Source organism: Sodalis sp. RH21, assembly GCF_047324175.1.
Lineage (GTDB): Bacteria > Pseudomonadota > Gammaproteobacteria > Enterobacterales > Enterobacteriaceae > Acerihabitans.
Genome location: NZ_CP178732.1, coordinates 4832584 through 4889094 on the forward strand (window position 1 = coordinate 4832584; position 56511 = coordinate 4889094).

Here is a 56511-nt window from a genome sequence, read left to right on the forward strand (position 1 = left end):
CCGCCTTGCCGTCGACGTTTACCGCCAGATTACGCAGGCGATATTGCGCGTCCCCGCTTAGCGGCCACTGAAAACCGGGGCTGGCGAGCGCCACGTTCAGCGGCAGTCCGGCGTCCGCCAGCCGGGTCTTGGCGTTAAACTGCGCTTTTACCGGGCCGGAGAAATTAAGCGCCGCCGTGAGCTGGTCGCGCAAGCCGCCGCCGACATTGAGTTTGATCTTCTCGCCTTTGATCGGATCGACATTCAGAATGGCGTTAACGGTTAAATCCACCGGCCATTGCCCGCTTAGCTGCGCCCGTCCGCTGGCATTCAGCGCCCCCTGCACGGCATCGATGCGCAGCCGCTCAAGGGTAACCTCCCGATCGACGGTTTGCCCCTGCATGATGAACTGGTTCACCAGGATATCGGTATCGCCGGTCAAGCGCAGGTTCTGCCCCCGCAGCGCCCGCAGTTGGATATTCACCGGCAGATGCACATCGGGCAAATCGGGCAGCACGGGATGGGCGAACAGCGCGTTTAACGTCTCGGCCAACGGCGGCGGCTTAAGCGCCGCGGCTTTCTGCGCCTCGGCGCGGGCGGCCGCCTGCCGCTGCTCGTCGGTTTGGGCGACGGTCTCCACGGCCTTATCGGCGAGCACCTCGACGGCTTTGGGTAAGGCCACCAGCAGGCCGTTGATATCGGTGGGAGCGATAATCAGATTATTGCCGCGAAAATCCATACCGGTATGGAACTCATTGAGGGCGATAACGGTATCGTCGATATGCAGCTGTACGTTATTCAACCGCAGGCTGCGCAGGATCAGCGGATAGGGGGTGGCGATCGCGCCGCTTGCGTCCTGGGACGCCGGCGCGGCCTGCCCCGGCGCCAGCGCCGCGGTCTTAACCTGGACATCCACATCACGCAGGTCGATGGTATCGAGGCATAATTCGCTGTGGCGCAGGCAGGAGAAATCCATCGCCAGGTGGAATTGCCCGGCATTTACCGTTACGCCCGGCATTTGATAACGGATGCCCTTGAGGGTTAAATCGCGCCAGCCGCCGGTGACGCCGGCGATTTCCAGCCCCGGCACCCAGCGGGCCGCGCTGTTGATCGCCAAATGCAGGCCGCTGGTGGTGCCGAGTAAATACGCCAGCGCTCCCAGCAGTAGCAGCACAATGATCAATACGCCCAGGCCGATTTTTTTTGCAAGGCTCATAGTTCTGTCCCTAACCCTATGTAAAATTGCAGTCCATGCTCATCGGGATCGCCGATGGGTGCGGCGACGTCCAGCTTGATCGGCCCCACCGGCGACTGCCAGCGCACCCCGACCCCGGCGCCGGTTTTCAAGTTGGTTTGCCGGAAATCATTTACCGCCTGGCCCGTATCGATAAACGTCGCCCCCCACCATCTGCCGGTCACATTGTATTGATACTCCAGCGACCCGGTGGCCAGCTTTGAGGCGCCGGTCAGCTTGCCGTCCTCGTCGCGCGGCGATATGGCGCGAAACCGGTAGCCGCGGATGCTACGGTCGCCGCCGGCGAAAAAACGCAGCGAAGGCGGCACCCGTTCAAAATCGTTGGTTTCAATCCAGCCCAGATTGTAACGCGCCACAAACCGGTGTTTATCCGCCAGGGTGCGGACCCAGACGTTTTGCGCCTGGATAATAAAGAAGTCGACGTCCGATCCCCAGGTAGTGTCGGAAAGGTCGAACGAGTAGCGCTGGGAGTCCCCCCAGGTGGGCATCAGCCCGCCCCGCTGCCGGGTGCGGTTAATGGTGAAACCGGGATACAGCAGCATGGTGGTATCGGTGACGTTGGCCTGGGTAAAGTGATCCAGGCTCCAGCGTAAATTAACCGAACGCTGCCAGCCGCTGGAAAAATCCCAGAAACGCGCCACGTTCAGGGTGGTTGAATCGGACTTGGTATCGTTGAGATCTTCGCGTTTAAACCCGCTTTGCAACACATAATATTGTTCAAGCGGGCTTTTTTGCAGCGGGATTTTATAATTGAAATCCAGCGCCTGCTCGGGCGCGGAAAGGCTCAGGTTGGTTTGCAGGCTATGGCCGCTGGAATTAAGCCAGGGGCGGTTCCAGGTGGTTTTGACCCGCGGCCCGATGTCCGAGGCGAATCCGACCCCTGTTTCGATGATATTCCTGGTGCGCGGCGTGACCACCGCATCCAGCGGCAGGGTTTTGTCCGTCTTGGCATGCGTAAAATCCGGGGACACCACCACGGAGTTAAACCAGTTGGTGGCGGCAAGCTGGCGATTGAGTTCTACCAGCGAGCTGGCGCTGTACTCGTCGCCCTCGCGGATAGTGGGAATATTTTGCAAAAAATCTTCGCGGATTTGCGCGCCGTGAAAACGCACTTTGCCAAAGCGGTAACGCTGGCCGCTGTCGAAAATAACATCCCAGAACGCTTCATGGCGATCGGGCGATACGCCGAGTTGCCGCTGCGGAAAATCCGCATCGAAATAGCCATTGCGCACGGCCAGACCCGTCAATCCGTTAATAAGACCGGTATAATCCCCGTGGTTGAGCACGCTGCCGATAGCCGGCCGGCTGCGTTGCACCAGGCGTTGATAATCGCGATCCTGGCGCGCGTCGCCGCGCAAGCTGATATTAACGCCGGCAATCTTGACCGGCTCGCCCGGGGAAACCCGGGCCACCAGCACCGCGCGCCCGCCGTTCACCGCGGGGCGGAATTCGAAATTAATCTCCGGGGAATAATAGCCCAGCGCGCGCAGCCCTTCGCGCACGACGCCGTCCACCCGCGCCTGAAAACGCGCGTCGGCGGTAATTTCATCCGCGCCGATGGTCGACAGGCGCGCCCGGACATTGCGTTGCAGTTCCCCCTGTAGGCCTTCAACCTGCAAACGTACGTTGGCGGCATAGGACCAGGGGGTGGCAAGCAGCATGCACAGCAGACATAACAAGCGATTTTTCGGCACGCAGGCTCCTGAGTTGACTTTCCTGAGAATGAATTCCTTACGCGCACATTCGCCATCATTCCAATTATTCACCGGCTTAGGGGTTGTTTTTCATCCTTTTACCCTAAAATACAGCCTTAAGCTTACATCTTAACGTAATATCGGTGTTTATTGTCTGTAAAGAAAAAGTGTAAAACAACAGGTAATAGCCCATTATTTTGATAAACCGTCCATACAGGAGCCTACCGTGGCGCAAAATTTTGATAAAACCCAGCTGGTATCACAGAGTGATGCCTTACCCGGTCGCCTGACGCCAATGCCGGTGGCCACCCTCCACAGCGTCAACGGCCATTCCATGACCAATATCCCGGATGGCATGGAAGAAGCGCTGTTCGCCATGGGGTGTTATTGGGGCGTGGAGAGATTATTCTGGCAGGTGCCCGGCGTTTACAGCACCGCGGCCGGCTTCGTCGGCGGCTACACGCCCAATCCCACCTATCGCGAAGTCTGTACCGGCCGGACCGGCCATGCGGAGGCGGTGCGCGTCGTCTTTGACCCGGCGGTGATCGCCTATACTGAATTGCTGCAATATTTCTGGGAAAATCACGATCCGGCCCAGGGCATGCGCCAGGGCGGCGATATCGGTTCGCAATACCGTTCGGCCATTTTCGTGCTGACCCCGGAGCAGGAGCAAGAAGCGCTGGCCAGCAAGCTGCGTTTCCAGCAGGCCATGGCCCAGGCCGGGGACCGCCGTGAGATTACCACCGCTATCGAACCGGCCACCCCGTTCTATTATGCCGAGGATGAGCACCAGCAATACCTGTACAAAAACCCGCAGGGTTACTGTAACCTGGGTGGAATAGGCGTTTGCCTGCCGCCGCAAGCGTAATCATTAGCAGCCCCGATGGGGCTGCTGCTATACTGTTCGCACCGTCGGGCGAACGGTCAATACCCCCGGTATAAGTACGTAATCGGTTATCTTTTCACAATACATTGCCCTTCAAAGGCGCGCTGGCATAACGTCAGCCCGAAGTGGTCAAACTATGCTAAACAGTATTCTGCTTATCCTGCTATTGATTGCGGTGAGCGCTTTTTTTTCCGTATCGGAAATTTCTCTCGCCGCTTCGCGCAAGATCAAACTGAAACTTATGGCCGACGACGGCAATATCAATGCCAAGCGCGTGCTGAAGCTTCAGGAAACGCCCGGTATTTTTTTCACCGTCATCCAAATCGGGCTCAACGCGGTGGCCATCCTCGGCGGTATCGTGGGCGACGCGGCATTCTCGCCCTCTTTCGCCGCCATTCTCGTGCGCTTTATGTCGCCAGAAATGGCCGATCAGATTAGTTTTATTTGTTCTTTCACGCTGGTCACCAGCCTGTTTATCCTGTTCGCCGACTTAACCCCGAAACGCATCGGTATGATTTCACCGGAGGCTTGCGCCGTACGGATCATCAACCCGATGCGCTTCTGTTTGTTAGTGTTCCGCCCGCTGGTGTGGCTGTTTAACGGCCTGGCCAACGTTATCTTCCGGTTACTGAAACTGCCGATGGTGCGCAAGGACGACATCACCTCCGACGATATTTACGCGGTGGTGGAAGCCGGAGCCCTGGCCGGCGTGCTGCGCAAGCAGGAACACGAGCTGATTGAAAATGTGTTCGAGCTGGAATCCCGCACGGTGCCGTCATCCATGACTTCGCGCGAAAGTATTATCTTTTTTGATTTGCGCGAAACCGAAGCCAGTATAAAAGAGAAAATCTCAACGCATCCTCACTCGAAGTTTCTGGTTTGCGACGCCAATATCGATCATATCGTCGGCTACGTGGATTCCAAGGATTTGCTGAACCGCGTGCTGGGCAACCAGAGCCTGGCGTTGAATAGCGGCGTCCAGATTCGTTCGGCCCTGATCGTGCCCGATACCCTGACGCTGTCCGAAGCGTTGGAAAGCTTCAAAACCGCCGGTGAGGATTTTGCGGTAATCCTCAATGAATACGCGCTGGTGGTGGGCATCATTACCCTGAACGATGTTATGACCACCCTGATGGGGGATTTGGTGGGGCAGGGCCTGGAAGAACAAATCGTGACGCGCGACGAAAACTCGTGGCTGATCGAAGGCGGCACCCCCATTGACGACGTGATGCGGGTGTTGCACATCGATGAATTCCCGCAGGCGGGCAATTATGAAACCATCGGCGGTTTTATGATGTTCATGCTGCGCAAGATCCCCAAACGGACGGATTTCGTGCGCTATGGCGGGTATAAATTTGAAGTGGTGGATATCGATAGCTATAAAATCGATCAGTTGCTGGTGACCCGTATCGAAGAGAAATCTACGTTGGTCCTGGCGAAAACCACGGATAGCTCCAACGTCGCCTGAACAGCGCGCCAACGCGGATTGATTGGTAGTGGTTCAGGCAGGCCCCGGCGGGTGTGGATGGCGGCATGACGCTTAGCGCTATCCGCCCATCCAGGGCCTGAAACATCTGCGTATCTTTCGGTGACTTCAGGTGATCCCGTGTTACCGGCTAACGGCACGCCCCGCTCATCTGGCTTGGGGGCTGGCATCGAGCTGTCCAGCGAGCTGGCTGCCGCGCCGGCATGGCATGGTTTGACCCTGGCGGGTCAGGCGATGTCCAACTGGAGCCTCATCACCTGCCGGTTAACTTCCGACATGACATGGAAATGCTGTTTATCGCGGACCTTGGGCAACAGGATTTTGCCTTTATCGAATTCGAATGCGCCGAACCCTTTGATATAGATTCTGCCGCGGAATAAGGTCTTAACATAGGTTGCTACCTTGATAGCGTTATAGCGATGGAAGATTCTCATTTTTTTACTTTACTCCCGTGATTAATATCCTCATGCCGTAACAAGTTGTTCACCAGCATGAGGCCCAACACTAACATTTAATAAGAGCTAGCATTTGTGCTTAAGTTCACGCAATTACGGGACTCTGCGCTGTTTTTACATAATTTGACAGAACGCTATAAAAGCCTAGCACTAAGGGCAGTACTTTTATGCTAAAAGCGTTATGCTAAAAATGCTGTCCGCATGCCGTTTTTGTGCTATCGGTTCCAATATGGCGGTTTCGGCCGCTTGCCACGGGCCGAAACCGCTTTGCGGACCCATCCGCCCAAAGGAGTTTTCTCATGCGCTGCCCGCTGCCCCTGGTTCTCCTGGCATTAATCCTGCCCCTGCATCTGTCCGCCCACACCCTGACGATCGGTAAACCGCTGCCCAAGGTGGCGATCGCCGAGCAGGGCGAACTGCTTTACCAACAAGATCGGTTTAGCTATCAATTCTGGGATAGCTCGCAGTTGAAGGGAAAAATCCACCTGATACAGCATATCGCCGCCCGGTCTTCCGCCAGCGAGATGAACGCCGCGATGATCGAGTCCATCAAGAGCGCTAACTTACCCGGTAAATATTACCAAACGACGACAATCGTTAATGAAAACGACGCATTATTCGGCAGCGGTTCCTTTGCCCATAATTGGGTCGAGAATAATAAAAAGATGGCGGTCCAGTCGCAATTCATCCTCGATACCCACGGCAATGTGCGCCAGGCATGGCACTTGCTGCCCAAGGGTTCGGCAATCATTGTGCTGGATGCCCGGGGACGGGTGCGCTATGTCAAGGAGGGGGCATTGTCGCTCAAAGAGATACAGGAAGTGACGGATCTATTGCGCCGCCTGGTGCCAGGCGGCGCGTCTTAAACCGCTCAGAACAGCGAAACCCGGAACCCGGGATTGAGAAAGGATTCCCGCGGATGGTAATCCAGGGTGCGGCCGGTCCAATCATTGACCAGGGCTCCCGCGGCGGCGGCCACGGCATGGCCGGCGGCGGTATCCCACACGCTGGTCGGTCCGAAACGGGGGTAGAGCTGAGCGCTGCCTTCCGCCACCAGGCAAAATTTCAGCGAAGAGCCGATGGTGACGGTCTGATGTTCACCCAATTGCGCCAGGTAATCCTGTAATTCGCTATCGTCGCTGTGAGAGCGGCTGACCACCACCAGCGGCGGCCTGGCTTCCTTGCAATGGATCTCCAGCCGTTTGCCGTCCGGCGTGACTTTCCACGCGTTGCCCGCGTCGGCGGCATATAACACATCGGTGGCGGGCGCATAGACCACGCCCATAACCGGCTGGCCGTCTTCGATTAACGCGATATTGACCGTGAATTCGCCGTTGCGGCGCAGGAATTCCTTGGTGCCGTCCAGGGGATCGACCAGCCAGTAGCGCGTCCAGCCGCGGCGGACCTCCCACGACGGCGTATCCTCCTCGGAGAGGATGGGAATATCGGGCGTCAGCGCCCGCAATCCGGCGGCAATCACATTATGAGCGGCTAAATCAGCGGCGGTCAGAGGAGAATCGTCGGTCTTATGGGTCAATTCGAGCGGACGATCGCCGGCGTAGACCTGCATAATGGCGGCACCCGCATCGCGCGCCAAACGGCAAATAGGTTCAATCATTTCGCACCTCGGATTGTATGTCATAGCAATCAGACTCGTTGGGGGCGTGCTCAACAATCTGCATCCAGATTAATGCGTTAACCGCTGGGGCGCGGTCTGGTCGCCCCCAGCGGTAATTAAAGCGACATTAAAGAATGTCCAATAGCTCCACTTCAAATATTAGCGCACTAAACGGCGGAATGGATGCGCCGGCGCCGCGTTCGCCGTAAGCGAGGCCATGGGGAATATAAAGCTCCCACTTGGAACCGACCGGCATCAGGGTCAGGGCTTCAATCCAGCCGGGGATCACGCCGTTGACCGGGAATTCCGCCGGCTGGCCGCGCTGCACCGAACTGTCGAATACGGTGCCGTCAAGCAAACGGCCGGTATAATGCACGCTCACCCGATCCTGCCGCGAAGGGATGGCGCCTTCACCTTGCGTCAATACCTTGAATTGCAGGCCGGACTCGGTCACCCGCACACCGTCTTCCTTGGCGTTGGCATCAAGGAATTCCTGCCCGGCCACCGCCAGATGTTTCTGGCGATCGAGGCGTACCGCATCCGCGCGCTCGTGGATAATGCGCAGGGCGCGATGGATGGCATCGACCGGTACCGCCGGGGAATTGCCCGCCAGCGCATCGCTCAGGCCCGCCAGCAGGGCTTCGGGCAGCAAGCCTTCCAGCCCCGATTCCTGAAGCTGCTGTCCCACTTGCAAACCGATGCCGTAACTGGCCTGGGCTTCAACGCTGTCTAAAGATGGTGCGCTCATATTTTTTCCTTGAATTGATAAAAAGCGAAAGGCGCAGCATAACAGCGCAGGCCTTTAGGGTAAAATCCTCAATGATGAATATGAGTACCGCGCCGCGCGCCAGCCGATCGGTCAGACTCAATTAAGCATGGAGGTTCACCGTGTGCCGCTCTATACTTCCCCGGGTTACAGGTAAACCATTGCAAGAGAGGTTATCATGGGCAGAATTTCGCCCGGGAAAAACAAAATCCCACGTTTTTCCTTTTTGGGACTTGGCGGATTCAAATGGAAGTGGCCTTTACGCCCGCGGCCCGATGATGATTCCGAATCAGCGGGCCGGCCGATGCTGACGCTGCTGAAAAGAATTTGGCACCTGCCCGATGACTTCGGCTGGATGGGGGCATTGCCGCTGCCCCACCGGCGTTGGGTGCTGGTTGCCGCACTGGTTATCCTGCTGGCTATTCTGTGGCCCTACTCCCCCGCTACCCCGGTAGCGCCCCCCACGGGCGATCGCGCAGCACAGGGCCCGGTTTTGCAGGCCGAGCTGGTCGATAATCCCGCGGCCACCTCTGCCGCGCCGGCCCCGGCCGCTAACGGCCAATTGCATCGTTACCGGATTGTCGACGGGCAAACGCTGGCGCAGCTGTTCCGCGAGCATAATTTGCCGGTGGGGGATGTGTTTGCGATGGCCCAAATCGAGGGCGAAGATAAGCCGCTGAGCAATTTACAGGCGGGCCAGCAGGTTGAGATCCAGCAGAATGCCCAGGGCGTGGTGACGGCGCTGGAAATTGAAACCGGCGGGTCCGGCAAGATACGTTTCGTCAGGCAACCCGACGGCAGCTACCTACGGCGTTAACCAACCACTCCGAACGGCCTGGCGCGGGGATCGCCAGACAGCAAAACGCCGGCATAAAGCCGGCGTGAGCTTGATGACAAAGCCATATTTGCGGGCATGATGGGCAGATCGTAAAGACGCCGTAAATACCTCCCTGTAGGCTCGGGCGCGCCATCCCTGGCGCGCTACGCTTTACTCTTCTTACCCATCATGCCCACTTCGAGCTTATGCGCATGTTTGTCAGCAGTCTGACGCCGGCATAAAGCCGGCGTTTTACCAAGAGCATAATCGTTGACGTCAGTCTTGCGACTTCAGTCGTTCAATTAGGCTTCAGCTACCACGATAACATTCAGGGTGGCAAAAACTTCGTTGTGAACCTGGATGTTGATGTCGTGATCGCCGATGGTGCGCAGCACACCATTAGGCAGACGCACTTCGCTTTTGGCGACGTTAACGCCGGCAGCGGTGATGGCGTCGGCGATGTCACGCGTACCGATAGAACCGAACAGTTTGCCTTCGTCGCCTGCTTTAGACGCGATGGTAACGCTACCCAGTTCAGTGATTTTATCAGCACGGGCATGAGCAGCGGCCTGGACGTCAGCCAATTTGGCTTCCAGCTCAGCGCGGCGCTCTTCGAAATATTCAACGTTTTTCTTGGTGGCCGGAACGGCTTTACCTTGCGGTACCAGGAAGTTACGGGCATAGCCCGCTTTAACGTTAACTTGTTCGCCTAAGCTACCCAGGTTGGCAACTTTATCAAGCAGAATAACTTGCATTACCTTATCCTCTCAAAGTCGTATTGGACAGTGACCGATTACTGATGACGATCAGTGTACGGCAACAGAGACAGATAGCGCGCGCGTTTGATCGCACGGGCCAGCTGGCGTTGGTATTTGGCACGAGTACCGGTAATACGGCTCGGGACAATTTTACCGCTTTCGGTGATGTAGTTTTTCAGCGTAGCGATGTCTTTATAGTCGATCTCAATAACGCCTTCCGCGGTGAAACGGCAGAATTTGCGACGACGGAAATAACGTGCCATATGGCTAGTCTCCAGAATCTATCAATTCAATCTGCTCGGCATGCAGAACCATTTTGCTCAGCCCATTGCGCCCTTGATGGCTACAAATGAAACCTTGGATGGTGAGCTGCGTGCCGACCGTTATACTGCGAGTCATCTCTTGTGACTGTTTTCCACTAACCACCACGGGCATACGGCACCATGCTTGTCGTGAAAAACCGGCTTCCTGTTGCTGCGAGCGGTGCTCAAGCACAAACTGGCAGTGAGGAATACCTGACGGACTGACCTTACGAATGGGTGCCTTGCACACGGTGCCTGACAGCATCAGCCGGTTCGCCGCCATCAGCGATTACTCTTCAGAATCCCCAGCATCATTGTCATCGTTGGCTTCGGTGGCGAAGTCTTCACGACGATCGCGGCGTTCATCTTTCGCTTTAACCATCGGGGAAGCTTCGGTGACCGCATGCTTAACGCGCATGATCATGCTGCGGATAACGGCGTCGTTGAAGCGGAAGTTTGTTTCCAGCTCGTCGATCACTTCCTGCGAGGCTTCTACGTTCAACAGGACATAGTGGGCTTTGTGCAGTTTATTGATCGGATAAGCCAGTTGACGGCGGCCCCAGTCTTCCAGACGATGAATGATGCCCTGCGCATTGGTGATAACACCCGTGTAGCGCTCAATCATGCCGGCAACCTGTTCGCTTTGGTCAGGATGAACCATAAAAACGATTTCGTAATGACGCATACAGAATTGCTCCTTACGGATTATTCAGCCTCCTGTCAGGGTCAACCGCGGCCCATGGAAGCAAGGAACGTGATAATTGTGCGGCTGAAAAATGACGCGCAATCTTACATTTATGGGGCGAGGAATACAAGGGTTGATACTGGGGAAAACCGGCGGTAAGGTAAGGGAACATCGAATATCTATTAATTAGCAAAAAAACTATTCAAAATGCATGCTTTTTGTTCAAAAAAACTGATTAACACAATCAATAAAGTGTTATTTCCCGCTCCCGCCCGCTGGCATATACTGTTTATTATCTAATCAGGGTCGGCGTCGGCCAAGCCGTTGACTCAAAATAATTCTCCGTATCTCCAACACCAGGGAACAACCAAGAAAAAAGTAGTCGCCTTGTTTTCAGCCCCCTTGTGGGGCTTTTTTATTTCTACCTGACCCCGCATCCCCTTGCCCGGCCGCCATCCGGGAGCTTATCGAAGCGTGGCTTGGCGGAATCCCAGGCCGCAATGATTAAAGATGTTGCTGAAAAAACGCCACGCCGGCGGCCAGCGCCGATACCGTGATTTTATGCCCGATGCCCGGCTCGGTCAGCAAGGTGGCCTGATGTCCCCCCTCACGCGCGTCCAGCGCCCGGTACAGGCGCGTGCTCTCGCCCGCCGGTACCAATGGGTCGGCTTCCCCGTGCCAGATGAGCAGCGGGCGATTGGCGAGTTTATCGAGCTGGTGATACACCTCATAATCCGCCAGGGACGCCGTGCGGCGCTCAAATTCCTTTTGCCGCACGGATGAAGTCAGCGCCACCGGCGGGAACAGGGTCTTCGCCAGCGACGTATAATCGCCGGCCCCCATAAAATCCGCCACCGCGCGCAGCCAGTCATAGCGGGCCATGGCGCCCAGCGCCGTCATGCCGCCCAGGGAAGCGCCGCAAACTCCCAGGCGATCGCCCTCGATCGCCCCCTGGCGCAGGTAATGATCTTTCAAGCCGGGCAGTTCGTCGATATTGCTGCGCAGGATGTCCCAGAAGTGACCCAGGCGGCGGTGCTCATCGCCGTCAAAGCGGGCGCCGTGCATCGCCGCATCCGGTAAGATAACGCGAAAACCGGCTTTCGCCAGGGCATAGCCAAAATAGCTGTACACCTCTTTTGACGAGGTGTATCCATGATAAAAGAAAATCGTCGGTAACGGCTGGCGGTGTTTCCCCGCGGGTACCGCATGTATAACGTCGATACCGTCGATACACTCCTGATGCATTTCGACCATTTTACCCCCAGATAAAAGTCCTTTGCCCTTTACCGCTCGGTGTTGAAGCGCTGATGTATACTTTTATTAGTCACTCGTGGAACTCTAAGCCTATGAAATTACGTATCGTGTTCATGTTTATCGCCAGCGTGCTGCTGGCCGGTTGCAGCACGCTGGCCGGCACCCCTGCCGCTCCGCCGCCGCCCACCGACCGGGCCCAGGAAATCAGCCGCAACCAGACCGGCTCCTTGACCCAACTCGGCCGGGTTAGCGTAAATGAGCGCGGCAGCCCGATGGACGCCGAACGGGCGATTATCGACCAGGCGAATGCCCGCCAGGCTAAGTATTACCAGATTATTATGTTGGCTGAAACCATTATGCCGGGAGTGTGGCGAGCAGAGGCGGTTTTATATCGTTGAGGCGGCGATTCCACGCCGGTGGAATCGCCGCGCCGGGACTAACTAAGTCAGGCCGGCTGCCGCTGGCGTACCGCCTCGAACAGGCATACGCCCGCCGCTACTGAGACATTCAGCGACGACACGGAGCCCGCCATCGGGATGCTGATCAGCTCGTCGCAATGTTCGCGGGTCAGACGGCGCATGCCTTCGCCTTCGGCGCCCATTACCAGCGCCAGCGGGCCGGTCAGCTTGCTCTGGTAGAGGTGATGATCCGCTTCGCCGGCGGTGCCGACGATCCAGACATTATGTTCTTGCAACAACCGCAGGGTGCGGGCCAAATTGGTGACCCGGATTAGCGGTACGGTTTCCGCTGCGCCGCTGGCGACTTTCTTTGCGATAGGGGTCAACTGCGCCGAACGATCGCGCGGCACGATAACCGCGTGGACGCCCGCCGCGTCGGCGCTGCGCAGGCAAGCCCCGAGGTTGTGGGGATCGGTGACCCCGTCGAGCACCAGCAGGAAAGGCGCGGCATGCTGTTCCAGCAAGGCCGCCAGGTCGTTCTCCTGCAGTTGGCGTCCCTCTTGTATCCGCGCCACTATGCCCTGGTGAACCGCCCCTTCCGAGGTCTCATCCAGCCATTGGCGGTTCGCCACCTGGATAACGATGCCGGCGGCTTCCAGCTCGACCACCACGTCATGCAAACGCCGATCGTCGCGGCCTTTGGCAATATAAACCTCTAGAATACGCTGCGGATCGCGGTCCAGTAATGCTTTGACGGCATGGATGCCGTAAATGATTTCGCTCATGTTTATCTTTTATCGCTATATGGGCCACGCTGGCCCATAGGTTATCGGTCGCGGATGATCTCCGGCGCTACTCTATCCCGGCCGCTATTGGCCCGGTTTACTTTCCGTACCGGTTTTTTTTCTGCTGCGCCGGGGTTTGCCGGTCGCGGCTTTTTTCGGGGCATTATCGGCGCCGGCAGCCGCATCGGTTGTCCTGGCTCCGGCCTTGGCCGGCGCTTTTTTGGCGCCGGCACCCTGGCCGTCTTGCTGGCGAAACGCGCTGTCCGGTTCAAAATTAGCCGGTTTTTTGCCCGAGCGCCGGCGCCGGGGTTTTCCGTCGCCATTGGCGCCGCCGGCATTAGCGCCCGCGCCGCGGGCCGCCTGCTGAGTCCGTCCCCGTTCGGTCTTGCCCGCGCCGCGCGGCTGGCGGCGGCTGGACACCAGGGAAAAGTCGATTTTACGCTCGTCCATATGCACCGCTTCGACTTTGATTTCCACCACGTCGCCCAAACGATAGACGCGCCCGCCCGATTCGCCAATCAGGCGCTGGCCGATATTGTCATAACGGTAGTAGTCATTATCCAGGGTCGAAACATGGACCAGCCCATCGATAAACAGATCGTTGAGGCGGACAAAAAAGCCAAAGCCGGTAACGCTGGCGATGATGCCGCTAAAGACTTCGCCGACGTGATCCTGCATGAAGTCGCATTTCAACCAATCCGCGACATCGCGGGTCGCTTCATCGGCCCGGCGCTCGCTCATGGAGCTTTGCTGGCCCAATTGCAGCATTTCCGCCATTTCGGCGTGCCAGCCGCCGGTAGGGGTGGAACGGCCGGTGGCCTCCCCTTCCTGCTTGGCCAGCAGATACTTGATGGCCCGATGCAGCGACAAATCCGGATAACGGCGTATCGGCGAGGTGAAATGCGCATAAGCCTGTAAGGCCAAACCAAAATGGCCGCGGTTTTCCGGGTCATAGATGGCCTGTTTCATCGAGCGCAACAGCATGGTTTGCAGCATCTCGTGATCCGGCCGGGCCGAGACGATGGTCATCATATCGGCATAATCCTTCGGCTCGGGTTTGATCCCGCCGCCCAGGGTCAGGCCCAATTCGCCCAGCACGGTGCGCAGGGCGGTGATGTGATCGTTGCTCGGACGATCGTGCACCCGGTACAGCGCCGGTTCGTTGTTTTTCTCCACGAACCGCGCCGCGGCGATATTGGCCAGGATCATGCACTCTTCAATCAATTTATGCGCGTCGTTGCGTTTCACCGGTTCAATACGGTCGATGCGGCGTTCTGCGTTGAAAATGAACTTGGCTTCGTCGGTCTCAAAGGAAATGCCGCCGCGCTGAACCCTGGCCTGCTCAAGGGTTTGATACATTTCATGCAGCGTTTGCAGCCCCTTGACCAGCGGATGGTATTGCTCGCGCAGGTCGCGATCGCCCTGCAATATCTGCCACACCTTGTTATAGGTGAGACGGGCATGGGAATTCATGACCGCTTCGTAGAATTTATACGAAGAGAGCCGTCCCTGCGCCGAAATGGTCATTTCGCAAACCATGCACAGCCGGTCAACCTGCGGATTAAGCGAACACAGGCCGTTGGAGAGCACCTCCGGCAGCATCGGGATAACCTGCGACGGGAAATAAACCGACGTTCCGCGGCTGCGGGCCTCGTTATCCAGCGGCGTATTGGGACGTACATAATAACTGACGTCGGCAATGGCCACCCACAGGCGCCAGCCGCCGCCGCGTTTCTTCTCGCAGCATACGGCATCATCGAAATCGCGCGCGTCTTCGCCGTCGATGGTCACCAGCGGCAGGCTTTTGAGATCCACCCGGCCGCGTTTTGCCGCTTCGGGCACTTCCTCTTTCAGGCTCGCCACCTGGCTTTCCACTTCCGGCGGCCAGGTATAAGGGATGTCGTGGGTGCGTACGGCAATATCCACCGCCATGCTGGTACCCATATTATCACCCAGCACTTCCACCACTTTACCGATGGCTTTGGTGCGGCGCGTCGGACGTTGGGTCAGTTCCACTACCACCACGAACCCCATGCGGGCGCCGCTGGTGGCTTCCGGCGGAATAAGGATATCGAAACTGAGCCGACTGTCGTCCGGCACCACAAAAGCACTGCCGGCATCGGTAAAGTAACGACCGACAATCTGACTGATTTTAGGAACCAGTACCCGAACAATTCGCGCTTCGCGCCGGCCTTTACGATCCGCGCCCATAGGCTGCGCCATCACCACATCGCCGTGGATGGCCATTTTCATTTGTTCGGCGGAGAGGTAAAAATCGTCCTTGCTGCCTTCAACCCGTAAAAAACCAAAGCCGTCGCGGTGGCCAATCACCGTGCCGCGCAGCAAATCCAAACGTTCCGGCAAGGCGTAACACTGCCTGCGGGTGAAAATCAACTGGCCGTCGCGCTCCATGGCGCGTAGCCGGCGACGCAGGCCTTCGACCTGGTCTTCACCGGTAATATCTAAATCCTGCGCCAGCTCTTCGCGGCTGACCGGGGTTTCCCGTTTAGCCAGGTGAGCCAGAATAAACTCCCGGCTGGGGATGGGAAATTCGTATTTCTCGGCCTCTCGTTCGAGAAAGGGATCTTGTGACATGCGCTACCTCCATTGCCTAAAACGGGTTGCTGTGCCGATGTCATTCAACAAGCAATAATGTGTAGCGCGGCGGATTCCCCGCCCTAAAATCTCACCATTATGGGTTATCGATGATAGGGGAAAAATGTCAAAGGCCCTGCTGCAACAGCTGTTCCCAACGGCAGGCAGGGTAATGTGACAACGCTCCGCTTTATATTCGCACTACATTAGACCAGCATTCATTGATCAGGGTGTAAGCCCTGTTGACCGCGCATCTGCACTCATAACATGTGGATATGATGGCAAAGCAGCGGATTACAGGAAAACAGATGTAATAAGAGTAACCTTTAGGAACCAAACAGGCTATAAAACTTGTCGTCGGCTGGTAAGGAGACTGGGGGTTCAGAAAGGATAACTCTTTGAAAATAAAAGACAAACCGGGCATTGCCCGGTTTGTTACATTTTTAGCGTTTTACGGCTTTGCGGCCGTTATGCGTCAAAAGGGTCACGTAAAATCATGGTTTCAGTACGATCCGGGCCGGTAGAGATGATGTCGACCGGTACGCTGGTGACTTCCTCAACGCGGTGGATATAACGCTGCGCGGCATCGGGAAGCTTGTCGAACGCCTTCACGCCGAACGTGGATTCGCTCCAGCCCGGCAGGGTTTCGTACACGGGGACGATGCCTTCCCAGCCTTCGGCGGCCAAAGGCGTGGTTTTGACTTCACGGCCGTCGGGCATGCGATAGGCGATGCAAATTTTGACTTCCTTCAGACCGTCCAGCACGTCCAGCTTGGTCATGCAGAAACCGGAAAGGGAGTTGATTTGCACGGCGCGACGGACCGCAACCGCATCCAGCCAGCCGGTACGGCGGCGGCGGCCGGTGGTGGCGCCAAATTCGTTGCCCTTGATGGACAGGTACTCGCCTACGTCATCAAACAGCTCGGTAGGGAACGGACCGGCGCCGACCCGGGTGGAATAGGCTTTAACGATGCCCAGGACATAATCTACATAACGCGGCCCGATACCGGAACCGGTGGCAACGCCGCCCGCGGTGGTGTTGGAAGAGGTTACATAGGGATAAGTGCCGTGGTCTATATCAAGCAAGGTGCCCTGCGCGCCTTCGAACATGATGAACTCGCCGTTTTTACGGGCGGTATCCAGCAGCTCGGACACATCCACCACCATGCCGGTGATGACATCGGCAATAGCCAGCACATCGTCAAGGATCGTCTGATAATCGACCGCTTCGACTTTATAATAATTCACCAACTGGAAATTATGATAGTCGACGATTTCTTTGAGTTTAACGGCGAAGGTTTCTTTATTAAAGAGATCGCCGACGCGCAGGCCGCGACGCGCGACTTTGTCTTCATACGCGGGGCCGATACCACGCCCGGTGGTGCCGATGGCTTTGTCGCCACGGGCCTTTTCACGCGCCATATCCAGGGCAACGTGATAGGAGAGGATCAGGGGGCAAGCTTCGGAAATCAATAAACGTTCGCGTACCGGAATGCCGCGTGCTTCGAGTTCGCCCATTTCTTTCATTAGCGCATCCGGTGCTAACACCACACCGTTGGCGATAATGCTGGTTACGTTTTTACGCAAAATACCAGAGGGGATCAAATGAAGTACGGTTTTTTCACCGTTGATAACTAAAGTATGACCGGCGTTGTGCCCGCCTTGATAGCGGACTACATATTTGGCCCGTTCGGTCAGCAGGTCCACGACCTTGCCTTTACCTTCGTCACCCCATTGGGTGCCCAGTACGACAACGTTCTTACCCATCTCTCAATTCACCAGGTTGCTTAAAAAAGGATTCTAACATCTCAGTCCGCTGCTTTCAGTAATTTTTAACCCCAGCCGCGACTGTTTTTTATCTGTGCGATCATCCTCCCATTCTGCTGCGCAACATATAGTAGATTACACCGCCGGCCACCACTAAACCGCCGCCGAAACGCCGCAATAACTTATCGGGCAGCAGCGCCATGGTGCCGATCATTTTGCGCCAGACGGTAGGAAATAGCATGGGACCCAGGCCTTCAAGCACCAAAACCAGCCCGAGGGCCATCCAGATAGTAGGATTCATCATGACCTCTGAAAAAAAAGGCCCGCGTAAACGGGCCTTTGGCGAACAGATGCAAAACTAATCAGGGACGCGCGGCCGGAATGGCTGCTGCCGGCGATTTCATAAAGCGGAAGAAATCGCTGTCCGGACTGAGAACCATGATGTCGTTGTTGCTGCTAAAGCTGTTTTCATAGGCGCGCAGGCTGCGGATAAAAGCGAAGAACGCCGGATCCTGGCTAAACGCGTCGGCGAACAGCCTGGCGGTTTCGGCATCGGCTTCACCGCGCACGATCAGAGACGTACGCTCCGCCTCGGCCAGCGTACGGGTGACCTCGTAGTCCGCCGTCGCGCGCAGTTTTTCCGCCTCTTCCTGGCCTTGTGAACGGTGACGACGCGCTACCGCTTCACGTTCGGCCCGCATCCGCTGGAAAATGGCATCGGAGACTTCGGCCGGCAGGCTGATTTGCTTGATGCGCACGTCCACCACTTCGATACCCAACGCCGCCATGCTGTTCGGGTTCACCGCCGGCTGTGCGCCTTTGGTTTCACGTTCTACCCGCGCAGCGGCCGACGCAATGGCATTATCCGCCGCGGTGATTTCCACATCGCCGTCGCCGGCGGTGCCGCTGTTAAGCGCTTCGCGCACGTCGGTCATCAGGCGGTTGCGCGAATCGGTGACGATTCCCCTGACGTCCAGGCGGCCCAGCTCGGAACGCAAACGGTCGCTGAATTTACGTTTCAGCAGCACTTCGGCCTGGGAGACATCGCCGCCGCCCGTGGCCAGATAGTACCGGCTGAAGTCGCTGATACGCCATTTGATATAAGAATCGACGATCAGATCTTTTTTCTCCATGGTCACAAAGCGGTCAGCCTGGTTTTCCATGGTTTGGATGCGCGCATCCAGCGATTTTACCGTCTCGATAAACGGAATCTTGAAGTGCAGGCCGGGCGAGAAAATTTCCGGTTTGTTTTCGCTGTCGCGCAATACTTTGCCAAAGCGCAGGACGATGCCGCGCTGGCCTTCCTGCACCACGAACAGTGACGCATACAGCACCACCAGCACCACGACAACTATAAGGATTAAAGGCTTACGCATGATTAGTCTCTCCCTACGCGAGTGGTACTGTCACGCTGGGCATTCGCTCGGCGCTGGTCCATGACGGAGCCGGAACTGCCGGCCTCGGATGAGCTTGATTCCGCCGTGGACGGGGGAACATTGGGCGCAGCGGGCAAGCGCAGCAGGGAATTGGCGCTGGTATCCTTGCGGGCGGTATCGGCCGCGGGCGGATTGCGCAACAATTGATCCAACGGCAAGACCATCAGGTTGTTGCCGCTCTTGTCGTTGACCAGGATTTTACGGGTATGGCTCAATAAACGCTCCATCGAGTCGATATAAAGACGTTCGCGGGTAATTTCCGGCGCGGCTTTATATTCCGGCAGCAGTTTGGCGAAACGCTGCACTTCACCCTGGGCTTCCAGCACGGTGCGGGTTCGGTAGGCGCGGCCTTCCTCCAGAATACGCTGCGCCTGGCCGTTGGCCCGCGGCTGGACTTCATTGGCATAGGCTTCGGCTTCGCGAATATATTGCTGCTCGTTTTCACGGGCGGCGATGGCATCGTCAAACGCGGCCTTTACTTCTTCCGGCGGCCGGGCGGCCTGGAAGTTCACGTCCAGCAGGGTGATGCCCATGTCGTAAGGCCGGATGGTTTCTTCCAGCACCCTTTGCGTATCGCTTCTGACCACGGTACGGCCTTCGGTGAGGATTTTATCCATGGTGTACTTGCCGATGACGCCGCGCAGCGCGCTGTCGGTGGCCTGACGCAGGCTGTCGTCCGCGTTGGTCACGCTAAACAGGTAGCGTTCGGGATCGGTGACCCGGTACTGTACGTTCATTTCGACCCGCACCACGTTTTCGTCGGCGGTCAGCATCACGCCGGCGGCCGCAAGTTCGCGCACCGACTCGACGTTGACGGGAATGACGTGATCGACAAAGGTGGGTTTCCAGTTCAGGCCCGGCTGCACCAGACGGTCGAACTTACCAAAGCGGGTCACCACGCCGCGTTCGGCTTCCTTGATGGTATAAAAACCGCTGCCGGCCCAAATGACCACTACCGCAACCGCGGCAAGGCCGACGTAACGGCCACTGCGGGTGGGGCCTTTGGCGCCGCCGGCAGTATCCGGGTTTTTATTGCCGCCGCCGAACCCGCCCAGCTTCTTGCCGAGTTTCCGGAAGATATCGTCCAAATCGGGAGGTCCTTGTTCACGTCCGCCTTTATTATTATTTCCGCCAGAGTTGCCGCTATTATTATTGCTGCTTCCCCACGGGTCGCGGTCATGTCCGTTATTACCGGGCTGATTCCACGCCATGTTTTAGCTCCATTTTACTTAATTAGTATTCTTCAGGCTTTAATTCCCAAAGGACGGTCAGACAAGATAGTCCGCCAACTCATTTTCTTGCTTGCAAAGACGGCGCCAGTCGATGATGGGCAACCTGACGATCAGTCCCACGCTGCCGTCGTCTTCTATCCATTCTTTTTCAATTGCCTGAAGCTGGTAAAACCGGCTGCGTAAACGTCCGGCCTGCGGGGGCAAGCGCAACTCATGCTGAGCAATCTCGCCCGACAGACGCTCGGTCAACGCCTGAAAAAGCAACGGAATTCCTTCACCGGTCTGGGCGGACAGCCATACCCGCACCGGTAAATTTTCCTCGTCGCGATCGATTCGCGCCACAAAATCATCCAGCACATCGATTTTATTCATGACTAATAAAACCGGAATTTCATCCGCTTCGATTTCCGCCAGTACCGTATCCACCGCGGCGATGTTTTCCTGGCTGCGGTTATCCGACGCATCAACGATATGCATCAATAGCGTCGCTTCGCGCGTCTCTTGCAGCGTCGCTTTAAAAGCGGCGACCAGGTCATGGGGCAAATGGCGGATAAATCCCACCGTATCGGCCAGCACCGTATCGCCGACGTCCGCGACCTCGATACGCCTGAGGGTAGGATCAAGCGTGGCGAAGAGCTGATCGGCGACATAGACCCCCGCCTCGGTCAGGCGGTTAAACAGCGTGGATTTGCCGGCGTTGGTGTAGCCCACCAGCGACACCGTGGGCACATCCGCGCGATTGCGGGCGCGGCGCCCCTGCTCGCGCTGTTTTTCCACCCGTTCCAGACGCGAAAGGATCAGGGTAATGCGATTGCGTAATAACCGGCGGTCGGTTTCGAGCTGGGTTTCACCCGGCCCGCGCAACCCTATGCCGCCTTTTTGCCGTTCAAGGTGGGTCCATCCCCGCACCAGCCGCGTAGCGAGATGGCGCAACTGGGCCAGCTCCACCTGTAACTTACCCTCATGGGTACGTGCGCGCTGCGCGAAGATATCCAAAATCAGCCCGGTTCGATCAAGGACGCGACATTGACACAGGCTCTCAAGGTTTCGCTCCTGAGCCGGAGACAATGCGTGATCAAATAGTACGACAGACGCACCACTGGTTTTAACCGCCTCCGCGATCTCTTCAGCTTTTCCCTCGCCGACATAAAATTTGGGATGAGGTGCCTTGCGGCTCCCGGTAATGACGTGCAAAGCGTCCACCCCGGCGGAAGATACCAGCGATTCAAACTCCTGCAGATCTTCCATGTCTTTGTCTTGCGAGAAAAAAATATGAACCAGTATGGCCTGCTCACCGGTATCGTAACGGTCAAACAAGCGTACAACCTCTCAAACGGATAAACCGCAGTTGTAACGGGGCTTTAGCGCCAGCAACACGCTAAAGCGCCGCGATATGGTCAAGTAGGATACGCCTTATTCGACGTCATCGCTTTCCTGGGGCTGCTGAGGCGCCGCAGGATTGGTTCCATGATGGTAATTGCTGCTGCTTGCACCACTGGCCGGATTGTTGTTGTGATGCGACACCGCGCGCGATGGTACTACAGTAGAAATGGCATGCTTATAAACCATCTGACTAACCGTGTTCTTCAACAAAATGACAAACTGGTCAAATGACTCAATCTGGCCCTGTAATTTGATACCATTCACCAAATAAATAGAAACCGGAACCCTTTCCCGACGCAATGCGTTCAAGAACGGATCTTGCAAAGATTGCCCCTTAGCCATTCTATCTTTTCCTTATGTGCTTGTAGTTTGTAACAAGAACCATGTGGTTCTAAAATTAACGATGTAAAAAAAAAATGCGTTCAGTACTTTTCAATTGTACACAATCACCCGGCCTATGCACTAACAACCTGTAATACCTTATCTAAGGCTGCGCGAGGCTCTTCACTATCAAGCCAATGCACCGATGGCCAACCCCGCAACCATGTCATCTGCCGCTTGGCCAACTGGCGGGTAGCGCAAATCCCGCGGAAAACCATTTCATCGTAATCGATTTCGCCGGACAAATAGGACCACATCTGGCGATATCCAACACAACGGATGGACGGGAGATCCTTGTGTAAATCCCCCCGCTGGAAAAGCGCCCTGGCTTCCTCTTCGAAACCGGCCGCCAGCATCTGGTGAAAACGGTGTTCGATACGCTGGTGCAGCAATTCGCGGCTGGGTGGCGCAATCGCAAACTGATGAACCCGGTAAGGTAAGACTTCGCCAGCCGTTTTTGTCAGTTCCGTAAGAGTTTTACCTGAAACGAAAAAAACTTCCAGTGCTCTGGACAGTCTCTGGGGATCATTAGGATGAATACGTGCCGCCGCTACCGGATCTATTATTTGCAATCGCCGGTGCATCGCCTCCCATCCAGAGATACCCGCTTCCTGCGCGATACGCTCACGTACTTCAGGATTTGCCGGGGGCAAGGGGGATAATCCCTCCAGCAACGCCTTGAAATAGAGCATCGTACCGCCTACCAGTAACGGCATACGCCCGGATGCGGTGATTTCTGCCATCGCCGCCAGCGCATCTCGGCTAAAATCCGCTGCCGAATAGGCTTGTGCCGGGTCCTTGATATCAATCAGCCGATGCGGCGCCAGCGCCAGTTCGTCCGGTGCCGGTTTGGCGGTGCCTATATCCATGCCACGATAAACCAGCGCCGAGTCGACGCTTACGATCTCCACCGGCAAATACCGGCGCAACGCCATGGCCAACGCGGTTTTACCGGAGGCGGTGGGCCCCATCACAAAAAGGGCCGGCGGACGATCGGGTCTTTGCTGGATTTCAGTCATGTTTCAGGGCCTCGATGGCGGCCTCAAGATCAAGCAGTACCAATAGCTCCCCGGGAGGATTTTTCACCCACTGCGGACAGAGCCGCTCTACCTCGGCGAGTAATTGTATTGCCTGGGAAAGGCTCCAGTCCCGCTGCTCCGTGTTTAACCGGCGGGCAATCCAGTCAGCGACGCTGGCAGAGGTAACATCTTCAATTCCCGACAGATAGCCTAACAGGTCGGGAATCAAGTTTTGTAAATTTTGTTGGCGTAATGGTAAAGGTACGCCATTTATCGTGGCCTGGTGTTGGCTCACTTGCAGTTGAATGCCCATTTCGCTCAATATTGCTTCATGCCGGCGGTAAGCCTGCGCCTCCGGCTCTTTTAATACCATCCGCAGCGGGATAAGCAGCGGCTGCGCCCGCAGGGCCTCGCCGTCCGGCGTCAGCTGCCGGCGTTTGAGGCAGCGCTCCGCCACCGGCAATGATATCAGCGCCAGCCGCTGGCGAAACTCCACCAGCGCATAACAGGGGGGATAAATGGTTAATACCCGGCCAAAGCTCTGCGCATCGTCGGACTGCCCCTGCACGGGCGCCGCCGGGCGGGCGGCGGCGACTCGTTGCGATGCGCCGGCCGGCGCGCCGGGTTGAACCAGGCGGCGATATAATTCGCCCTCCTTTTTTTGATAGCCGCTCCCCGGCGGATAAAGCGCCGCCGGCTCGCGCGCCTTGGCGCGCTGGATTTCGCCGCCTGCTGCGGACGCAACGCGCCCGCCGGCGGGAAACATCGGCGCGGGGGCCTGGGCCGGTAATGCCGCGGAAGGCGGGGGCGACACGGCGCCGGAGAAATAATTTTTCCCTGACGCCGCACGGTTTTCCGGCGACCAATGAACCGCAGGGGCCGGTTCATCGGCCAGCGGCAGCACCGGGTCGGCGCTTTGTTGCAGCACCGAGATAATCGCCTGATAAATAAAATCATGCACCAAACGCGCCTGGTGGAAACGCACTTCGTGTTTGGCCGGGTGCACATTCACGTCAACCTGGTGGGGGTCGACGTCAAGATACAGCACAAACGCCGGCTGCTGGCCCTGGGTCAATTGTTCCTGGTAAGCCTGGCGGATGGCGTGATTAATCAGCTTATCGCGCATCATGCGCTGGTTGACATAACAGTACTGCATTTCCGGCAGCTCTCCGCCGGCGCGGGGGTCCGCCACCCAGCCGCGAATGGTGAGATCGCCATGATTCCACGAGACCGCCAGCGCCCGCTGCACAAACGCCGGGCCGCATAAGCCGCCCAAACGCCGCAGATGCTGGGATTCCTCGCTGACCGCGCGGTACTGGCGCACGGGTTTACCGTTGTGCTGCAGGGTAAAAGTCACATCGAACCGGGCCAGCGCAATGCGCTTCACCACCTCGTCGATGTGCGCAAACTCGGTTTTTTCGGTGCGCATAAACTTACGCCGCGCCGGCGTATTATAAAACAGGTCCAGCACCTCCACCGTCGACCCCACAGGGTGCGCAGCCGGTTTTATGGTGACGGTCATATCCCGCCCTTCCGCATAAGCCTGCCAGGCTTCGCTTTGCGCTTCGGTGCGGGAGGTGAGGGTCAGACGCGAAACCGAACTGATACTGGCCAGCGCTTCGCCGCGAAAGCCGAGGCTTACGATCGCCTCCAGATCGTCAAGGGTCACGATCTTGCTGGTGGCGTGGCGGGCCAGCGCCAGGGCCAGTTCGTCTTTTCCGATGCCGCAGCCGTTATCGCGGATACGGATAAGCCTGGAGCCGGCCTTTTCAATATCGATATCGATGCGGGTGGCCCCGGCATCCAGGCTGTTTTCCACCAGTTCCTTGACCACGGACGCTGGCCGCTCGACGACCTCGCCGGCGGCGATTTGGTTGGCAAGCTGTGGCGGCAGGACCTGAATAGGCATGGCGGCGTATGTCCTCTGTATTATGCGGGTGGAATAATCAACGTTTGGCCCAACATCACGTTATCGGATTTAAGCTTATTAACCCGCTTTAGGGTATCACTTCGCACCCCGTATTGGGCGGCGATCCCGGTCAAAGAATCCCCCGCCTTTACTTTATGCTTGCGCACATGGCCAGCCTGCGATTGCTGCGGCACCGAACCCGCCGGGATTTTCAGCCGCTGGCCGACCCAGACGACGTCGCGTTTTAATTTATTCAGTTCGCGCAGCGCGGCCATGCTTACGCCGTAACGGGCGGCGATCCCGGACAGCGTTTCACCACGCGCGACCACATGGCGCGTCACCGGCCCCGAGGCAGGCACCACCCCGGCGGTAACCTGCGACACCGCCTGCGTCCCGCTGGCGCCGGCATCCACCGCCGAACTGACGCCCTGCGGCCGGTTTTCCATCGTCGGGCTATTTTGCTGCGGATGCGACGAAAAGTAGGCGCGCAAACCCAGGTAAATTGCCTTGGCGATTTTATCCTGGTAATCGCCGCTGCCCAACAGCCGCTCTTCGGTGGTATTACTGATAAAGCCGGTTTCCACCAGCAGCGACGGGATATCCGGCGAACGCAATACGCCCAGGCTTGCATGTTCTGGCCGGGCTTTATGCAACGAACCCACGGTGCGCAGTTGGCGCAGCACCCGCGTGGCGACGTCGTACCCCACCCGCTGCGAATGGCCAAACTGCAAATCCAGCACCGCCTGGCTGAGATACGGATCGGCGGCGCTATTGGCCAGCAGATCCCCGGCACCGCCCAGCAGCTCGGACTGCTTCTCATGCTGTTCCAGCCAGTTACCCATTTCACTATTGGCGCGCCGGTTGGACAATACCCAGACCGACGCGCCGGAGGCGCTGCGGTTAGGCGCGGCGTCGGCGTGGATGGAGACCAAGACGTTGGCGCCCTGTTTGCGCGCCACGTCGGAGCGGCCCATTACCGAAATAAAATAATCGCCGTCGCGGGTCAGCGCCGGACGGAACATCGGGTCCGCATCCAGCAGCGCTTTCAATTTGCGCGCGATGGAAATGGTGACATTTTTTTCTTTCAGGCCGTTCGGCCCGATGGCGCCGGGGTCCTGCCCCCCATGGCCGGCATCAATGGCCACCACCACGCGATCGTTTTGGGCCACCTGCCGGCGCGGGCCGCGCGCGACCGGAGCCGCCGCCGGGTTTCGGTCGGCGACCAGCGCGCCGCCGGACGGCGCCCCATCGCCCGCTGACGCTGCACCGGCGCGGGTCACGCGACGGTTGGGCGCAGGGACGACGCGTGCCGGCTCAGCCGGCGCGGTCAGGGTGAACACCACGGCGTAGCGCCCGTTATCCTGCGAGACGGCGGCCTGCACCCGGGATTTGCGCGTCAGTTCGAACACCAGGCGCACGCTCTGGGCATCGGTGGGCTGGCTGCTGCGAATGCGCCTGATAATATTCTGGCCGTTAAAATCCAGCGGCAGGCCCTGGGCGGCATTGCTCTGGCGGATATCCACCACCACCCGGTCCGGGTTGCGCAAGGAAAAAAAAGCGTATACCGGCTGTTGGCCAAAACCCAGCGTCACGGTCGACCGCTCCGCGCCGTTGGTCACATTGACATCGGTTAAATTTGCCGCGCCGACCTGCCCTACCAGACAACATACAACGATTGCCAAAACCATCCTGATCTTCAGCATCATGTATTGATTTCCCGCCGTGATGCCAGCTGCGCCAGAATGGCCGCGCCGCGATCGGATCGGGATTCGAACGTCGCCTGCCGGGCGGACGGCGTATAATCGAGCGTTAGAGCGATATCGGCATCAGGCAAAATGCCCTGCCCCTGCTGCGGCCACTCCACCAGGCACACCGCGTCCCGATCGAAATAATCGCGCACGCCCATGAATTCAAGCTCTTCGGCATCCACCAGGCGGTAAAGATCAAAATGATAGACCGTCCTTGGCGTCAATTCATAGGGTTCCACCAGGGTATAGGTCGGACTTTTCACATTGCCCTGGTAGCCGAGGGCGCGTAAAAAACCGCGGCAAAACGTCGTCTTGCCGGCGCCTAAATCACCATAAAGATAAATCACACAGGATTGTTGGCAGACGGCGGCCAGTGCCGCGCCCAAGGCTATGGTTGCCGTTTCGTCCGGCAAAGGTAATACGCTTTTTTCCATGTCTGATTTCTATGCGATTAATTCAGGATTAACAAATTGATATAACGCGGGCAGCAAATCCGTGGCCACCATGCCCCGCGTTCCTTTTTCCGCCGCCAGCCAATCGGCGGCAGCGCCGTGTATGACGCAGCCAGCGCAGGCCGCGTCGTACAGCGACAGTTTTTGCGCCAGCAAACCGCCGATAATGCCCGACAGCAGATCGCCCATGCCGCCCGACGCCATGCCCGCGTTCCCCACGTCGGCCACGGCCATATGACCGTCGGCGTCGGCGCACAGCGTGCCGGCGCCTTTGAGCACCACCACGCCGCCATAGCGTTTGATGATATTTTTAGCGGCGAGTAAGCGGTCACTTTCAATCACCCCGGTTTTACTGTTCAGTAAGCGGGCGGCTTCCCCCGGATGAGGAGTAATGATGCGATTGTGACGTTTCTGGGGATTGATTGCCAGCAGGTTCAGCGCATCGGCATCCCATAACATAGGTTTAGTGCAATTTTCTGCGATACGCAGCGCATTTTTTCCCCAATCCGTTTGACCCAGGCCCGGACCAATGACAACGACATCCGCCCATTCCAGCCCCTGGCGCAGGGAATCATCGGTTAAAGGTTCGACCATCAGTTCCGGCCTGGCGGTGAGCAATGAGGCGATATTCTCCCCGCGGGTAAGCACCCGCACCAAGCCCGCCCCGGTGCGCAGCGCCGCCTCGCCGGTCATGCGAATGGCGCCCGACAGGCCCAGATCGCCGCCGATAATCAGCAGCCGGCCGTTATCGCCTTTATGGGAACAGGGGTCGCGGGGCTGTAGCCAGCGGGTAAGCTGCGCGGCGGTGAATCTTTCCATTACCGGCGTTTGCTGTTGCAGCCACGGGCCGAGCCCCAAATCATCATAGTGCAACTGCCCGGTGACGCTGCGCGCCTTGCCGGTTACCAGTCCCGGTTTTAACGCAATAAAGGTCTGGGTATGCGCCGCGCGGATAGCGCTGCCGGCCACCGCTCCCGTTTCGGCATTCAGTCCCGAAGGGATATCCAGCGCCAGCACCGGCGCCGCATGGGCATTGGCCGCTTCAATCAGCGCGCTGAATGATTCCCTGGGCGCACCTTTCAGGCCGGTGCCCAGTAACCCGTCGACGATCACATCGACCTGCTGCGGCCATGGCGTATCGGCGTCCTGGATGGTACCGCCGGCGTCAAGCCAGGCCTGGCGCGCCGATTGCGCCTGTTCCGGCAGCGGGCTGCGCCCCGGGCATTCGATCAAGGTCACCGTTTTGCCCCCCGCCGCGGCCAGGCGCGCCACCACATAGGCATCGCCGCCATTATTGCCCTGGCCGGCCAGGATCACGTAATGGCGGGCAAAAGGGTAAAGCCAGCAAAGCGTGCGAAAGGCGCCGGCGCCGGCACGCTCCATAAGTTGGTACAGGGATACCCCCGCCAGCGCCGCGGCCTGGCCCTCCCAGCCCCGCAGCCACTCCGCGCCGTAGACGGAGTGTGGTAAACTTATCCGGTCTGTATTCTTGTTACGGTTCGCCATGTCATACCCTTTTGATTTGATAGAATTAGCCCGGCTCATTAAGCAATGGGGGCGGGAGCTGGGTTTTCAACAAGTCGGCATCTGCGATACCGATCTTTCCGCGCATGAACCCGCCCTGCAAGCCTGGCTGGACAAACAGTATCATGGCGATATGGACTGGATGTCCCGTCACGGGATGCTGCGCGCCCGTCCGCAGGAGTTATTACCCGGTACGCTTAGGGTCATAAGCGCCAGGATGAATTATTTGCCCGCCAACGCCGCTTTCGCCAGCACGCTGAAAAATCCCCGTCTGGGTTATGTTAGTCGTTATGCGCTGGGACGCGACTATCACAAGGTATTACGTCGCCGTCTTAAGCTGTTGGGCAACAAAATCCAGGATTGGTGCCACGAAGCGCATTTTCGGCCGTTCGTCGATTCCGCCCCGATTATGGAACGCCAACTGGCGGCGAAGGCCGGGATCGGCTGGGTAGGTAAACACTCACTTATTTTAAATCGCGAAGCGGGTTCCTGGTTTTTCCTGGGCGAATTGCTGATCAATTTGCCGCTGCCGGTAGACCAGCCGCAGCCGGAGGAGTGCGGGCGCTGCGTCGCCTGTATGACCACCTGCCCCACCGGGGCCATAGTGGCGCCTTATACGGTGGATGCGCGCCGTTGTATCTCTTATCTTACCATCGAGCTGGAGGGCGAAATTCCCGAGGCGCTGCGGCCGCTGATTGGCAACCGTATCTACGGGTGCGATGACTGCCAGCTGATTTGCCCGTGGAATCGTTTTTCCCAATTAACCGGCGAACAGGATTTCAGCCCGCGGGCCGCGCTGCATGCGCCGGAATTGATTACGCTGTTCGGCTGGAGCGAAGCGCGGTTTTTGCAAATGACCGAAGGATCGGCCATACGGCGTATCGGCCATTTGCGCTGGCTGCGCAATGTGGCGGTGGCCCTGGGCAACGCGCCTTATGAAGATAATATCGTGCTTAGCCTGCGATCGCGCCTGGGGGAAAACCCGCTGCTGGACGTGCATGTCGCCTGGGCGCTTGCGCAGCAAGAGCAGCGGCGTAAGTCATTGGCGATAAGCGTCCAGTCCCCGCAGCACAAGCGGCTGGTAAGATCGATTGAGAAAGGATTGTTACGTGATGCGTAGCGGGGCCCAACCAAATATAGCATAACGATTTGAAACTTCCGCGCTGTGGATAAAAATAAAAAACCTTTGGCAATCAACTGTCACAAAAAAGACAAGAGGCAGCCACGACGTTTTTTAATAAATTTTTATTGCGTAATATCAATTGGTTATAAACATGACTTGATTTAAACAATGATTAGAGAAAAATATCATTACCGGGGCAAACTGTGGATAACTCTGTTTAAAACATTTCTGGCGGGCGCGCAGGGCAGGCAGGCCGCCACACGGAGAATGTATAATTTATTAACTCAATTGATTTGCATTGGAGCGGGAAACGAGGCTCGAACTCGCGACCCCAACCTTGGCAAGGTTGTGCTCTACCACTGAGCTATTCCCGCTTTAAAGATGGTTGACTTCCGTACTGCCACTACCGGCGCCGATGGCGCCAACACGCGAATCCACAGTGGGAATGGGTGAGGATTTTGCGTCCAACCCTTTGATTAAAAATGGCTTTTTACCAACCCAACTCCGGAATGGACACTATTATGGACTGGTTCGCTTGCATGGGCAAGCGCTAAGCCAACTTTTTTGTCCCGCCGCGCAGTACGCGGGACATTTTCACTCATCGCCTTGGATAAGGGTAAAATCGATGCGCCAAGCTACAAATAAAAAAGGGCCAAAAGGCCCTTTTTCAATGGGTCACGGCCAGGAAACAAAGAGCCATGACGCCTAATTGGAGCGGGAAACGAGGCTCGAACTCGCGACCCCAACCTTGGCAAGGTTGTGCTCTACCACTGAGCTATTCCCGCTTTTTAGTATCTTGTCGCTTATGCCTGCCGAATCGTATTTCGGCCCGGCCTTGCCGTGCGGAACGTTTGGAGCGGGAAACGAGGCTCGAACTCGCGACCCCAACCTTGGCAAGGTTGTGCTCTACCACTGAGCTATTCCCGCGCTGTTTGTTCCGTATTGCTTTGTTGCACCGATTCTGGATCTTTACCCGCTTATACCAAGTAAGAAAGACCACGTAAGCAAGACCAAGAATCCTGTGCATATTCCGCGATGCATACCACATAATTTTGCATCGGTACGGGGAGCGCATTATACGAGAAAACATTTCCGCTGCAAGCCCCCGGCGGGCAAAAACTTCCGCTTTTCGCTCAACTGCCGATAAAAACACCAATGTGGCGTCTTTCACGGCGGCGGGCGCCGCATCGGCGGCTCAGAGACGGATAAAATGCTCCCGGTAGTAAGCCAGCTCGGCCACCGACTCCCGGATATCGTCAAGGGCCTGGTGCGAACCTTTCTTGGTCAGCCCTTCCAGGATTTCCGGCTTCCAGCGGCGCGCCAGTTCCTTGAGGGTGCTGACATCGAGATAACGGTAATGGAAATAAGACTCCAGCGACGGCATATAGCGGAACAGAAAGCGGCGATCCTGGCCGATGCTGTTGCCGCAAATCGGCGATTTGCCGGCGGGCACCCATTGCTGCAAAAACGCCAGCGTCTGGGCCACCGCGTCATCTTCCGTCAGGGTGCTGGCCTTGACCCGTGCCACCAGCCCGCTGGCGGTATGGGTGCGCACATTCCAGTCATCCATCAGATCCATTTGGGCCTGGGACTGGTGAATGGCCAATACGGGCCCTTCGGCCAGGATATTCAAATTGGCGTCCGTGACCAGGGAAGCGATTTCGATGATACGGTCGCGTTCCGGGTCCAGCCCGGTCATTTCCAGATCGATCCAAATCAGGTTGTTCTCATTTACCGGCATGATTTTCTCGTTGCAAAGGGTTTTACGGCGTTTCTGTTAGAATACTGTGTATCATAGACGTTTTCATCGCCGCGGGCGATTCATGAGCTACAAGTGAGGCACGGTGAGTAAAAATAAACTGTCCAAAGGCCAGCAGCGTCGCGTCCAGGCCAACCATCAGCGTCGCCTCAAAAGCGATCGCGGCGTCGATTGGGACGATTCCCTATTGGGCCAGGCCCAGGATGGCACGGTCATCAGCCGCTTCGGCATGCATGCCGACGTGGAAGCGGCCGATGGCGCCATCCACCGCTGCAACCTGCGCCGCACCCTGGCGTCGGTGGTCACCGGCGACCGGGTGGTATGGCGTCCCGGCAGCGAAGCGTCCGCCGGGATCAAAGGGATCATCGAGGCGATTCACCCGCGCACGTCGGTGCTGACCCGGCCTGATTTCTATGACGGCGTAAAACCTATCGCCGCCAATATGAACCAGATCGTGATTGTCTCGGCGATCTTGCCGGAGCTGTCGGTGAATATCATCGATCGGTATCTGGTGGCCTGCGAAACCGTGGAAGTGGAACCGCTGATCGTACTGAACAAGATCGATCTGCTTGAGGCCAAAGAACGGGCCTGGGTGGACAAAACCATGGAAGTATATAGCAACATCGGCTATCGGGTGATCATGGTATCGAGCCAGACCCGGGAAGGGATGGACCTGCTGGAAACGGCGCTGACGGATCGCATCAGCATTTTCGCCGGGCAGTCGGGCGTCGGCAAATCCAGTTTGCTCAACGCGCTGCTACCGCCGGAACTGGCGCAGATCGTGGTCAATACCGTTTCCGATAACTCGGGGCTGGGGCAGCACACCACCACCGCCGCGCGCATGTACCACTTCAAGAGCGGCGGCCAGCTCATCGACTCCCCCGGAGTGCGCGAATTCGGTTTATGGCATCTGGAGCCGGAACAAGTGACCCAGGGTTTTGTCGAATTCAGGGATTATATCGGCCACTGCAAATTCCGCGACTGCCGCCACGATACGGATCCGGGCTGCGCCATTCGCGCCGCGGTGGAGCAAGGGCTGATCTCCGAGGTGCGTTTTGAGAATTATCATCAGATTCTGGATAGCATGTCGCAGGTAAAAACACGTAAATCATTTTCCGAAACCGATCACTGACATTTATCCTGACCACCGCTACAATTTTTCCCCGGTATTTTTTTTATTTTCCATAAAGGTATGAGGTTTCCGTGCTCGATCGCATCAAAATAGCATTGCAGCATCTATTGCCAAAGCGTTGGCTGACTCAACTCGCTGGCTGGGGGGCCGAGCGGGAGGCGGGCTGGCTGACCCGGCTGGTAATCAATTTGTTCGTGCGCGTCTACCGGGTGGACATGCAGGAAGCGCAGCAGCCCGATATCGCGGCGTACCGCACGTTCAATGACTTTTTTACCCGTCCCTTGCGCGACGACGTGCGCCCCATCGACAGCGATCCGAATGTGCTGGTGATGCCGGCGGACGGCATTATTTCCCAATCCGGCCCCATAGACGGCGAGCAGATTTTCCAGGCCAAGGGACATAATTATAGCCTGGAAGCCTTGCTGGCCGGCAATGAGCGCTTGGTTGAGGCGTTTCGCGACGGCGCGTTTGTCACGACGTATCTCGCGCCCAGGGATTATCACCGGGTGCATATGCCCTGTAACGGGATATTGCGCGAGATGATCTATGTGCCGGGGGAGCTGTTTTCCGTCAACCCGCTGACCGCCGCCAACATCCCGAATCTGTTTGCCCGCAACGAACGCCTGATTTGCATGTTCGCCACTGATTTTGGGCCGATGGCGCAAATCCTGGTCGGCGCCACCATTGTGGGCAGCATTGAAACCACCTGGTCAGGGACGGTCACGCCCCCGCGCCCGGGCATTATCAAACGCTGGCAGTACCCGCGGGCGGACGAAGACGGCGCGGTGGTGTTTCTCAAAGGCCAGGAGATGGGCCGCTTTAAACTCGGCTCTACGGTAGTGAATCTGTTCGCCCGCGACAGCGTGTTGCTCGGCGATCATCTGCATAGCACAGGCGCGACCCGGGTGGGCCAACGCCTCGCCGACGGGATCGTCCGGTCCGATAGTCCTTTGCCATAAATCATCGCCGTTCAACCGGAGAGAACCCGATTGCGCCTGATTATTATCGTACTGCTGGGGTGGCTGCTCGCCGCCCCCTCTTTTGCCGCCACCGCCCCCGATGAAGCCCAGATCAGAAAAGATCTGCAGCAGATCGAGGCCAATAAAGGTGCGGCCAATCAGGCTGAAATCGCGGAAGCATTGCAGGGCGCGCTGAATTTCATTACCGAAAGCAAAGCGTCCGCCGAGCGCGCCGCCCAATATCAAAACGCCATCGATAATTTCCCGAAACTGACCAAGGAGCTGCGCGACGGCCAGGAAAGCGGGCGCGACAAAACCAGCGAAGTCAGCGCCAAATTATCGGTCAGCGAACTTGAGCAACTGGTGCTCCAGACCAGCAGCCAACTGCTGGAACTGGCGCGGCAGCTACGGCAGGAGCAGGAATCCGCCCGGGAAATCAGCGATTCGCTGGGACAATTGCCCCAGCAACAGACCGAAGCGCGCAAAGCGTTAAGCGAAATTGAACAGCGTTTGCAATCGCTGAGCGCGGGTTCCGCCGCGCCGCTGGGCCAGGCCAATCTCACCCTGCTCCAGGCGGAAGCCGCCGCCCGGCGCGCTAAAGTCAATGAGCTGGAGCTGGCGCAGCTCAGCGCCAACAATCGTCAGGAACTGTCGCGCCTGCGTATGGATAACCTGAAAAAGCGCCACGATCGGGTCGATATGGATTTGCAGGCGTTGCGCAACCGCCTTAACAGCCTGCGTCAACAGGAAGCGGAGCGGGTGCTGGAGCGCACCGAACAATTGGCCGAGCAAAGCGGCGATTTGCCGTCCGTTATCAGCGCCCAGTTGCAGATAAACCGCGAGCTGTCGGTGGCGTTGAACGAGCAGGCCCAGCGCATGGATCTGATTGCCTCCCAGCAGCGCCAGGCCGCTTCGCAGACGCTGCAGGTCAGGCAGGCGCTGAGCACCCTGCGCGAACAGGCCCAGTGGCTGGGGGATTCTCCGGCGCTGGGCGAAACCCTGCGCGCCCAGGTGTCGCGCTTGCCCGACTTGCCCAAGCCCCAGCAATTGGACAGCGATATGGCGCAGCTGCGGGTCAGCCGCCTGCATTATGAAGATTTGATGGACAAGCTGCCCCAACTGGCCCAAAGCAAGCAGGACGACGGTTCGCCGCTGACGGCGGAGCAAAGCCGCATCATGGACGCCCAGTTGCGCACCCAGCGCGATCTGCTCAATTCGCTATTATCCGGTTACGATACCCAGATCCTGGAACTGACCAAATTAAAAGTGGCCAACAGCCAGCTGGTGGAAGCGATGACGGAGATCCAGGAGGCCGCCCACCGCTATCTGTTCTGGGTGGCGGACGTCAGCCCGCTCGCCTTGTCGTTCCCGATCCATCTGGCCCAGGATCTGCGCCGCTTAATCTCCCTGGATACCTTTACCCAGCTCAGCAGCGCCCTGATCATGATGGTAACCAGCCAGGAGACGCTGATCCCGCTGTTTGGCGCCCTGCTGCTGGTGGGGTTCAGCATCAGCTCGCGCCGGCATTACCACGCCTTTTTGGATCGTTCGGCCAGCAAGGTCGGTAAAGTCAATCAGGACTATTTCTATCTCACCCTGCGCACCGTGTTCTGGTCGATCGTGGTCGCCCTGCCCCTGCCGGTGCTGTGGGCGGCCCTGGGCTACGGCCTGCAGCACGCCTGGCCCTATCCGGTGGCGGTGGCCATCGGCGACGGCGTTACCGCCACGGTACCGGTATTATGGCTGTTTATGGTAAGCGCCCACTTCGCCCATCCTAGGGGGCTGTTTATCGTACACCTGGGCTGGCCGGTACGCCGGGTGGCGCGGGCGATGCGTTATTACACCCTGTCCATCGGCCTGATCGTACCGCTGATCATGGCGCTGATTACCTTTGATAACCTGAACGACCGCGAGTTCTCCGGCACGCTGGGCAGGCTGTGTTTTGTCTTGCTGTGCGCGGCCCTGAGCCTGGTCACCAGCAGCCTGAAGCGGGCCGGCATTCCGCTATATCTGGATAAAACCGGGTCCGGGGATAACGTGGTCAACCGCACCTTGTGGAACCTGCTGCTGTGCGCGCCGCTGGCGGCGGCGGTAGCCGCCTGCCTGGGCCATCTGGCCACCGCGCAGGCCCTGCTGGCCCGGCTGGAAACCTCGGTGGCCATCTGGTTTTTCCTGCTGGTGGTTTACCATATTATCCGTCGCTGGATGTTTATTCAGCGCCGGCGCATCGCCTTTGAGCGCGCCAAGCAGCGGCGGGCGGAGATCCTGGCCCATCGGGCGCGCCATGAGGACGATTTATCCCCTTCCCAGCTGAGCGAAGCCGCCGCCGAAGTGGATGAGCCGATTGTCGATCTGGATACCATCAGCGCCCAGTCGCTGCGGCTGGTGCGATCGATATTGACGCTGATCGCGTTTATCTCGGTGATTTGGTTATGGTCGGAGATCCATTCGGCCTTCGGCTTTCTGGAAAATATTCACCTGTGGGATGTCAGTTCCTCGGCGCAGGGACCGGAAAGCATCCAGTCCATCACCCTCGCCGCGGTGCTGATCGCGGTCATGGTGCTGATCATCACCACGCAGCTGGTGAGGAACCTGCCGGCGCTGCTGGAGCTGGCGCTATTACAGCATCTGGAATTGACGCCGGGCACCGGCTACGCCATAACCACCATTACCAAATATATGCTGATGCTGATTGGCGGCCTGATCGGCTTTTCGTGGCTGGGCATCGAATGGGCAAAACTGCAGTGGCTGGTGGCGGCCCTGGGCGTCGGGCTGGGGTTCGGCCTGCAGGAGATTTTCGCCAATTTTATCTCCGGCCTGATGATTTTATTCGAAAAACCCATCCGTATCGGCGATACCGTAACCATCCGCGATCTTACCGGCAATATCACCCGCATCAATACCCGGGCCACCACGATTACCGATTGGGATCGCAAAGAAATTATCGTGCCGAACAAGGCCTTTATCACCGAGCAGTTCGTGAACTGGTCGCTATCGGACTCCGTAACCCGCATCGTCTTGACCATTCCGGCGCCGACCGACGCCAACAGCGAGCAAGTGACCCACATTTTGCTTAATGCGGCCAAGCGCTGCCCGCTGGTGCTGGAAAACCCGGCGCCGGAAGCCTACCTGGTGGATTTACAGCAAGGGATTATGCTGTTCGACCTGCGGGTGCACGCGGCGGAAATGGGCCATCGCATGCCGCTGCGCCACCAGCTCAACCAACTGATCCTGGAAGGCTATCGCGAGCATGGACTGGAAATGCCGTTCCCGCCGTTCCAGGTACGCATGGAAACCGCAAAGCGCACCACGACCTTTAAATCCGGTTCCCTTTAAGCGCGATCGACCGGGAAGGCGATAACGTCCGCCAGACTGTCGGCTTTTAATGCCAGCATCACCAGGCGATCCACGCCCAGCGCCACCCCGGAACACTCGGGGATGCCGTGCTCCAGCGCCGCCAGCAGATTTTCATCGATGGGCTGCTGCGGCAAATTCAGCGCGGCGCGCTTGCGGTTGTCCTGGGTAAAACGCTGGCGCTGTTCGGTGGCGTCGGTCAGTTCGCGAAAACCATTGGCCAGTTCGATACCCTTGAAATAGGCTTCAAAACGATCGGCCACCCGGTGATCTTCCGTACTGATCTCCGCCAGGGATGCCTGGGTGGCGGGAAAATGATAAACAAAAGTCGGCTTATCGCGGCCGATATTCGGTTCCACGCCCATGGCGAACAGCAATTGCAGCAAGGTGTCGCGATCTTCTTCCATGCTGGCCACCCCGGACAGATTCAATTTCGCCGCCGCTTCGCACAGCTGCGTTTTGTCGGCCGAAAGCGGATCGATACCGATATGGCGGATAAACACCTGCTGGTAAGAAACGGTTTCGGCGCTGTCGCAATCCAGCGTCTGTTGCAGCAAATCATCCACTTCATTCATCAGGCGGTACATATCGTAATGGGGGCGATACCACTCCAGCATGGTGAATTCGGGATTATGGTGACGGCCGGCTTCTTCGTTACGAAAACTGCGCCCTATCTGGAAAATCGGCCCGCTGCCCGCCGCCAGCAGGCGCTTCATATGATATTCCGGGCTGGTCATTAAAAACAACGGGATACCCTGCGCGGCGCCGGGCCCGACAAAATGCGTCTGGAAAGGGAACAAATGGATATCGGTTACCGTCGCCTGGCTCATGGCCGGGGTTTCGACCTCCAATAACCCGCGATCGGTAAAAAACTGCCTGATCTGGGTAATGACGGCAGCCCTTTTTAATAGGTTCGCGATGGGGGCGCTAGGTAACCAGCTTGCCATTTCGCTCATAACGTTTTCTCCGCTTAAACAGGGGATGAAGTCTACCTTTATCCCGCCGGGCAAACAAACCTTGTTCATGGCCAATGATTAAATCATCCATCTATCCGGCTGAATACAAAACGGCTAGGGATATCAACTTTCCGCCGCGGCTTAATGGCTATACTGCGTCCTGGTAAACCACAGGGTCCCTATGAACCACAGCCCCTGGCCCGCCGGCTATTTACCCGATGCATATCAGCGATCTTCCCGGGAACAGCTGGCGCAATATGACCTGGTTTTACCCATTGCATCAATATCTCTGGAGGTAGCAGTGCAAACCTATCAAGCAGATGTGATCATCGTCGGCGCGGGCCTGCGCGCGGCCATTGCCGCGGCGCAAGCCGATCCCGCGCTTAACATCGCCCTGATTTCCAAAGTATATCCCATGCGCAGCCACACGGTGGCGGCTGAGGGCGGCGCGGCGGGTCTATGGCAGTGCGGGGGATACCCGGCAACCGGCTACCGAGGAGCGCCACACCCATGACTGACTCTGCGATGCTCAGGCTTAACATCATGCGCTATAACCCCGAACACGATGATGCGCCCCGCGGCGTGACCTTTGACGTGCCCTATGATCAGCAAACCTCCCTGCTCGACGCCCTGGGCTATATCAAGGACAACCTGGCGCCCGACCTGTCCTACCGCTGGTCGTGCCGGATGGCTATTTGCGGTTCCTGCGGCATGATGGTCAACCGGGTGCCCAAGCTGGCCTGCCAAACGTTTTTACGCGATTACCCGGACGGGATGAATGTGGCGGCGTTGAACCACTTCCCCATCGAGCGCGATCTAGTGGTGGATATGACCCATTTTATCGAGAGCCTGAGCGCCATCAAACCCTGGATTATCGGCAACGATCGCCAACCCGCGGACGGCGCCAACCGCCAGACGCCGGCGCAAATGGAGAAATATCACCAGTTCGCGGGCTGCATTAACTGCGGACTGTGTTACGCCGCCTGCCCGCAGTTCGGCCTGAACCCCGAATTTATCGGCCCGGCGGCGATTACCCTGGCCCACCGGTACAATCTCGATAGCCGGGATCGGGGCAAAGAAGAACGGATGCCGCAGTTAAACGGCGACAACGGCGTATGGTCTTGCACATTCGTGGGGTACTGCTCCGAAGTGTGTCCGAAGCATGTGGACCCGGCCGCGGCCATTCAGCAAAGTAAAGTCGAAAGCGCCAAAGATTTTATGATTGCGGTGCTGAAACCCCGCTAAGGAACAATGATCGTGATGACAACCAAACGTAAACCCTATATACGCGACATGCCGTCAAACTGGTGGCAAAAACTGGGGTTCTACCGCTTTTATATGCTGCGCGAAGGGACGGCCATACCGGCGGTCTGGTTTAGTATCGAACTGATATATGGGCTGTTTGCCCTGAAAAGCGGCGAGCCGGGCTGGCTGGCCTTTGTGGCGTTTTTGCAAAACCCGGTGGTCCTGGCGCTCAATTTCCTTACCCTGCTGGCCGCGGTGCTGCATACCGCCACCTGGTTCGTACTGGCGCCCAAAGCCACCGTGGTGATCTATAACAACGCCAAAGTGGGGCCGCTGCCGTTTATCGTTAGCTTATGGATCGTGACCGCGGTCGTGACGGTAGCCATTTTGACCGTGGCGCTGGGGCTGATATAGCCCGGCCTGCCCGTCTGGAAAACAGGAGAACCATGATGAACCCGATTCCTAAACGCGCCGACGAACCGATTTTCTGGAGCCTGTTCGGCGCCGGCGGCATGTGGTGCGCCATTGTCGCACCGGTAATGATTTTCGTGGTGGGCATATTGTTACCGCTCGGTTGGTATCCGGAGGCCTTGAGCTATCAGCGCATTCTGGCTTTCAGCCAGAGCCTCGTCGGGCGGATATTCTGGCTGCTGATGATTATTTTGCCTTTATGGTGCGGTCTGCACCGTATCCATCACTCCATGCATGACCTGAAAATCCATATCGCCGCATCCCACTGGGTGTTTTACGGCCTGGCGGCCATTCTGAGCGTAGTCACCGTAATCGGCATCGTCACGCTCTGAGCGCCGTGCCGGCACCGGCGGGCAGCCCATGCCCGCCAACGCGTATTCTTCGCGCCAGCGCGCCAGTCCCCGGCGTTTACGGCTACACTTGACGTTCATCCAGGCTAACTCACGGAATTCCTATGCGTATATGGAGAACGACCGCACTGATGCTGTCATCGTTACTGTCGCTGTCGTGCAGCGTCAGTCCCCCGACAGGCGTAACCGCGGTGGATAATTTTGACGTAAACCGCTATCTGGGCACCTGGTATGAAATAGCCCGGCTGGATCATCGTTTTGAACGGGGATTGGATCATGTGACGGCGCAATATAGCCTGCGGGATGACGGCGGCGTGAACGTGGTCAATAAAGGCTTTTCGCCGCTTAAGCAGCGCTGGCAACAAAGCAGCGGCAAAGCCTATTTCCTAGGCTCCCCGCGGGTGGGCGCGCTGAAGGTATCGTTTTTTGGGCCGTTTTACGGCGGATATCACGTGATAGCGCTGGACCCGGATTATGGCTACGCCATGGTATCGGGCCCTAACCGCGATTATCTCTGGATTCTGGCCCGCACCAAAACATTGCCGGAAGCCGCGCGCGGCAAACTGCTCGAACAGGCGGCGCGCCTTGGTTTTGCGGTGGACCAGCTTATCTGGGTCAACCAGTCCTGATCCCGGCGTTGATGTAGATTAATGCGCGGAAAATTTTAACCCCGCGATGCCGGCCACGATCAGCGCCAGGCTGGCGATACGCAGCGGCTGCGCGGGCTCGCCCAGCCATACCATGCCCACCAGCGCGGTCCCCACCGCGCCGATGCCGCTCCAGACCGCATAGGCGGTGCCCACCGGCAGTGAACGCATGGCAAACGCCAGCAGCATGATGCTGGTGAGCATAGCAATCGCAGTAATGACCGAAGGCCACAGGCGGGTGAACCCGTCCGTGTATTTAAGCCCAACGGCCCATACGGTTTCCAGCAGACCGGCGAAAACGAGAATTAACCATGGCATGGAGTACGACCTCAATAATTATTGGGGCCGTCCCCGGAAGAATAAAGATACGCGATAGGGCGTCCTACGCGTAGCAGTATTGCCTTAGCTTGTGGCTATGACAATACTTAACTTATGCTTGATGCAATGCGGGACAACCGGCGCGGTACCGCCGGCGTTACTACGCTACCGCGCATAGCCGTAGCGAGTGACTTAAGCTTATTGTGCGGCGCGCTGTACGGCTTGACCGCCGGCCGAAATATCTTCGCCAGCGCCACGGGTGGTATTACAGGCGGTCAGAGACGATAAAACGATTACCGATAAAAGGGCAATGATACTTTTCTTCAACATGATTTTTTCCTTTTGAATAAAGAGCTTTCGGCATAATACTTTCTGCGGAACACCCTTTGGCAATCATTCATTCTTCCGCGACGGCGCCGGTTAATCACCGGTACCGTCAGGAAGCGGATTCCGTTAAGATATTCCATGCAAGAACAACAAAGTACTGCTTGAGAAAACTTACTCTTTAAGCATAGTAAACAATCGGTGTTTTAGACCAGCAAAGTGGCGATAAAAGCACATTTAGGACTATTTACATATCGGGCGCCGGCGGGTCACTTGCTCGCACCGCGGCTGATGGCGCCGCCCAGATGCTGAATATCCTCGCCAAACCCGCGCGCGGTATTGCAGCCGCTAAGGATCGCCGTCATTACCAGCGCGATAACGATCAGTTTTATCATGTTGAAGAACCTAACCGCCGTATTCCTTACGTTCCGCGAAGACCGGCAATCGCGCGTTAGCGTTATTGCCGGTTAACCATTATTTTATACGGGAAACATATTCACCCGAGCGGGTGTCCACTTTAATCACTTCACCGATCTGCACGAACAGCGGAACCTTGACTACCGCGCCGGTGGTGAGGGTAGCGGGTTTGCCGCCGGTGCCGGCGGTATCGCCTTTCAGGCCGGGGTCGGTGTCGGTGATTTCCAGCTCGACAAAGTTAGGCGGGGTCACGGCGATGGGTTGGCCGTTCCACAGGGTCAGCACGCACTCCGCCTGCTCTACCAGCCATTTGGCGTTTTCGCCCACCGCTTTTACATCGGCAGCCAGTTGCTCAAAGGTTTCGTTATTCATAAAATGCCAAAACTCACCGTCGTTGTACAGGTAAGTCAGGTTCATATCCATGACATCGGCCGCTTCAACGGAGTCGCCGGATTTAAACGTTTTTTCCAGTACCTTGCCGGAAATCAGCTTGCGGATTCTGACGCGGTTGAACGCCTGTCCTTTGCCCGGTTTTACGAACTCATTATCAATGATCGCGCACGGCTCGCCGTCCTGCATGATTTTGAGACCGGAACGGAATTCATTGGTACTATAAGACGCCATGGTGGTCCTCTTAATATAAACTTGGTAATTAAGCCAAAAAAATGGCAGATATTGTAACCCGAAACACCCCAACTAGAGAAGATTGGTTGCGTCAACTTGCCGATGTCATCACCGATCCCGTCGAACTGCTGCAACAATTACAACTCAGCGACTATCCGGATCTGCGCGCCGGCGCGCAGGCGCGGCGCTTATTCCCGTTACGGGTGCCAAAGGCGTTCGTGGCGCGCATGGAGCCGGGTAATCCGGCGGACCCCCTGCTGCGGCAAGTCCTCACTTTACGCGAGGAGTTCCAGCAGGTGCCCGGCTTTAGCACCGATCCGCTGGATGAACAGCAAAGCGTGGTGCCGGGCCTGCTGCATAAGTACCGCAATCGCGCGTTGCTCCTGGTTAAAGGCGGCTGCGCGGTCAATTGCCGCTATTGTTTCAGGCGCCATTTCCCTTATCAGGATAACCAGGGCAATAAAGCCAACTGGTCCGCAGCAGTGGAGTATATCCGTCTCCATCCGGAACTGAACGAAATAATTTTGTCCGGCGGCGATCCGCTGATGGCCAAAGACCATGAGCTGGATGATTTAATCAGCCAGCTGGAAACCATACCCCATATCAAGACCCTGCGCATTCATACCCGGCTGCCGGTGGTGATCCCCGCGCGCATCACCCACGCGCTGTGCCAGCGGCTGGCAAGCTGCCGGCTTAACGTGGTGCTGGTTACCCATATCAACCATGCCAACGAAATTGACCGGCCGCTAAGGGAAAGTATGGCGCAGCTGCGCCTGGCGCAGGTGACATTGCTCAATCAAAGCGTGCTGCTGCGCGGGGTGAACGATAACGCCGATACGCTGGCGGCATTAAGCGAAGCCCTGTTCGGCGCCGGGATACTGCCCTATTATTTGCACGTTTTGGATAAAGTGCAGGGAGCCGCGCACTTCATGGTCGATGACCGGGAAGCCCAGGCCATCATGGGGCAACTGTTGACTAAAGTCTCTGGGTATCTGGTTCCGCGGCTGGCGCGGGAAATCGGCGGGGAACGCAGCAAGACCCTGCTGGATTTGGGATTACGTCAGCGGTGACGGATTTCATCGTCCCAATGGACGGGACGATGAAACGGCGCCGGACAGACTAAGGGCACTTGAAGACTTGGCCCTGGATTTTACTGTCAAACGGAACGAAGCTGGCTAAATAGGTTTCTTTCGCCGAAACCGGGCTTGAAGTGCCATAAATCACGTTGCCGCCCATGGCGGCCGCTTTATTCCTGAGATCGTTAGCCGCGCCGCGCATGGAACTGCCTTCGCCGCCCTGCCCGGATAGCCAATTGCTTTGCGTGCCGATAACGGTGCCGATGGCCCGGCACTCGCTGCCCGGCTGGGTATCGGTGAATTTCACCGCCTGGCCGCCCGCGGTCAACTGATTAGTACTGCTGCATCCCGCTAATAACAAAGTGCCTGCACAAAGACAGAGTAGAAATTTGATTTGCATCGTTTTCCTCGAATTATGATATGTCCGGCAAAAGTTTTGCTGTGCACCGTGCTTTCCATTGGGCAACCGTCAGCGGAGGATTAACCGCTGTTTACCTCGCCCATACCGTCCCCTGTTTATACCTTAAAAACGGGCCGGTTGATAATTTTTTGCCAAAAAAACAAAAACCCCCGTAAACGGGGGTTTTTTTAACGCTATCGGCGCAACAGGGGCATTACATCATGCCGCCCATGCCGCCCATACCGCCCATGCCGCCGCCGGCGCCGCCTAAATCGGCTTTGTCTTCACGCGGCAGGTCGGTGATCATACATTCGGTCGTGATCATCAGGCTGGCGATTGAAGCCGCATATTGCAGTGCGGAACGGGTTACCTTGGTCGGGTCCAGGATACCCATGTCGATCATGTTGCCGTACTCTTCGGTCGCCGCGTTATAGCCCATGTTACCGTTGCTGGCTTTAACGTTGTTGGCAATCACGGAAGGTTCTTCACCGGCGTTGGCCACGATCTGGCGCAGCGGAGCTTCCATGGCGCGACGGGCAATCTTGATACCGACGTTTTGATCTTCGTTATCGCCACGCAGGTCGGTGATGCTGTTCGCCACGCGAATCAGCGCCACGCCGCCGCCGGCAACCACGCCTTCTTCCACGGCCGCACGGGTCGCATGCAGGGCATCTTCCACGCGGGCTTTTTTCTCTTTCATTTCAACTTCAGTTGCGGCGCCAACTTTGATCACGGCAACACCGCCGGCCAGTTTGGCAACGCGTTCCTGCAGTTTTTCACGGTCATAATCGGAAGTGGCGTCGTCACGCTGTTGATTGATCTGCGCAACGCGGCTTTCGATGATGGCTTTATCACCGATACCGTCGATGATGGTGGTGGTATCCTTGGTGATAACCACACGTTTAGCCTGACCCATATCTTCCAGGGTGGCTTTTTCCAGTTCCAGGCCGATTTCTTCAGAAATCACGGTACCGGCGGTCAGTACGGCGATATCCTGCAGCATGGCTTTACGACGGTCGCCGAAGCCCGGCGCTTTCACGGCCGCAACTTTAACGATGCCGCGCATGGTGTTGACCACCAGGGTAGCCAGCGCTTCGCCTTCAACGTCTTCAGCGATAATCAGCAGCGGTTTGCCTGCTTTGGCCACGGCTTCCAGTACCGGCAGCATTTCGCGGATATTGGAGATCTTCTTGTCGGCCAACAGGATAAACGGGCTTTCGAGTTCGATCGTGCCGGTTTCCGGTTTGTTGATGAAATACGGGGAGAGGTAGCCGCGATCGAACTGCATGCCTTCGACGACGTCCAGCTCGTCTTGCAGGCCGGAGCCTTCTTCAACGGTGATTACGCCTTCTTTGCCCACTTTGCCCATGGCTTCGGCAATGAGCTTACCAACGGTTTCGTCGGAGTTGGCGGAGATGGTGCCTACCTGGGCGATGGCTTTGGAATCGGAACAAGGTACGGACAGTTTTTTCAGTTCTTCAACCGCGGCGATAACCGCTTTGTCGATACCGCGTTTCAGATCCATCGGGTTCATGCCGGCGGCAACCGCCTTCAGGCCTTCGTTGACGATGGATTGAGCCAGGACGGTAGCGGTGGTGGTGCCGTCGCCCGCAGCGTCATTCGCTTTAGAGGCAACTTCTTTGAGCATTTGCGCGCCCATGTTTTCGAACTTGTCTTCCAGTTCGATTTCACGCGCCACTGACACGCCGTCTTTGGTAATGACAGGCGAGCCGAAGGATTTGTCCAGCACCACGTTACGGCCTTTAGGGCCCAGGGTAACTTTAACTGCGTCTGCCAGAATGTTTACGCCGCGAAGCATTTTGATGCGAGCGTCATTACCGAATTTTACGTCTTTAGCTGCCATTTGAATTTCCCTTAAATTCGTTCAGTTCAGATGATTACGCGCAAATTACGCTTCAACGATAGCCAGAATGTCGCTTTCGGACATGATCAGGACTTCTTCGTTATCGATCTTCTCTACTTTCACGCCATAACCGTCGTTGAAAATCACGATGTCGCCGATTTTCACATCCAGTGCTTTGATTTCACCATTTTCAAGGATGCGGCCATGGCCGACTGCCAGCACTTCGCCACGGGTGGATTTACCCGCCGCGGAACCGGTCAGAACAATGCCACCAGCGGATTTTGATTCAACTTCTTTGCGCTTGACGATAACGCGGTCATGTAATGGACGAATTTTCATTGAAAGCTCTCCTTAAGAAAGTCCGTATCTGTTTCGGGATGAATGCCGGGCATGCGTTCACGCCCTGCCTCGTGGTGATTAAGATGGGGGCGTTCAGTTACGCTTCAAGGGGAAAAAAAAGAATTTTTTTGCCTGAATGGCTATATTTTGCACTTATCGAAAAAAATAGCCATTATATCAACAAGTTACCCAGCCGTTACCCGGGTAGGAAATTTTGCCTATTTATCGTCGTCGTGACGATGGCCAATGCGGTCGCGGGGAATATCCTTGCGCCTGAATTCGCCTTCGAAGGTATCGCCGCCGGCATCCTGCGGGCCGAAACCGCCGCCGCTACGCTGAAAACGCAGATAGGGCAGCAACTTGAGGGTCAGCGAATTCTGCACCGGCGGCAGCAACAGCAGCAAGCCGAGAAAATCGGTGAAAAAACCCGGCAGCAGCAGCAAGAAACCCGCCAGCAAAACGGAGACGCTTTTGATCATCTCCGCGGCCGGGCTTTCGCCGTTGGCCATTTTGATTTGCATCTGGGTCAGGATTTTCAAGCCCTGGGCGCGGACCAGCGACACCCCGATAAAAGACGTCAGGACGATCAGCAGCATGGTAAAAAGCACGCCAATCATATGCGCCACCTGGATAAACAGGGTTATCTCGATATAGGCGACAACAAAAATCAGTAGTAATGGTATCCAACGCACCGAATTCTCCTTTGGTTTAGCCGGACCAGATGTGGCAACCCCGGCGGATGGACGCCCAAGGCGACAATCCGCCGGCTGCGGCGCCGGCATTTTTTCAATAGCTCTGATGGTAATGGTATCCTGAAGCGGCGATTTCAACCCGCCTTATTTACCGCACTTTACATCATCACCGGCCCGCCGGCGGCATTCCCATCCGTCGCCGGCGCGGGCCAGCCCATTCCCGCTTCCGAGAAAACGATTTACATAACCGTGATCAAGTTAATAGTGCAAATCTTTTCTCAGCATATAATGATGCTTAAAAGTACGTTGTCAGTGTAACAAGCTGGATAATAAAATATTCATACTATTATCCCTTACTATCAGTTAAAAACACCGCTCATTAAGGAAGTACCCCATGGCGAATACGATTCGTATAGAAGAAGACCTGTTGGGAACACGTGAAGTCCCCTTTGACGCCTATTACGGCATCCATACCCTGCGCGCCATTGAAAACTTCTATATCAGCAACACTAAAATCAGCGATATCCCGGAATTTGTGCGCGGTATGGTAATGGTGAAAAAAGCGGCGGCATTGGCCAACAAAGAGCTAAGAACCCTGCCGCACGACATAGCCGATACCATCGTCGCCGCCTGCGACGAAGTATTGGACAAAGGCCGCTGCCTGGACCAGTTTCCTATCGATGTGTTCCAGGGCGGGGCGGGAACCTCGGTCAATATGAATACCAATGAAGTCCTGGCGAATATCGGCCTGGAGCTGATGGGCCACCGGAAAGGGGAGTATCAGTTCCTTAATCCTAACGACCATCTCAATAAATGCCAGTCGACCAATGACGTTTATCCTACCGGCTTTCGTATCGCGGTGTATATTTCGATCCTCAAATTGGTCGAGGCCGTCAGCCAGCTGGGCGAAGGATTTGAACGCAAGGCGCAGGAGTTCGCCACCGTACTGAAAATGGGCCGTACCCAGCTACAGGATGCGGTGCCGATGACGCTGGGCCAGGAATTCCACGCGTTTACCGTGCTGCTGAAAGAAGAGAACAAAAACCTGCTGCGCACCGCCGAACTTCTGTTGGAAGTCAATCTGGGGGCCACCGCCATCGGCACCCGCCTCAACACCCCCGACGGTTATCAGGTGCTGGCGGTGCAAAAACTGGCTGAGATTACCAATCTGCCCCTGCTGCCGGCGGAAGATTTGATTGAGGCGACGTCGGACTGCGGCGCCTATGTCATGGTACACAGCGCATTAAAACGCCTGGCGGTGAAGTTATCGAAAATCTGTAACGATTTGCGGCTGCTCTCCTCCGGTCCGCGCACCGGCCTCAATGAAATCAACTTGCCGCAGCTCCAGGCCGGGTCATCAATCATGCCCGCCAAGGTCAATCCGGTGATCCCGGAAGTGGTCAACCAGGTCTGCTTTAAAGTGATCGGCAACGACACCTGCATCACCATGGCGGCGGAAGCCGGCCAACTTCAGTTGAACGTGATGGAACCGGTGATTGGGCAGGCGATGTTCGAATCGGTACATATCCTGACCAACGCCAGTTATAACCTGCTGGATAAATGCATTAACGGCATCACCGCCAATCGCGAGGTGTGCGAAGCCTATGTGTTTAACTCCATCGGCATTATTACCTATCTCAACCCGTTTATCGGCCATCATAACGGCGATATCGTCGGTAAAATCTGTGCTGAAACCGGTAAAAGCGTACGCGAGGTCGTATTGGAGCGCGGGCTGCTGACCCCGGCGGAGCTGGATGATATTTTCTCGCTGGAGAACCTGATGCATCCGACCTATAAAGCCGTGCGCTATACGGACGAAAACGGGCAAAAGTAATATTGCCGTGATGAGTTATCCCTTTGCCGGTGGGCACGGTTCCCCCGCCCACCGGCCATCCTGACGCCCCACGTTTTTTCATTACTGTTGCCGGCGCGCCGCCCGGGTTATACTGCCGGTCGGCGTTACACCGCGAGGTCGTCATGGCAGCAAAATTCCCTGCAGGAAAAGGCACGTCCCCATCCGCCGACAGCGGCGCTATTGATTCTGACGTTACCGATAACGGCACCGCCGAAAACGGCACCATCGTCGTACTGTGCACCGCCCCGGACGAGGCCACCGCCCAGGCGCTGGCGGGCACATTATTAAGCGAAAAGCTGGCCGCGTGCGTCACGCTGCTGCCGGGCGCCACGTCCCTGTATATCTGGGAAGGCAAGCTTGAGCAGGAGTATGAAGTGCAGATGCTGATCAAAAGCCATGTCCGGCATCAGCAGGATCTTATCCGGTGCATCAAACAACACCACCCTTATCAAACCCCGGAGTTACTGGTATTACCCGTTCAGGGTGGCGATCCAGACTATTTATCATGGCTAAGCGCTTCATTACATTAATATTGCTGGCCTGGCTGGGCCTGGGCCTCGCGCCGGCGTCCGCCCATGCCGCGCTGTTCGGCAATTCCTCCGCCGCCACGTTCGTGCCGGTGGATCGGGCGTTCGAGTTTGATTTCCAGCAGCGGGGGCCGCAGTTGCGCCTTAGCTGGCAAATCCGCCCCGGCTACTACCTCTATCGCCAGCAAATCAAGCTTGAGCCGGTTAACGCCGCGCTCGGCAGCCTGACGCTGCCGCCGGGGGAAGCCCATCACGATGAATTTTTCGGCGATACGCAGGTATACCGCGCCCCGCTGCAACTGGATGTGCCGCTGCAACAGGCGGCGGACGGCGCCACGCTGCGGGTCACCTATCAAGGCTGCGCCGAAGCCGGTTTTTGTTATCCGCCGGAAACCCGGGTCGTCCCCTTGACGGCGGTGAGCGCGGCCGGCCCGGTTTCCGCGCCGGGCATCGCCATCACCGCGTCCCGGCCCCCGGCGGCTACCCTGCCCTTTACGCCGCTGTGGGCGCTGCTTATCGGTATCGGCATCGCCTTTACCCCCTGCGTACTGCCGATGTACCCGCTGATATCCAGTATTATCCTCGGCAATAATACCCCGCCGCTGCGTACCGGGCGGGTGCTGGCGCTGGCGCTGGTCTACGTGCAGGGTATGGCGATTACCTATACCCTGCTCGGCATGGCGGTGGCCGCCGCCGGGCTGCAGTTCCAGGCGGCACTTCAGCAACCGGCCATTTTGATCGGTTTATCCGTGCTGTTTATCCTGCTGGCATTATCCATGTTCGGGGCCTACACCCTGCAATTGCCGCCCGCCTTGCAGACCCGGCTGGCATTATGGAGCAACCGCCAGCGCGGCGGCTCGCTGCCTGGCGTGCTGGCCATGGGCGCGCTGGCGGGACTGTTTTGCTCGCCGTGCACCACCGCGCCGCTAAGCGCTATTTTGCTCTATATTGCCCAACGCGGTAATCTGGCCATGGGCGGCATTACGCTTTATCTGTATGCTCTTGGCATGGGGCTGCCGCTGATCCTGGTGGCGCTATTCGGCCACCGGCTGCTGCCGCGCAGCGGCCCCTGGATGAAACAGGTCAAGGAAGGCTTCGGGTTCGTGATCCTGGCGCTGCCGGTGTTCTTGCTGGAGCGTATCCTGGGCGATAGCTGGGGCTTGCGGCTGTGGAGCATGCTGGCGGTGGCGTTTTTTGGCTGGGCGTTTCTGTTAAGCCTGCATGGCCGCTATCGCGGCGGCCGTATTGTGCAAATCGCCCTGCTGGCGGTGATGCTGGTGGCGGCGCGGCCGTTGCAGGACTGGGTTTTTACGCCGGCGGCGGGCCCCGGTCCGGGCAATGCCTCAACCGCGCCGGCGTTCAGCCGCGTCGCCAGCGTGGCGGATATTGGCCGCGCGCTGGCCGCCGCTCCCGATAAACCGGTGATGCTGGATTTATATGCCGACTGGTGCGTCGCCTGCAAAGAGTTTGAGAAATATACGTTCCCCGCCGACGGGGTGAAACAGGCGCTGGGTAAACTGACTTTATTGCAGGCGGACGTCACGGCGAACGCCCCGCAGCAGAAGGCGCTGTTAAGCCAATTGCAGGTGATGGGGCTGCCGACGATTCTATTTTTCGACCGTCAGGGGCGGGAAATCCCTGATTCACGGGTAACCGGCTTTATGAATGCCGATGATTTTCAGCGCCATTTGCAGAAAGTCGCCCGGTAAACGACACTAGGGACTGGTTATCGCAAGCTTTAGGAGGCATACGTGCAACGCGAACAAGTACTTGATCATGCGTTGAACCTTTTGGAACAAAAAGGTTTCACCCTCGTCTCACTGGAGATGCTTGCCGGGGAACTGGCCATACCGCAAACGGAACTTGAGCAATTTTGGCCGGACCGCGAAGCGCTGCTGTATGATTGCCTGCGCTATCACGGCGACCAGGTGGACAGCTGGCGCAGCCAGTTGCTGCTGGACGAGACCCTGGACCCGCAGCAGAAATTGCTGGCGCGCTACCAGGTGCTGGACGAGCAGGTGCGGTTGCAGCGCTACCCGGGCTGCCTGTTTGTCGCCGCCTGTAGTTTTTATCCCGCCACCGACCATCCGATACACCAGTTGGCCGAACGGCAAAAACAGGCGTCTTATGCCTATACCCGCGAGCTGCTGGTGCAGTTGGAGGCCGACGACCCGACCATGGTAGCCCAGCAGATGGAGCTGATCCTGGAAGGTTGCCTGAGCAAATTGTTGGTTAAACACCAGCTCCAGGACGTCTCCGTGGCCCGCCGGCTGGCGGAGGATATTTTGCGCCTGTCCATGTGTCGCAAAAATGGGGCGTTAACTTGATACCGCCCCGGTTTTTGCCTGAAAAGGCAGCGATTGAGAGGGATTACGCATAAATCCTTGATAAATCCATTGACGAAATGCGGTCAATACGGTTTAATGCGGCGCGTTGCCCGGATAGCTCAGTCGGTAGAGCAGGGGATTGAAAATCCCCGTGTCCTTGGTTCGATTCCGAGTCCGGGCACCATTTATTAAAGAAATCACGATTTAAAGAAACCAGCCTGACGGCTGGTTTTTTGCTTTCAAGGTATTCAGTTTTCCTTAACCATATCCAGTTCCTCTATAAATTTTACCCCGTCTGCGGTACGTACCCAGCGCGGCGCGCGCAGTTCGTCGGCGAAATACATCACCAAATCAAACAGCAGCCCGGCAAGAACCGGCTCCATCTCCGGTGATAGCATACGCTCCGCCAACAACCGCGCCAGCGCCTGTCCGTACCCGCAGAGCAAATCGGCATCGGGCTCAAAGCGAGGCGATGTCCTGGGCCGGTCATCCACGGTCAGGCTTTCAATCAGATGAGATGGAATGGCATCGTCCAACGTGGGACGCAACTGCGCCAGGCAAAGGTCAAGCCGTGCGCAGAGCTTTTGGCGCTGTGCCGGATCGTCGCTTTGCAGCAAAGCGTCGGCCAGGTTTTCACAATGGCCGGCCAGAACGGTGAAATCGGTGGTTGAATCGAACGGGATGGAAAGTAACGCATGAGTTTGAGTGGGGATCGTAGCCATAAGGCACCCTCAGTGAGTAACAAACTATTCCCACCACCAGAGGTTCCAATCTCAGGGTGGTGGACCGAACAGGGTTGGAACTACCGGCCTCACTGACACCGGCGCATCTTTCGATGCCCCCGCCCGGCCCACCATAATTTTGGTGCAGCTAAACGCGCGACAAAAAAAGACGCGGAGGCGTCTTGTCGCCAGTGAGGTTAATCGGGGTTCCAATCCCAGCACCTGATTTTGCAGGTGCGGCTTAACGATACCGTTATCGACGTTGGGCCGCAAGAGATTTTACCAGGATAAACAGAGTGTAACGCTAATCTGTAATACGTCTCGCAGAAAACGGATGGGCGCTCATTAACCCCTGCCGGTGGACTTAAAACGGATAAATTCAGGAAGACGTCGTTTTGTAGCAATCTGAACAGGGGCGGATACGAAGGCAACTTTATAAGACTCGGCGCTGATTGCCTTTACCGTTGCAGGCCTTCTTTTCCTTATTCTATTGCACGGGTATTAACGCCCGAGCCGGACAAAATAAAAAAACGGCTCGTCAAAAAGTCAACGCTTGAGCGGGAATTACACACCTACGCACCGATGTGCGCACGGTGAAATCACTGCTGCCGGAAACACTGCATTATGATCCGCTGGATTATATCGACCTGAGCAAGGGCATCTTTATCGTGGTGGACAGGGAGAAACAACCGATGTATCTCCCGTTAAAAGACTGGCAAAGGCAACACGCGGATATTATCGGCACAACCGGTGCTGATAAAGGGGTTGCCACCGGGATATTGCTTTATCAAAGCATCCTTGCCGGTGAAGACATCTTTGTCATGGACCCCGATACGGCTGAATGGGTGGCAAGAATGCCCCTAGTGTCAGGATAGATGATCCTAGGGGATAAAGAGACTGTTAAATTTCCTGAAAGAAGAAACCTACAGCGATTTTAAAACGCTGATGCTGCTTTTCGGCTTCAGGGATCACAAATCACTGTATACGCTATTGTCAAAAGTCGAGGGCATGGGGTTAATTCAAAAGCATGTGCTGGGATCACGGACCATGAAAATTTCATTGTGGGGAATAACCAGTGACGGACTGGCCGTCGTTTTAACACACGATGATGCTATTTTTCCGGCGCGGTTCGAACCTTCAAAAATTACCGGTTGGACGTTGGAACATCATCTTGATAACCAGGCGGCCCGGCTGATTCTGGAGAAAAAAGGCGCTTCCGGGTGGGTAAACGGTGATCGCACGACCTTCCACAACCGTTATCAGGTCAGTCACCGTCCGGACGGGGTAATCACCCTCCCCGGCGGAACCGTCATCGCCATTGAGACTGAGCGCCGTCTGAAAACCAAAGCCCGTTACCAATCGATCATCGCCAGCCACTTACTGGCTCGTACCCATAAATACTGGATGTACGTTTTTTATATCGTTCCGGACCCGCAGAAAAAGCACGCCATTGAACTGCTGTTCGACAGCATAAAACACGTCATCGTTAACCATCAGCATATCCCGCTGGAAGCACGCCACCACCATGTTTTTCATGTCTATACCCTCGACGAACTGCACCAACTGGAGCTGCATCGCTACGCTTAAGCCAGTGCTTTTTATGCTGGCAGGTTTACCCATACGGTAAGCCTGCCGCGTGGTTGATTGATGAGTAATTACTTAAGGTATATACTCACAGTATGCACAGGAGAGGAGCACGACCATGAAACACAGAGTCAGCGTTACCGTGGACAAAGACAATTATCAGGTTCTGAATGCTGCCGGCGTCAATATTTCTGGTCTGGTGAATGAAGTCATCGGCAAGGAAGCCCGTCGCATAAAGGCTGAGCAATGGAAGAAAGAGAACCACGAAGGGATGGAGGAAGTTGCCAGATTTATCGCCCAGAATGGCTCTTTCGCCGATGAAAACAGGAACTGGTGATCATGCAATTTACTGTTTATCAGTATAAGCGGGCCAGCCATTACAAAATGTTTGTCGATGTGCAAAGTGATATTGTCGATACGCCAGGGCGGCGAATGGTCATCCCGCTGATAGCATCGCATCACCTGTCTGAAAAAGTGAATAAAACCTTGTTCCCCCTGATCCGCATCGGGGAGTGTTAGAAATTCTGTGTCATTCCAGTAAAATACCGACAAAAAGGAATGATACATGTCCCAGCCCTTCGATTTTGATAAAGCCCTGAAAGCACTTCAGGATGGCCAAGCCCTAACGGGAAAAGATGGAATATTAACTCCATTAATCAAACAGTTAACGGAAGCAGCGCTGGCTGCTGAGCTGGATTCTCATCTCGCTCAGGATATTGCCGCTAACCGTAAAAACGGTTCGACCAAAAAGACAGTTAAATCGCCAACCGGTGCTTTTGAACTCGCCACTCCCCGCGACCGTAACGGCTCTTTTGAACCTCAACTGGTGAAGAAGCATCAGACCACGCTGTCCGATGAGATCGAACGCAAGATCATCCGCATGTTCGCACTCGGCATGAGCTACAAAGATATCAGCCAGGAAATCGAAGATTTATACGCTTTTAGCGTATCCAGCGCCACGATTAGTGCTGTCACCGATAAAGTTATTCCTGAGTTAAAACAATGGCAACAGCGCCCACTGGAGGCGGTATACCCCTTCGTCTGGCTGGATGCGATCCACTATAAAATCCGCGAAGACGGACGTTATCAAAGCAAAGCGGTTTACACGGTTCTCGCGCTGAATCTGGAAGGCAAAAAAGAGATCCTGGGCCTGTATCTGTCTGAAAATGAAGGCGCTAATTTCTGGCTATCGGTGCTGACCGATCTGCAAAACCGTGGCGTGGACGATATTCTGATTGCCTGTGTGGATGGCCTGACGGGGTTCCCGGAAGCGATAAACAGCATTTACCCGGATACCGAAGTCCAGCTCTGCGTTATCCATCAGATCCGTAACTCGATAAAATACGTCGCATCAAAACATCATAAGGCGTTTATGGCTGACCTGAAGCCGGTGTATCGGGCGGTATCAAAGGAGGCGGCAGAAACGGCGCTGGATGAGCTGGAGGCGAAATGGGGTCAGCAGTACCCGGTGGTGCTCCAGTCGTGGCGAAGGAAATGGGATAATCTGTCGCATTACTTCCGGTATCCGGCGACGATCCGCAAGGTGATATACACGACAAACGCAATTGAATCGGTGCACCGTCAGTTCAGAAAGCTGACGAAAACCAAAGGCGCATTCCCTAATGAAAACAGTCTGTTGAAGTTGCTTTATTTGGGGTTAATGAACGCACAGGAAAAATGGACAATGCCGATACAGAGCTGGAATTTGACATTGTCCCAGTTGGCGATTTATTTTGAGGGTCGCCTCGATAAAGTGATTACGTTGTAGTGATTTTTTAACGTGACACAGAATTATGAATGCTCCCCCGCATCGACGGCGAAGATTACCGACTGATGACAACTGAAATATCAAGCGTTTCCGTTGAGGTCATCGGTGAAATTATCGCGGATGTAAGCCATTGTGCCGATGAAATCAAAAATGCTATCAATCTCATGTTCTGGGGTGTTTAAACGCCCTTAAACGGTTTTCAGTAAAAGGGCGGTATATCTCCCATCACCAGAAAATACAGTAAGCACCGATAATCCGGAATGTGAATGTAGGATTAAAGCCGCATTCCTTTGCGTCTTCCTCTATTTCCTATTTCCGTTCAAACCTTCTCCATCAAATAACGATGCGCTTTCGATGCCGCGCTGGCGGCTTTGAAAATATAGCGTTTGTCGTTTTTCAACGCCTTCAGCCATGAAGCGATATAGCTTTCATGCTGAACCTCTCCGGCAATCCCTAAATCAGCCATTAGAAACGCGCTTCCCAGCTCAGCGCACAACTCTTCAAATGCAGAATCCTCACTGCCAAACTTCCCTTTCATTTCTCGGTTTAATCGCAACTTGCCGCCGCTCCAGTGAATCAGCTCATGTAAACCGGTAGCATAAAAATCGGCAGCCTCGGGAAAAAGGTGTCGTTCCGGTAAATAAATCTCGTCAGTAGACGGTCTGAAAAAGGCGTTTTGTCCTTTCTCGATGATGTTTGCGCCACTGCTCCGGAACAGGTTTTCAGCCTGTGGCAGCGCATCGAACGTCTCTGCTGAATTGCCCGGCTCAGTCACCAGGGGCAGGCCGTCAATCTGTTCAACATTAAACACGGTGAACGTTTTCAGCATCGGGATATACTCGATCCCGCCTTCGTCGTTTTCCTTTTCCAGCGTGGTATAGAAAATTGCTGTCGTTCCGCGCTCGCCCTTACGAACCTGTCCCCCTGCCACCTTCGACTGTTTGTAGGTCATCCAGCGGGAATCATTGAATCCCTGTTTTGAAGCACTACACCACAACAACATAATATTCATACCGCTGTAGGCAATATTGGTTGCGTAATTAGTAGGTAACCCGGACATGCCTGGCGCGCGCTGCCACGGACACGCCCACGGC

55 protein-coding genes, 4 tRNA genes and 5 pseudogenes (2 of these 64 cut by a window edge) are annotated in these 56511 nt (G+C 56.6%); 26 read left to right on the forward strand and 38 right to left on the reverse strand.

From position 1 onward, the window contains the following. Positions 1 to 1195 carry the start of an autotransporter assembly complex protein TamB gene (tamB, locus tag ACL2XP_RS22325; RefSeq protein ID WP_413735430.1) on the reverse strand. 2621 nt of this gene lie to the left of the window's left edge, so 1195 of the gene's 3816 nt are visible here — the first part of the coding sequence; its start codon is at positions 1193 to 1195; its stop codon lies beyond the left edge, outside the window. Further along, complete coding sequence (gene tamA, locus ACL2XP_RS22330; RefSeq protein ID WP_413739259.1) at positions 1192 to 2895, reverse strand: autotransporter assembly complex protein TamA; 1704 nt, start codon at positions 2893 to 2895, stop codon at positions 1192 to 1194. The genes tamB and tamA overlap by 4 nt, the downstream gene beginning before the upstream one ends. 259 nt (positions 2896 to 3154) lie before the next feature. Here tamA and msrA point away from each other — a divergent pair, with 259 nt between their 5' ends. Together msrA and ACL2XP_RS22340 are read left to right on the forward strand one after the other, a co-directional pair. Beyond that, positions 3155 to 3796, forward strand: a complete 642-nt coding sequence (gene msrA, locus ACL2XP_RS22335; protein ID WP_413735431.1) for a peptide-methionine (S)-S-oxide reductase MsrA — start codon at positions 3155 to 3157, stop codon at positions 3794 to 3796. Positions 3797 to 3950: 154 nt separating this feature from the next. Further along, on the forward strand, positions 3951 to 5282 hold the full coding sequence (locus ACL2XP_RS22340) for a hemolysin family protein (RefSeq protein ID WP_413735432.1): 1332 nt from the start codon (positions 3951 to 3953) through the stop codon (positions 5280 to 5282). Between the two features lie 245 nt (positions 5283 to 5527). Here ACL2XP_RS22340 and ACL2XP_RS22345 read toward each other — a convergent pair whose 3' ends face one another. Then, the gene (locus ACL2XP_RS22345) at positions 5528 to 5734 is read right to left on the reverse strand and encodes a DUF1107 domain-containing protein (RefSeq protein ID WP_413735434.1); all 207 of its coding nucleotides are present in this window, start codon (positions 5732 to 5734) and stop codon (positions 5528 to 5530) included. Positions 5735 to 6054: 320 nt separating this feature from the next. On the opposite strand from ACL2XP_RS22345, the gene ACL2XP_RS22350 reads away from it, so the two are divergent. After that, positions 6055 to 6621 carry a YtfJ family protein gene (locus ACL2XP_RS22350; protein WP_413735435.1) on the forward strand — a complete coding sequence of 189 codons (567 nt, stop codon included), beginning with the start codon at positions 6055 to 6057 and terminating at the stop codon, positions 6619 to 6621. A gap of 5 nt (positions 6622 to 6626) precedes the next feature. Here the strand turns inward: ACL2XP_RS22350 and cysQ are convergent, their stop codons facing one another. Both cysQ and ACL2XP_RS22360 read right to left on the reverse strand, forming a co-directional pair. Next, positions 6627 to 7373, reverse strand: a complete 747-nt coding sequence (gene cysQ, locus ACL2XP_RS22355) for a 3'(2'),5'-bisphosphate nucleotidase CysQ (RefSeq protein WP_413735437.1) — start codon at positions 7371 to 7373, stop codon at positions 6627 to 6629. A 127-nt stretch (positions 7374 to 7500) separates the two neighbouring features. Then, positions 7501 to 8121, reverse strand: a complete 621-nt coding sequence (locus ACL2XP_RS22360) for a peptidylprolyl isomerase (protein WP_413735439.1) — start codon at positions 8119 to 8121, stop codon at positions 7501 to 7503. Positions 8122 to 8317: 196 nt separating this feature from the next. Between ACL2XP_RS22360 and ACL2XP_RS22365 the strand changes: the two genes are divergently transcribed. Further along, positions 8318 to 8956 (forward strand): LysM-like peptidoglycan-binding domain-containing protein, encoded by a 639-nt coding sequence (locus ACL2XP_RS22365; RefSeq protein WP_413735441.1) that lies wholly within the window; start codon positions 8318 to 8320, stop codon positions 8954 to 8956. 302 nt (positions 8957 to 9258) lie between these two features. Here ACL2XP_RS22365 and rplI read toward each other — a convergent pair whose 3' ends face one another. From rplI to yjfP, 5 genes are all read right to left on the reverse strand, one after another. Beyond that, a complete protein-coding gene (gene rplI, locus ACL2XP_RS22370; RefSeq protein ID WP_413735442.1) occupies positions 9259 to 9711 on the reverse strand; it encodes a 50S ribosomal protein L9 in 453 nt (150 codons plus the stop codon). A gap of 38 nt (positions 9712 to 9749) precedes the next feature. After that, on the reverse strand, positions 9750 to 9977 hold the full coding sequence (gene rpsR, locus ACL2XP_RS22375; protein WP_048637617.1) for a 30S ribosomal protein S18: 228 nt from the start codon (positions 9975 to 9977) through the stop codon (positions 9750 to 9752). Between the two features lie 4 nt (positions 9978 to 9981). Then, on the reverse strand, positions 9982 to 10299 hold the full coding sequence (gene priB / locus ACL2XP_RS22380) for a primosomal replication protein N (protein WP_413735443.1): 318 nt from the start codon (positions 10297 to 10299) through the stop codon (positions 9982 to 9984). A 6-nt stretch (positions 10300 to 10305) separates the two neighbouring features. After that, positions 10306 to 10701 carry a 30S ribosomal protein S6 gene (rpsF, locus tag ACL2XP_RS22385; RefSeq protein ID WP_413735444.1) on the reverse strand — a complete coding sequence of 132 codons (396 nt, stop codon included), beginning with the start codon at positions 10699 to 10701 and terminating at the stop codon, positions 10306 to 10308. A gap of 504 nt (positions 10702 to 11205) precedes the next feature. Then, positions 11206 to 11955, reverse strand: coding sequence for an esterase (yjfP, locus tag ACL2XP_RS22390; protein WP_413735446.1), 750 nt, complete (start codon positions 11953 to 11955; stop codon positions 11206 to 11208). Between the two features lie 92 nt (positions 11956 to 12047). Here yjfP and bsmA point away from each other — a divergent pair, with 92 nt between their 5' ends. Next, a complete protein-coding gene (bsmA, locus tag ACL2XP_RS22395) occupies positions 12048 to 12353 on the forward strand; it encodes a biofilm peroxide resistance protein BsmA (RefSeq protein ID WP_413735447.1) in 306 nt (101 codons plus the stop codon). Between the two features lie 47 nt (positions 12354 to 12400). Here bsmA and rlmB read toward each other — a convergent pair whose 3' ends face one another. The 13 genes and pseudogenes from rlmB to nnr form a co-directional block, all read right to left on the reverse strand. Next, the gene (gene rlmB / locus ACL2XP_RS22400) at positions 12401 to 13138 is read right to left on the reverse strand and encodes a 23S rRNA (guanosine(2251)-2'-O)-methyltransferase RlmB (RefSeq protein WP_413735449.1); all 738 of its coding nucleotides are present in this window, start codon (positions 13136 to 13138) and stop codon (positions 12401 to 12403) included. A gap of 168 nt (positions 13139 to 13306) precedes the next feature. After that, positions 13307 to 15733, reverse strand: a pseudogene (rnr, locus tag ACL2XP_RS22405) (ribonuclease R); the annotation flags it as partial. 468 nt (positions 15734 to 16201) lie between these two features. Continuing rightward, positions 16202 to 17500, reverse strand: a complete 1299-nt coding sequence (locus ACL2XP_RS22410) for an adenylosuccinate synthase (protein ID WP_413735450.1) — start codon at positions 17498 to 17500, stop codon at positions 16202 to 16204. 100 nt (positions 17501 to 17600) lie between these two features. Next, on the reverse strand, positions 17601 to 17801 hold the full coding sequence (locus ACL2XP_RS22415) for a DUF2065 family protein (RefSeq protein ID WP_323480340.1): 201 nt from the start codon (positions 17799 to 17801) through the stop codon (positions 17601 to 17603). A gap of 61 nt (positions 17802 to 17862) precedes the next feature. Beyond that, a complete protein-coding gene (gene hflC, locus ACL2XP_RS22420; RefSeq protein WP_413735452.1) occupies positions 17863 to 18876 on the reverse strand; it encodes a protease modulator HflC in 1014 nt (337 codons plus the stop codon). A 2-nt stretch (positions 18877 to 18878) separates the two neighbouring features. Continuing rightward, positions 18879 to 20147: an FtsH protease activity modulator HflK gene (hflK, locus tag ACL2XP_RS22425; protein ID WP_413735453.1), complete on the reverse strand. Its 1269-nt coding sequence runs from the start codon at positions 20145 to 20147 to the stop codon at positions 18879 to 18881. Positions 20148 to 20204: 57 nt separating this feature from the next. Next, positions 20205 to 21485, reverse strand: a complete 1281-nt coding sequence (gene hflX / locus ACL2XP_RS22430; protein ID WP_413735455.1) for a ribosome rescue GTPase HflX — start codon at positions 21483 to 21485, stop codon at positions 20205 to 20207. A 96-nt stretch (positions 21486 to 21581) separates the two neighbouring features. Continuing rightward, a complete protein-coding gene (gene hfq / locus ACL2XP_RS22435; RefSeq protein ID WP_413735456.1) occupies positions 21582 to 21893 on the reverse strand; it encodes an RNA chaperone Hfq in 312 nt (103 codons plus the stop codon). A gap of 113 nt (positions 21894 to 22006) precedes the next feature. Then, a complete protein-coding gene (gene miaA / locus ACL2XP_RS22440; protein WP_413735457.1) occupies positions 22007 to 22951 on the reverse strand; it encodes a tRNA (adenosine(37)-N6)-dimethylallyltransferase MiaA in 945 nt (314 codons plus the stop codon). Next, positions 22944 to 24860, reverse strand: a complete 1917-nt coding sequence (mutL, locus tag ACL2XP_RS22445; protein WP_413735458.1) for a DNA mismatch repair endonuclease MutL — start codon at positions 24858 to 24860, stop codon at positions 22944 to 22946. The genes miaA and mutL overlap by 8 nt, the downstream gene beginning before the upstream one ends. A gap of 20 nt (positions 24861 to 24880) precedes the next feature. Further along, positions 24881 to 26566 (reverse strand): N-acetylmuramoyl-L-alanine amidase AmiB, encoded by a 1686-nt coding sequence (gene amiB / locus ACL2XP_RS22450; RefSeq protein WP_413735459.1) that lies wholly within the window; start codon positions 26564 to 26566, stop codon positions 24881 to 24883. Beyond that, positions 26563 to 27042, reverse strand: a complete 480-nt coding sequence (gene tsaE / locus ACL2XP_RS22455; protein WP_413735460.1) for a tRNA (adenosine(37)-N6)-threonylcarbamoyltransferase complex ATPase subunit type 1 TsaE — start codon at positions 27040 to 27042, stop codon at positions 26563 to 26565. Before tsaE ends, amiB begins: the two co-directional genes overlap by 4 nt. 9 nt (positions 27043 to 27051) lie before the next feature. Further along, the gene (gene nnr, locus ACL2XP_RS22460) at positions 27052 to 28566 is read right to left on the reverse strand and encodes a bifunctional ADP-dependent NAD(P)H-hydrate dehydratase/NAD(P)H-hydrate epimerase (protein WP_413735461.1); all 1515 of its coding nucleotides are present in this window, start codon (positions 28564 to 28566) and stop codon (positions 27052 to 27054) included. On the opposite strand from nnr, the gene queG reads away from it, so the two are divergent. Then, positions 28565 to 29704 (forward strand): tRNA epoxyqueuosine(34) reductase QueG, encoded by a 1140-nt coding sequence (gene queG, locus ACL2XP_RS22465; RefSeq protein WP_413735463.1) that lies wholly within the window; start codon positions 28565 to 28567, stop codon positions 29702 to 29704. The two genes, nnr and queG, sit on opposite strands and share 2 nt — an antisense overlap. 302 nt (positions 29705 to 30006) lie before the next feature. Here queG and ACL2XP_RS22470 read toward each other — a convergent pair. The 4 genes from ACL2XP_RS22470 to orn all read right to left on the reverse strand — a co-directional run bounded on the left by ACL2XP_RS22470 (position 30007) and on the right by orn (position 31448). Beyond that, positions 30007 to 30081: transfer RNA gene (locus tag ACL2XP_RS22470), tRNA-Gly, on the reverse strand. A 336-nt stretch (positions 30082 to 30417) separates the two neighbouring features. Next, a tRNA-Gly gene (locus ACL2XP_RS22475) sits at positions 30418 to 30492 on the reverse strand. A 67-nt stretch (positions 30493 to 30559) separates the two neighbouring features. Beyond that, positions 30560 to 30634: transfer RNA gene (locus ACL2XP_RS22480), tRNA-Gly, on the reverse strand. Positions 30635 to 30902: 268 nt separating this feature from the next. Further along, a complete protein-coding gene (gene orn / locus ACL2XP_RS22485; RefSeq protein ID WP_413735465.1) occupies positions 30903 to 31448 on the reverse strand; it encodes an oligoribonuclease in 546 nt (181 codons plus the stop codon). Positions 31449 to 31551: 103 nt separating this feature from the next. On the opposite strand from orn, the gene rsgA reads away from it, so the two are divergent. From rsgA to mscM, 3 genes are all read left to right on the forward strand, one after another. Beyond that, the gene (gene rsgA, locus ACL2XP_RS22490) at positions 31552 to 32598 is read left to right on the forward strand and encodes a small ribosomal subunit biogenesis GTPase RsgA (RefSeq protein WP_413735467.1); all 1047 of its coding nucleotides are present in this window, start codon (positions 31552 to 31554) and stop codon (positions 32596 to 32598) included. 71 nt (positions 32599 to 32669) lie between these two features. Continuing rightward, positions 32670 to 33557 (forward strand): archaetidylserine decarboxylase, encoded by an 888-nt coding sequence (gene asd, locus ACL2XP_RS22495; protein WP_413735468.1) that lies wholly within the window; start codon positions 32670 to 32672, stop codon positions 33555 to 33557. Between the two features lie 30 nt (positions 33558 to 33587). Beyond that, positions 33588 to 36893: a miniconductance mechanosensitive channel MscM gene (mscM, locus tag ACL2XP_RS22500; protein ID WP_413735469.1), complete on the forward strand. Its 3306-nt coding sequence runs from the start codon at positions 33588 to 33590 to the stop codon at positions 36891 to 36893. On the opposite strand, the gene epmA is transcribed toward mscM, so the two are convergent. Then, positions 36890 to 37867 (reverse strand): elongation factor P--(R)-beta-lysine ligase, encoded by a 978-nt coding sequence (gene epmA, locus ACL2XP_RS22505; RefSeq protein WP_413735471.1) that lies wholly within the window; start codon positions 37865 to 37867, stop codon positions 36890 to 36892. The genes mscM and epmA overlap by 4 nt on opposite strands. Before the next feature lie 301 nt (positions 37868 to 38168). On the opposite strand from epmA, the pseudogene ACL2XP_RS22510 reads away from it, so the two are divergent. The 5 genes and pseudogenes from ACL2XP_RS22510 to blc form a co-directional block, all read left to right on the forward strand. Beyond that, a pseudogene (locus ACL2XP_RS22510) lies at positions 38169 to 38333 on the forward strand (FAD-binding protein); the annotation flags it as partial. A gap of 44 nt (positions 38334 to 38377) precedes the next feature. Further along, positions 38378 to 39112 carry a succinate dehydrogenase/fumarate reductase iron-sulfur subunit gene (locus ACL2XP_RS22515; RefSeq protein ID WP_413735472.1) on the forward strand — a complete coding sequence of 245 codons (735 nt, stop codon included), beginning with the start codon at positions 38378 to 38380 and terminating at the stop codon, positions 39110 to 39112. 15 nt (positions 39113 to 39127) lie between these two features. Next, positions 39128 to 39526, forward strand: coding sequence for a fumarate reductase subunit FrdC (gene frdC, locus ACL2XP_RS22520; RefSeq protein ID WP_413739260.1), 399 nt, complete (start codon positions 39128 to 39130; stop codon positions 39524 to 39526). 32 nt (positions 39527 to 39558) lie between these two features. After that, positions 39559 to 39915, forward strand: coding sequence for a fumarate reductase subunit FrdD (gene frdD / locus ACL2XP_RS22525; protein ID WP_413735473.1), 357 nt, complete (start codon positions 39559 to 39561; stop codon positions 39913 to 39915). 122 nt (positions 39916 to 40037) lie between these two features. Beyond that, positions 40038 to 40562: an outer membrane lipoprotein Blc gene (gene blc, locus ACL2XP_RS22530; RefSeq protein ID WP_413735475.1), complete on the forward strand. Its 525-nt coding sequence runs from the start codon at positions 40038 to 40040 to the stop codon at positions 40560 to 40562. A gap of 18 nt (positions 40563 to 40580) precedes the next feature. Here the strand turns inward: blc and sugE are convergent, their stop codons facing one another. The 4 genes from sugE to efp form a co-directional block, all read right to left on the reverse strand. Further along, the gene (gene sugE, locus ACL2XP_RS22535; protein ID WP_413735476.1) at positions 40581 to 40898 is read right to left on the reverse strand and encodes a quaternary ammonium compound efflux SMR transporter SugE; all 318 of its coding nucleotides are present in this window, start codon (positions 40896 to 40898) and stop codon (positions 40581 to 40583) included. Positions 40899 to 41096: 198 nt separating this feature from the next. Next, positions 41097 to 41228, reverse strand: a complete 132-nt coding sequence (locus tag ACL2XP_RS22540; RefSeq protein ID WP_413735477.1) for an entericidin A/B family lipoprotein — start codon at positions 41226 to 41228, stop codon at positions 41097 to 41099. Positions 41229 to 41491: 263 nt separating this feature from the next. Beyond that, complete coding sequence (locus tag ACL2XP_RS22545) at positions 41492 to 41587, reverse strand: entericidin A/B family lipoprotein (RefSeq protein WP_413739261.1); 96 nt, start codon at positions 41585 to 41587, stop codon at positions 41492 to 41494. A 109-nt stretch (positions 41588 to 41696) separates the two neighbouring features. Next, the gene (efp, locus tag ACL2XP_RS22550) at positions 41697 to 42263 is read right to left on the reverse strand and encodes an elongation factor P (protein WP_413735479.1); all 567 of its coding nucleotides are present in this window, start codon (positions 42261 to 42263) and stop codon (positions 41697 to 41699) included. A gap of 41 nt (positions 42264 to 42304) precedes the next feature. Between efp and epmB the strand changes: the two genes are divergently transcribed. Then, the gene (epmB, locus tag ACL2XP_RS22555) at positions 42305 to 43333 is read left to right on the forward strand and encodes an EF-P beta-lysylation protein EpmB (protein WP_413735480.1); all 1029 of its coding nucleotides are present in this window, start codon (positions 42305 to 42307) and stop codon (positions 43331 to 43333) included. A 49-nt stretch (positions 43334 to 43382) separates the two neighbouring features. Here the strand turns inward: epmB and ACL2XP_RS22560 are convergent, their stop codons facing one another. The 4 genes from ACL2XP_RS22560 to ACL2XP_RS22575 form a co-directional block, all read right to left on the reverse strand. Continuing rightward, complete coding sequence (locus ACL2XP_RS22560) at positions 43383 to 43739, reverse strand: DUF4156 domain-containing protein (RefSeq protein WP_413735482.1); 357 nt, start codon at positions 43737 to 43739, stop codon at positions 43383 to 43385. Positions 43740 to 43953: 214 nt separating this feature from the next. Then, positions 43954 to 45603 (reverse strand): chaperonin GroEL, encoded by a 1650-nt coding sequence (gene groL / locus ACL2XP_RS22565; protein WP_413735483.1) that lies wholly within the window; start codon positions 45601 to 45603, stop codon positions 43954 to 43956. Positions 45604 to 45648: 45 nt separating this feature from the next. Continuing rightward, positions 45649 to 45942, reverse strand: a complete 294-nt coding sequence (locus tag ACL2XP_RS22570) for a co-chaperone GroES (protein WP_413735485.1) — start codon at positions 45940 to 45942, stop codon at positions 45649 to 45651. Between the two features lie 218 nt (positions 45943 to 46160). After that, positions 46161 to 46634 carry an FxsA family protein gene (locus ACL2XP_RS22575; RefSeq protein WP_413735486.1) on the reverse strand — a complete coding sequence of 158 codons (474 nt, stop codon included), beginning with the start codon at positions 46632 to 46634 and terminating at the stop codon, positions 46161 to 46163. A 394-nt stretch (positions 46635 to 47028) separates the two neighbouring features. Between ACL2XP_RS22575 and aspA the strand changes: the two genes are divergently transcribed. The 5 genes from aspA to ACL2XP_RS22600 all read left to right on the forward strand — a co-directional run bounded on the left by aspA (position 47029) and on the right by ACL2XP_RS22600 (position 51527). Continuing rightward, on the forward strand, positions 47029 to 48468 hold the full coding sequence (gene aspA, locus ACL2XP_RS22580) for an aspartate ammonia-lyase (RefSeq protein WP_413735487.1): 1440 nt from the start codon (positions 47029 to 47031) through the stop codon (positions 48466 to 48468). 143 nt (positions 48469 to 48611) lie between these two features. Then, positions 48612 to 49019 carry a divalent cation tolerance protein CutA gene (gene cutA, locus ACL2XP_RS22585; protein ID WP_413735489.1) on the forward strand — a complete coding sequence of 136 codons (408 nt, stop codon included), beginning with the start codon at positions 48612 to 48614 and terminating at the stop codon, positions 49017 to 49019. Next, a complete protein-coding gene (locus tag ACL2XP_RS22590; protein WP_413735491.1) occupies positions 48995 to 50725 on the forward strand; it encodes a protein-disulfide reductase DsbD in 1731 nt (576 codons plus the stop codon). The genes cutA and ACL2XP_RS22590 overlap by 25 nt, the downstream gene beginning before the upstream one ends. Positions 50726 to 50767: 42 nt before the next feature. Then, entirely contained in the window at positions 50768 to 51343 is a 576-nt protein-coding gene (dicD, locus tag ACL2XP_RS22595) for a division control transcriptional repressor DicD (RefSeq protein ID WP_413735493.1), read from the forward strand. Between the two features lie 108 nt (positions 51344 to 51451). Next, positions 51452 to 51527, forward strand: a tRNA-Phe gene (locus ACL2XP_RS22600). 64 nt (positions 51528 to 51591) lie between these two features. Here the strand turns inward: ACL2XP_RS22600 and ACL2XP_RS22605 are convergent. Then, positions 51592 to 52065, reverse strand: a complete 474-nt coding sequence (locus ACL2XP_RS22605) for a hypothetical protein (RefSeq protein ID WP_413735494.1) — start codon at positions 52063 to 52065, stop codon at positions 51592 to 51594. 442 nt (positions 52066 to 52507) lie between these two features. Between ACL2XP_RS22605 and ACL2XP_RS22610 the strand changes: the two are divergent. From ACL2XP_RS22610 to ACL2XP_RS22635, 6 genes and pseudogenes are all read left to right on the forward strand, one after another. Beyond that, a pseudogene (locus ACL2XP_RS22610) lies at positions 52508 to 52922 on the forward strand (MFS transporter); the annotation flags it as partial. Positions 52923 to 52953: 31 nt separating this feature from the next. Continuing rightward, positions 52954 to 53652 (forward strand): MobC family replication-relaxation protein, encoded by a 699-nt coding sequence (gene mobC, locus ACL2XP_RS22615; protein WP_413739262.1) that lies wholly within the window; start codon positions 52954 to 52956, stop codon positions 53650 to 53652. Positions 53653 to 53767: 115 nt separating this feature from the next. Beyond that, a complete protein-coding gene (gene ccdA, locus ACL2XP_RS22620; protein ID WP_132925580.1) occupies positions 53768 to 53986 on the forward strand; it encodes a type II toxin-antitoxin system antitoxin CcdA in 219 nt (72 codons plus the stop codon). Positions 53987 to 53988: 2 nt separating this feature from the next. After that, positions 53989 to 54162: pseudogene (locus ACL2XP_RS22625) on the forward strand (CcdB family protein); the annotation flags it as partial. A gap of 52 nt (positions 54163 to 54214) precedes the next feature. Continuing rightward, positions 54215 to 55417, forward strand: coding sequence for an IS256 family transposase (locus tag ACL2XP_RS22630; protein ID WP_413734178.1), 1203 nt, complete (start codon positions 54215 to 54217; stop codon positions 55415 to 55417). A 41-nt stretch (positions 55418 to 55458) separates the two neighbouring features. Beyond that, a pseudogene (locus ACL2XP_RS22635) lies at positions 55459 to 55599 on the forward strand (CcdB family protein); the annotation flags it as partial. A 137-nt stretch (positions 55600 to 55736) separates the two neighbouring features. Here the strand turns inward: ACL2XP_RS22635 and ACL2XP_RS22640 are convergent. Beyond that, a protein-coding gene (locus ACL2XP_RS22640; protein ID WP_413735495.1) for an ArdC family protein crosses the window boundary here: on the reverse strand, positions 55737 to 56511 show its 3' portion. 170 nt of this gene lie beyond the right edge of the window; only the last 775 of its 945 coding nucleotides appear in the window; its start codon lies beyond the right edge, outside the window; the stop codon is at positions 55737 to 55739.

Bases quoted from the DNA above. Each gene is read 5' to 3' on its own strand.
- rlmB (WP_413735449.1), bottom strand. From the start codon at position 13,138: ATGAGCGAAATCATTTACGGCATCCATGCCGTCAAAGCATTACTGGAC.
- efp (WP_413735479.1), bottom strand. From the start codon at position 42,263: ATGGCGTCTTATAGTACCAATGAATTCCGTTCCGGTCTCAAAATCATG.
- ACL2XP_RS22415 (WP_323480340.1), bottom strand. From the start codon at position 17,801: ATGAATCCTACTATCTGGATGGCCCTCGGGCTGGTTTTGGTGCTTGAA.
- ACL2XP_RS22365 (WP_413735441.1), top strand. From the start codon at position 8,318: ATGGGCAGAATTTCGCCCGGGAAAAACAAAATCCCACGTTTTTCCTTT.
- nnr (WP_413735461.1), bottom strand. From the start codon at position 28,566: ATGGCGAACCGTAACAAGAATACAGACCGGATAAGTTTACCACACTCC.
- cutA (WP_413735489.1), top strand. From the start codon at position 48,612: ATGGCAGCAAAATTCCCTGCAGGAAAAGGCACGTCCCCATCCGCCGAC.
- ACL2XP_RS22570 (WP_413735485.1), bottom strand. From the start codon at position 45,942: ATGAAAATTCGTCCATTACATGACCGCGTTATCGTCAAGCGCAAAGAA.
- rpsF (WP_413735444.1), bottom strand. From the start codon at position 10,701: ATGCGTCATTACGAAATCGTTTTTATGGTTCATCCTGACCAAAGCGAA.
- tamA (WP_413739259.1), bottom strand. From the start codon at position 2,895: ATGCTGCTTGCCACCCCCTGGTCCTATGCCGCCAACGTACGTTTGCAG.
- groL (WP_413735483.1), bottom strand. From the start codon at position 45,603: ATGGCAGCTAAAGACGTAAAATTCGGTAATGACGCTCGCATCAAAATG.
- hflK (WP_413735453.1), bottom strand. From the start codon at position 20,147: ATGGCGTGGAATCAGCCCGGTAATAACGGACATGACCGCGACCCGTGG.
- mutL (WP_413735458.1), bottom strand. From the start codon at position 24,860: ATGCCTATTCAGGTCCTGCCGCCACAGCTTGCCAACCAAATCGCCGCC.
- frdD (WP_413735473.1), top strand. From the start codon at position 39,559: ATGATGAACCCGATTCCTAAACGCGCCGACGAACCGATTTTCTGGAGC.
- epmB (WP_413735480.1), top strand. From the start codon at position 42,305: ATGGCAGATATTGTAACCCGAAACACCCCAACTAGAGAAGATTGGTTG.
- hfq (WP_413735456.1), bottom strand. From the start codon at position 21,893: ATGGCTAAGGGGCAATCTTTGCAAGATCCGTTCTTGAACGCATTGCGT.
- queG (WP_413735463.1), top strand. From the start codon at position 28,565: ATGTCATACCCTTTTGATTTGATAGAATTAGCCCGGCTCATTAAGCAA.
- ACL2XP_RS22590 (WP_413735491.1), top strand. From the start codon at position 48,995: ATGGCTAAGCGCTTCATTACATTAATATTGCTGGCCTGGCTGGGCCTG.
- cysQ (WP_413735437.1), bottom strand. From the start codon at position 7,373: ATGATTGAACCTATTTGCCGTTTGGCGCGCGATGCGGGTGCCGCCATT.
- yjfP (WP_413735446.1), bottom strand. From the start codon at position 11,955: ATGGTCGAAATGCATCAGGAGTGTATCGACGGTATCGACGTTATACAT.
- ACL2XP_RS22605 (WP_413735494.1), bottom strand. From the start codon at position 52,065: ATGGCTACGATCCCCACTCAAACTCATGCGTTACTTTCCATCCCGTTC.
- sugE (WP_413735476.1), bottom strand. From the start codon at position 40,898: ATGCCATGGTTAATTCTCGTTTTCGCCGGTCTGCTGGAAACCGTATGG.
- frdC (WP_413739260.1), top strand. From the start codon at position 39,128: ATGACAACCAAACGTAAACCCTATATACGCGACATGCCGTCAAACTGG.
- tsaE (WP_413735460.1), bottom strand. From the start codon at position 27,042: ATGGAAAAAAGCGTATTACCTTTGCCGGACGAAACGGCAACCATAGCC.
- ACL2XP_RS22630 (WP_413734178.1), top strand. From the start codon at position 54,215: ATGTCCCAGCCCTTCGATTTTGATAAAGCCCTGAAAGCACTTCAGGAT.
- ACL2XP_RS22515 (WP_413735472.1), top strand. From the start codon at position 38,378: ATGACTGACTCTGCGATGCTCAGGCTTAACATCATGCGCTATAACCCC.
- hflC (WP_413735452.1), bottom strand. From the start codon at position 18,876: ATGCGTAAGCCTTTAATCCTTATAGTTGTCGTGGTGCTGGTGGTGCTG.
- ACL2XP_RS22560 (WP_413735482.1), bottom strand. From the start codon at position 43,739: ATGCAAATCAAATTTCTACTCTGTCTTTGTGCAGGCACTTTGTTATTA.
- ACL2XP_RS22360 (WP_413735439.1), bottom strand. From the start codon at position 8,121: ATGAGCGCACCATCTTTAGACAGCGTTGAAGCCCAGGCCAGTTACGGC.
- ccdA (WP_132925580.1), top strand. From the start codon at position 53,768: ATGAAACACAGAGTCAGCGTTACCGTGGACAAAGACAATTATCAGGTT.
- ACL2XP_RS22540 (WP_413735477.1), bottom strand. From the start codon at position 41,228: ATGTTGAAGAAAAGTATCATTGCCCTTTTATCGGTAATCGTTTTATCG.
- epmA (WP_413735471.1), bottom strand. From the start codon at position 37,867: ATGAGCGAAATGGCAAGCTGGTTACCTAGCGCCCCCATCGCGAACCTA.
- ACL2XP_RS22350 (WP_413735435.1), top strand. From the start codon at position 6,055: ATGCGCTGCCCGCTGCCCCTGGTTCTCCTGGCATTAATCCTGCCCCTG.
- ACL2XP_RS22410 (WP_413735450.1), bottom strand. From the start codon at position 17,500: ATGGGTAAGAACGTTGTCGTACTGGGCACCCAATGGGGTGACGAAGGT.
- priB (WP_413735443.1), bottom strand. From the start codon at position 10,299: ATGGCGGCGAACCGGCTGATGCTGTCAGGCACCGTGTGCAAGGCACCC.
- blc (WP_413735475.1), top strand. From the start codon at position 40,038: ATGCGTATATGGAGAACGACCGCACTGATGCTGTCATCGTTACTGTCG.
- rplI (WP_413735442.1), bottom strand. From the start codon at position 9,711: ATGCAAGTTATTCTGCTTGATAAAGTTGCCAACCTGGGTAGCTTAGGC.
- ACL2XP_RS22345 (WP_413735434.1), bottom strand. From the start codon at position 5,734: ATGAGAATCTTCCATCGCTATAACGCTATCAAGGTAGCAACCTATGTT.
- rpsR (WP_048637617.1), bottom strand. From the start codon at position 9,977: ATGGCACGTTATTTCCGTCGTCGCAAATTCTGCCGTTTCACCGCGGAA.
- miaA (WP_413735457.1), bottom strand. From the start codon at position 22,951: ATGACTGAAATCCAGCAAAGACCCGATCGTCCGCCGGCCCTTTTTGTG.
- ACL2XP_RS22340 (WP_413735432.1), top strand. From the start codon at position 3,951: ATGCTAAACAGTATTCTGCTTATCCTGCTATTGATTGCGGTGAGCGCT.
- ACL2XP_RS22545 (WP_413739261.1), bottom strand. From the start codon at position 41,587: ATGACGGCGATCCTTAGCGGCTGCAATACCGCGCGCGGGTTTGGCGAG.
- aspA (WP_413735487.1), top strand. From the start codon at position 47,029: ATGGCGAATACGATTCGTATAGAAGAAGACCTGTTGGGAACACGTGAA.
- amiB (WP_413735459.1), bottom strand. From the start codon at position 26,566: ATGATGCTGAAGATCAGGATGGTTTTGGCAATCGTTGTATGTTGTCTG.
- bsmA (WP_413735447.1), top strand. From the start codon at position 12,048: ATGAAATTACGTATCGTGTTCATGTTTATCGCCAGCGTGCTGCTGGCC.
- orn (WP_413735465.1), bottom strand. From the start codon at position 31,448: ATGCCGGTAAATGAGAACAACCTGATTTGGATCGATCTGGAAATGACC.